Below are 57,357 nucleotides of genomic sequence, written 5' to 3' on the forward strand. Positions count from 1 at the left end.
GCACTAGAATAGAGCTTACTACAATGATAACGATCGTCAGGATAGAATCCATGCAAAAAAGCCTCCTAGTTATATCTCTTTTTTTGTCCGTTCCGTTTATGAAATGGAAGGCATTATGTATAAAAAGGGAATTCCCCTATATTTAACAACTAACAATGTTCTAATCATACCATGTAATGACGTGTTTTTGACCTAGTTTTTTTTAAAATTTCATGTTTCTTTACATGTGATTGTAATATTTCTTAATATTCCACTTATTCCATTATCCGTCCTCAAATGAATGCAATAAAGGTAAGACTTTTACGGGCAGTTAATGCAGGATAACGAGCTCTCTTTCATATGAGAGACTAAATAAATCTTTCGCATTAGTGGTGGTTCTACAGAAATCGCACGTACGTTACCTTGCATTACGGCTTACTGTAAAGCGGTTTCCGGAAGCAATGTTATACCAAGTCCAGCTCCTACCATCGCAATCATCGGTTCTGCATAAGATGTTTCAACCGCAATTATTGGTTTCGCGCCCATACATTGAAACACATTCATAATCATTTTCCTTACATCACATATTTCTGGGTATACAATTAGCTGTTCATTTTGCAACTCTTCCATTCGGATTACCTTTTTCACTCTATACGGATGATCATTTGAAACAGCACAAACGATTTTTTCTTCCCGCATTTCTTTTATATATGTAGCGCCTTCTACTACTGAATCGATGAACATCGCTTCAACTTTTCACTCTTTAAATAACTCTATTAATACTTTCATATGCTCAATTTTCCATTCTATTTCATATGTATCCTCTAATAAGTCATTACACTTTGATATGTAATGAACCGCTAAAATCGGTAATATACCTACACAAATATAATTTCTGTACCGTCACTACATACAATTATGAGCGTTCCTTTTGAACTCCTTTATATGTCGATTGTTGCGGGAGGTATCGCTGTATTTTGCTGGAACACGGGAAATCGATATATTTCATCTATTAACGGCATATTATTTATGAATTTAGTTCCTGTACTTGCACTTATCGGTTCTATGTTTCAAAGTTATACCGTCGATAACATAGAAATTGCCAGCACCTCATTAACAATTATTGCGCTAGTATGCAACAATTTATGGCAAAGAAAACAACATATAAGAATCCCCACCTCAGTTCGTTAGGTGGGGATTTTTCACATATGAACAGCTCTTGGTAGTTCATAATACATACTCGCTTTATATAATGTTCGTTCCATCCATTGCTCAATTTCCTTCGTATACATTTCTAAGAAAAACGTCTCAGACGGAAATGAGTGTAGCACCTCTGATATATATTGCGGATATAAAAACGGCATATTCATCATGCCTTTTAATTGTGTCATAAACATTGTAAAAGATACCTTTTTAAATTCTTGATTCATTTGTCCTTGTTTAATGATTTGCTCTATATAATATCTTTCTCTAGAAAAATAAACGGTCATCACTTCACGAATTAATGTCGTATCAAGCGAAAGCTCTCTATAAAAAAAACGTGTCAGTTCTCTATTATCAAATTGATATCGTAAAATCCCGCGCACCATTTGCACCATCACATCTTTAGCCGATAAATATTCTCTCTGTTCAAATGACGTTTCAATTACGTGAATATATCCTTCTAAAAAATCAGTAATAAGCTGTTCTAATAACCCTTGCTTTCCAGCAAAATAATATGAAATATTCGCTACATTCACATCCGCTCGCTTTGCAATTTCTCGCACCGACGTTCCATCATAACCTTTCGTGTTAAACAACGATATTGCCGCATCAATTACTTTTTGTTTCGTCTGTTTCATGCGCTCACTTCCTCTCACTGAACAGCTATAGTTTAAATTTCTTGACTTTTAAGACAAATTCCTTTAATTTTCTATCGACAAAGTCATGTGAAATACATCGTATTTTGCTATCGTTTTACATATCTCGCTAAAAAGGGAGTTGTTTCCATGTTTACAAAAGAAAGTTATGCAGGATCTCGTGAAGAGCAATATGAGACAGTAATTAAACAACTGGATGCATTATTAACTGGCGAACCGAACGTAGTCGCAAACTTATCAAATGCGTCCGCACTATTAAATCAATTTTTAGATCGCGTTAATTGGGTTGGCTTTTATGTAACAGAAGGAAATCAGCTTGTTCTTGGACCATTCCAAGGGATGCCAGCTTGCGTGCGTATTCCGTTCGGACGTGGTGTTTGCGGCGTTGCAGCTGAAACAAAAACAACGCAACTTGTAGCAGATGTTCACCAATTCCCAGGACATATCGCTTGCGATAGTGCCTCTAATTCTGAAATCGTTGTACCGATTATGAAAGAAGGAAATATCATTGGTGTGCTTGATATTGATAGTCCTGAAAAAAATCGTTTCGATGAAGTAGATCAGCACTATTTAGAAAAGTTTGTGGAAACACTCCTAAAACATATTTAATAAAGAAAAGAGTGAGCTATCGATTACGTACGTAACGTACGAAACCGATAGCTCACTCTTTTTTTATTGATTCACAGTAGATATTTTCTTTAATGCTTGCTCTAAATCAGAAACGATATCTTCCCATGATTCTAAACCGACAGATAGGCGTATTAAATTATCAAAAATACCCATTTCTTTTCTTAGTTCAGCCGGAATAGCTGCATGTGTCATCGTCGCTGGATGCTGAATTAACGTTTCTGTATCACCTAAACTTACGGCAATTGTAATAAAATGGAGGTCATTGATAAACGACTGTGTTTCCTCTTTCACGCCTTTAATTGAAAAAGAAATAACGCCCCCACCTCGTTTCATTTGCCGAGATGCTAATTCTCCCTCCGGATACCAAACACCTTCTACTGCTTCATGATTTTTCAAAAACGATACAATTTTTTCCGCATTATCACAATGACGATCCATTCTTACTGCTAATGTTTTTAATCCGCGTAACAATAACCACGCGTCAAACGGCGCCATAATACCGCCGATATCTTTTCGCATCGGACGGATTTTGTCAGCTAACGTTTTCGTTCTACAAATTGTTACACCCGCTACAACATCCCCGTGACCACCAATATATTTTGTCGCACTGTGAACGACGGCGTCACAACCAAGTTCAAGAGGTCTTTGTAAATAAGGTGAACAAAACGTATTATCAACAATAACAAGCAAGTCATTTCGCTTCGCTACCCCGATCACCTTTTCTAAATCAATTAATTTCATCGTTGGATTAATCGGTGTTTCAACGAAAATGAGCTTTGTATTTGGACGAATTTTATTTTCAATATCAGTCTCTGTCTCCATATCACAAAACGAATGAGTAATCATAAATTTCTCTTCTAACACTTCTAAAAAACCGTACGTACATCCATATAATCCATTTGAACAAATAATATGATCTCCAGCCTTTAGAAAACCGATTAACGTTGCTGAAATGGCTGCCATACCTGAACCGAACGCCAGCGCTTCCTCTCCACCTTCTAAAACAGCCATACGTTCTTCAAATAATTTCACAGTTGGATTCCCAAGCCTTGAATAAATATAAGATGGATCTTCTCCCGCAAAACTCGCTTCTCCTTGCTGTGCTGTCTCAAACGTAAATGTAGAAGTTTGAAATAAAGGTGGTGTTAAACTCCCTTTATTTTCATTTGATTCATATCCGTGATGAATTAATGCTGTCTCTATATGTTTCTTTTTCATAAAAACATCCCCCTTATGTCTTTATTTCCACATATCCACCAGGAAAAATCTGATGAACGTCTTTACTACATTTTATGTAAGCGTTTTATTTGTGTTTCTATCTTTTCTTTTATATTGTTTTAAATTCCTTCTTGTTAATTTCCAAAATTTATCTGCATAAAACAAAAAGGGAGTCTCTTGACGAAACTGTAAGTAAAAGATATAATAGCGTTTGTGTAAAATAAAAAGGCAGCCTTGTAATGTGAGTTTATCGTTTGTATTTTGTTCCTCTGCGGAGGTGTATCTCGTAACTCCCTGCTGCTGGAGCGAAGGTACATGAAAACAAAATACCCGTAAATATCGATTACGTCTGTTTTTATTTTACGAAAATAAAAACATTTTTAAAGGAGGAGTCAACTATGGCTCGTTATACAGGTCCAGCATGGAAACTGTCTCGTCGTCTTGGAATCTCTCTAAGCGGCACAGGAAAAGAATTAGAAAAACGCCCTTACGCACCAGGTCCTCACGGTCCTAACCAACGTAAGAAACTTTCAGAATACGGTTTACAATTACAAGAGAAACAAAAACTTCGTCACATGTACGGCATGACTGAGCGTCAATTCCGTCGCACATTTGACCAAGCAGGTAAAATGCCTGGTAAGCACGGCGAAAACTTCATGATCCTTCTTGAAGCTCGTCTTGACAACCTAGTTTACCGCATGGGCTTAGCTCGCACTCGTCGTGCAGCTCGCCAATTAGTAAACCACGGTCACATCACGGTTGATGGCGCTCGCGTAGATATCCCATCTTACCGCGTTAAACCTAACCAAACTATCAGCGTTCGCGAAAAATCTAACAGCCTTGTTGTTGTTAAAGAAGCGATCGAAGTTAACAACTTCGTACCAGAATACTTAACTTTCGATGCTGATAAGTTAGAAGCTACTTACACTCGTCACGCTGAGCGTTCTGAGTTAGCAGCTGAAATCAACGAAGCATTAATCGTAGAGTTCTACTCTCGTTAATCTCGGTACTCTGCAAAGAGTATTATTAAAAGCCTTAGGAACCTTGTTTATCAAGGGGCCTGGGCTTTTTTTATTTATATAAATGTCGTATGTATAGTAAGATACTTCAAGGAAGTTTTTTCATGAGTTATGGATAATCGTCCTTACTTCTCTTTTATTCATTCCAACGATTGGATTCTCTTTAATACTGGCTCCGTTTATTGTGCAAAATTTTATAATCCATCTTCATTACATGCTGTTATACTTATTCCCTTAAACATATAATCATTTCGTTTTCAGACTACTCCTTATTTCATTACTTCCAAATTATATCTCAATAGAAAAAGCTACCAAAGAAACTAAAACGTTCTCTCTGGTAGCCCTTATTTATATATTAAAGTTATTTATTTTCCTCTTTTTGAACATATACATAAGCATCTTTCTGCTCTTTATGTACATCAACCTTCGTGCTCTCTGCAAGCTGACCAGCGTTTAGCAAAGAAAAAATAATGAGCGCTTCTAGTGACATTTTGTTTTACCACTCCTTTCTATTTGTTATACATTTATCATACCGCTTACATGTGATTTCCGTATGAACTCGAAAAGGAGATTACAACAAAAAGGTTACAGGAATACGAATGCACGCTATAATAACCAAAAAATAGGAGGAGTTTCATTTTGACAATAAACCAAATGGTTCAACTAGGCAGTTCGTGTATGCTGTTTATTACTTCAGCTTTGATTAGTTGGTATCAAGGGAGTAATTTAATAGACTATCCCGATGAATGGAAATATAGCGCTAAGTTTACGAATTATTTTAAAGGGTACGTTTCACATTATGACGACATTTATCAAATCGATTTCTTTATATATGCGGCAAAATTTTATCCCGTAGCATTTGTCGTTATGCTAATTAGCTTACTTTATATGCTCGTATTAATTCTTCATATTCTATTTAAAAGAAATCATGAGGCAATTTAAATGCATACATAAAAACCCCGAACGATAGACTTTTCAGCCTACCATTCGGGGTACTATTTGTTTTAAATTCTTTTCTGATTAGTAACGAATTAAGAAATATTTCTTCTTACCGCGGCGAATGATTGTGAATTTACCTTCGATGCGGTCGTTTTCTGTTACAACGTAGTCTAACGCTTGTGTACGCTCACCGTTTACGTAGATTGCACCGTTCGTTACATCCTCACGTGCTTGACGTTTAGATGGTGAAATTTTGCTTTCTACAAGTAAGTCGATTAATACTGTATCTTCTGCAGTACGTTCTACAGATGGTACGTCTTTGAATCCTTGCTCGATTTCGCTTGCAGTAAGTTCTGCTACAGAGCCACTGAATAATGCAGCTGAAATTTTAATTGCTTGCTCTAACGCTTCTTCGCCATGAACAAGTTTTGTCATTTCAGATCCTAATGATTTTTGTGCTGCACGTTTTTCTGGTGCTTCAGTTACTTGCTTCTCAAGCTCAAGAATTTCTTCATGAGATAAGAATGTGAAGTATTTTAAGTATTTAACTACATCGCGGTCATCTGTATTGATCCAGAATTGGTAGAACTCGTAAGGAGTTGTTTTCTCTGGGTCTAACCAAATTGCGCCGCCTTCTGTTTTACCAAACTTCGTACCATCAGATTTTGTAACTAGCGGAATTGTTAAACCGAATGCTTTCGCATCTTCTTCTGATTTACGGATTAATTCAAGACCAGCTGTAATGTTACCCCATTGGTCACTACCACCGATTTGTAGACGGCAATTATGGTTTTGGTATAAGTTTAAGAAGTCGTATGATTGTAAAATCATATAACTAAACTCAGTGAATGAAATACCAGTATCTAAACGAGATGCTACTGTATCTTTTGCTAACATATAGTTTAAACCGAAGTTTTTACCGATATCGCGTAAGAATGAAATTACATCTAAGTTACCAAGCCAATCATAGTTGTTAGCCATTGTTGCTGGGTTGTCCACGTTTTCAAACTCTAAGAAGTTTGAAAGTTGGTTTTTAATGCTTTCTGTGTAGTAAGCAACTGTATCTTTCGTATTTAATGTACGCTCTGCTTTTTTACCACTTGGGTCACCGATCATGCCAGTACCACCGCCAACAAGTGCAATTGGTTGGTGACCAGCTAATTGGAAACGACGTAACATTAATACTGGTAACATATGACCGATGTGTAAGCTATCCGCTGTCGGGTCGAAACCACAGTATAATTTAACGCTTTCTTTTTCTAATAATTGCTCAAGTCCCTCAGCATCTGTTTGCTGATTAATTAAACCGCGAAATTCAAGATCTTGTAAAATACCCATATCCTACATACTCTCCTTTAAGTTCATTACTGGCGTGAAGGTTGAAAACATAAAAAAATCGCCCCTTAAATAAGGGACGATTTTGATTATCGCGTTACCACCCTAGTTGCAGGCAAAAAAAGCCTACCACCTTATTTACATAACGGCTTAGCACCGTCTTTTCCCTTTTGAATACACTTCAATCGAAAAAAGATGCTCTAGGGGCGTAATTCGCGATCATCTATGTGCTGATTTCCACCGACCATCAGCTCTCTAAAACAGGGAAATGATCACTACTTCTCCCTTTCCACGCTCAATTATTCATATACTTTTCTTTATACCATCATTTATATAGGCGTGTCAAATAGAGGTATGAGTTCTTTCCCTACCAATCCTTTATAAAGTCGCAAGGAATATCGTAATAAGAGAAATAACTGGAACACCAACTAATAACGACACATGAAACACAACCGATAAATCATTCCCAATCGTCGCTTCCACAGGATCTTTCGCTGGAGAAGCAAGAAATCCAAGTAATCGCTCGAAGCGGCTTACCGTTTTTGGAAAATCCGGTATTTCTACATGATCGCTATCTAAATGCTGCTTTAATTTATATTCATTCTTAAAGGGATTTTCGTTCAATTTCATCCACCTCCAGCAATTGTTTTAATTTCTTTATCCCGTTATGAAGTCTCGACTTCACTGTTCCAACAGGAATATCCAGTACCTCTGCAATTTCTTTTTGCTGCATATCATGATAATAAGAAAGAATCAGGACCGCTCGCTGTTCTTCAGGAACTTTCAAAATTGCTTCTCTTACCGTAAGCCGGTCTTCGTGGGAAAACTCTACCTCTTGCATTGGTACTAAAAACGGTAAGAGCGAACGCCACTTTTTTCTTCTATTTAATTTATTAATCATAAGACGGTAACCGATTTGAAATAAATACGTTTTAATTTTTCCTTTTCGGGTTTCATACATATGTTTCTTACGCTCTAGAGTCAAAAACGTATCTTGAACGAGATCTATACTCAGTTGTTCATCACGATTAAATCGATACAAAAATGTATATAGCGCTGGTTTGATTAAAACATATAGTTTTTCTCCAGCTTGCTTATCTCCATTTTGGTACGCAAGCATGAGCTCCTCCTCAATCCCAATCTGCGCCATTTTTTTTGATCTCCTTTATTCCTTTTAACGTTAATGAAATACGGGAAATTAGATATGCACTTGCGACAATAATCCATACTTGTGATTGATTCGCAAAAAATTGAACATATGGGTTTTGAATCGTGAATCCAATTGAAACTAAAATATTTAATGCTTGCACACATATGCATGCATATACTGCAAGACAGACAGAAATAGTATCAAATACATTCCAGCGAAAATATACTTTTGTTTTTGTAAAATCAATTTTATTTCCATTTTTTCGTACAATATACTTCTTATCAAACGGAATAAGGATTGAAAAAATAACAATCATAATAATCCCAACTGTAATCATTGAAATTTTAAATCCAATTGGTATAGGTAATAATATACCACAAGAAAACACAACTATAATTCCAATTAAAGCAAAAGTCAGCATCAATTTATTAGACATAAAAAAGCCTCCCTCATCTATTCTTTCATAAATGTATACAGACGAGGAAGGCGCTTCGTTCAAATATTATTTTATTTTTTTTATGATTCTCGCAGGATTCCCGCCAACTACTACATTACCCGGCACATCTTTCGTTACAACAGCGCCAGATGCGATGACAGCATTATCTCCAATTGTTACGCCCGGATTAATAATCGCTCTTCCGCCAATCCATACGTTATCGCCAATTGTAACTGGTTTTCCGTACTCTGATCCGCTTATGCGCTCTACCGGATCAAGCGGATGCGTTGCTGTATAAATGTGAACACCTGGAGCTAACATACAGTTCACTCCGATTGTAACTGGGCATACGTCTAAAATCGTACAGTCAAAGTTTGCGTAAAAGTTTTCACCAACGTGAATGTTATAACCGTAATCACATCTAAAAGAAGATTCAAGATGAATGTTATCTCCAGTCGTTCCGAATAGTTCTTTTACGATTGCACTACGTTCTTCTAGCTTTACTTCTGGTGTTTCATTTAATTTTCTCGTTAATATACGAGCTTGCTCCCTCCCTTGAACTAAAACGGGATCAGCCGGTATGTACATTTCCCCTTGTATCATCTTTTCTTTTTCTGTTTTCATTTCCTTCTCCCCTTCCAACACGTATATATAAGTTTATAATAACATAAAAAAGAAGGGTCTGAACGTATTCATTCAGACCCTTCCTCTTTTAATCTTCCATCGTCGATAAATCGCCTGTTGGTAAGTTTAATTCCCACGCTTTTAATACGCGGCGCATAATTTTACCACTTCTCGTTTTCGGTAATTTATCTCTAAATTCAATTTGTCTTGGCGCTGCATGAGCTGCTAGGCCTTTTTTCACAAATTGACGAATCTCTTCTTTTAATTCATCAGATGGTTCGTATCCCACGCGAAGCGCGATAAATGCTTTAATGATTTCCCCGCGTACTGGATCAGGAATACCAATTACACCAGCTTCTGCTACAGCAGCGTGCTCGATTAATTTACTTTCTACTTCAAATGGACCAACGCGCTCACCTGACGTCATAATTACATCATCAATGCGCCCTTGGAACCAGAAGTATCCGTCTTCATCCATATAAGCTGAATCACCTGATACGTACCAATCTCCCGGCATGAAGTAAGAATCATATTTTTGTGGGTTATTCCAGATTCCACGCATCATAGCTGGCCAACCTTTACCAATCGCTAAGTTCCCCATTGTGTATGGAGGCACTTCATTTCCTTCATTATCAACAATCGCTGCTTTCACACCTGGAATTGGTTTCCCCATTGAACCTGGACGGATTTCCATACAAGGATAGTTACAAATAACTTGTCCACCTGTTTCTGTCATCCACCACGTATCATGAATACGAAGTCCAAATGCGCTCATACCCCAGCGAATTACTTCTGGATTTAATGGCTCACCAACACTTAATACGTGACGTACTTGTGATAAATCATATTTTTTAATTGCGTCTTGTCCAGCTCCCATTAACATACGGAACGCTGTCGGTGCACTATACCAAACTGTTACACCGTAATCTTGCAGTGCTTCATACCATGCCTCTGGACTAAATCTCCCGCCTAAAATAACATTTGATGCTCCCACTAACCACGGTGCAAAAATACCGTAAGCTGTTCCAGTTACCCAGCCAGGGTCAGCTGTACACCAATATACATCATCTTCTTTTAAATCTAATACCCATTTCGCTGTTTGATAGTGCTGAACCATTGCGTTTTGAGCATGAAGGACGCCTTTTGGCTTACCAGTAGAACCAGATGTGTAATGTAGAATTAAACCGTCTTCACGGCCTAACCACTCGATATGTAATTCTTTTGAAGCTTGTTCAAATAAAGGATTGAACGCTACAGTTTTCCCGCCTTCTTCTGCATTGTCTCCAACAAGGAAGACTGTTTTTAAAGCAGGTAAATCATTTAACGGTATGCGCTCTAACAATTCAGGAGTTGTAATTAACACCTTAGCTTCGCTATCTTCTAAACGATCGCGAACTGCGCCTTCCATAAATGCTTCAAATAATGGTCCAACAATTGCCCCTAATTTCACTGCACCTAAAAGTGCGAAATATAATTCTGGGGAACGCGGCATAAAAATAAAAACGCGATCGCCTTTCTCAACATCGCCATAGTTTTTCAGGACATTTCCTGCTTTATTAGAAAAATCCTTCATTTCCTTAAACGTATATTTCTCTTTTCGCGATCCATCTTGATAATAAAGTGCTACTTTATTCTTTCGATCGGATTTCGCATGCTTATCAATTGCCTCATACGCCATATTTACTCGGCCAGTTTCATTCCAAGTAAAATTTTTATTAACCTCTTCCCAGTTAAAATTCGCGTATGCCTCTTCATAATTCGGCAAATTATTTTCTCCTTTAATGACAGGAAGCGTTTCCACTTTCATACTTTACATCCCCCTCCTATGTATTCTATTATCTATTATAATAACATTATTTAAAATTTTCAGTATTTTTGTTGATTTTTAGACAAATTTTTAATGACAAAATTCGATTCACATCGCATATATTATAAAGTACGATATTAATAGATTCACAAACCCTCAAGGTGGTGAGCAATAAATTGATTCATATAAAAATATATAATGCCAGAAACTTAAAAACAGCGAAAGGCACTTTAATTATTGAAGGTCCTGTCTCTACACATAATCTTGAAATGTATGAATTTCATCCAGACTTAATTGCGTTTCGTCCTGCCGAGCAGCAATATAAAGCAATTGTCGAAATTTCTAAATTACCAGAAGCTCGTCTCATTATTGCTAGACATGACCAAACGATCGTTGGATATGTTACATACTTATATCCTGATCCGCTCGAGCGATGGTCAGAAGGAAAGATTGAAAACTTAATTGAACTCGGGGCGATTGAAGTTGTCCCAGCCTTTCGCGGTTGCTCTGTCGGAAAAAATTTATTAGAAGTTTCAATGATGGACAATCATATGGAAGATTACATTATATTAACGACTGAATATTATTGGCACTGGGATTTAAAACAAACAGGCTTAAATGTTTGGGAATACCGAAAAGTAATGGAAAAAATGATGAATGCTGGTGGTTTACAATGGATGGCTACAGATGATCCTGAAATTTGTTCACATCCTGCCAACTGTTTAATGGTCCGCATCGGTAAACGTGTTGATACGGATTCCATTCAAGCATTCGATCGTCTACGTTTTCACAATCGTTTTATGTATTAATAAAGGGGGCAACTGGAATGATTGTAGAAGAAATTATGAATCAAAATGTAGTAACATTGCATCCAGATGACACAATCGAAACAGCAATCCGAACGATACGTACGAAAGGTATTCGGCACATTCCAATTGTCGATCAAAATAATCACGTAGTAGGCATTATTTCTGATCGAGATGTAAGAGATGCAAGTCCATCAATTCTTGATGAACAAGTTTCACTCGATATGCTACAGCAACCGCTCGAACTTATTATGAAACACCCTGTCATGACTTGCCATCCTCTTGATTTCGTTGAGGAAATTGCTACTTTATTTTTTGAAAATAAAATTGGCTGCCTCCCTGTCACAAAGGCTGGAAAGTTAGTAGGAATTATTTCCGAATCTACAGTGCTACACACATTAGTGAAATTAACAGGAGCACATCAGCCTAGTTCACAAATTGAAATTCAAGTGAAAAATGAACCTGGTATTCTCGGAAAAGTAGTTGCTATTTTTAGCAATTTACAAATTAATATTGTGAGCGTTCTCGTCTATCCAGCAAAAGATGAGAATGATAAAGTACTCGTTTTCCGCATTCAAACGATGAATCCTCTAAAAGTGATTGATGCACTCGAAGCAGAGGGCTACCGCGTATTATGGCCAAACATAATGGGGATGCAAGCATGAGCAGCGCCTTCATTTATTCGGATGACTTTCGGGGCTATTCTTTTAGCCCTGATCATCCTTTTAACCAACTGCGCGTCACACTCACGTATGATTTATTACAAAAGAGCGGTTTTATCTCTCCCTCTCAAGTCATCGCGCCACGGATGGCTACAGATGAAGAGATTGCCTACGTTCATACAGAGGAGTACATAAATGCGGTAAAACGTGCTGGAGAAGGTAAGTTAGAAAAATCAATTGCGATGACATACGGACTCGGAACAGAAGATACACCGATGTTTCCCAATATGCACGAAGCAAGTGCATTACTCGTTGGCGGAACATTAACAGCTGTCGATGCTGTTATTTCCGGAAAAGTAAAGCACGCCCTCAATTTAGGCGGCGGCTTACATCATGGCTTCCGTGGTAAAGCATCTGGCTTTTGTATTTATAACGATAGCTCTATCGCAATGAAATATATTCAGAAGAAATACGGTTTACGCGTTTTATATATTGATACAGATGCTCATCACGGTGACGGGGTACAATGGTCTTTTTACGACGATCCTAACGTATGCACCATTTCATTACACGAAACTGGGCGTTATTTATTTCCTGGAACTGGCGCAGTAAATGAACGTGGACAAGGAAATGGATATAATTATTCTTTTAACGTTCCACTCGACGCTTTTACAGAAGACGAATCGTTTTTAGATTCATATCGAACAGTTGTAAAAGAAGTGGCAGCATACTTTAAACCGGATATTATTTTAACGCAAAATGGTGCTGATGCACATTATTACGATCCACTTACACACCTTTGCGCAACGATGAACATTTACCGTGAAATACCGAAGCTCGCTCGTGAAATCGCTAATGAATATTGCGACGGTCGCTGGATTGCTGTCGGCGGTGGTGGCTATGATCACTGGCGCGTCGTACCAAGAGCTTGGGCACTCATTTGGCTCGAAATGAACAACATCCAAAACATCTCAGGTTATCTCCCTCCAGAATGGATTGACGCTTGGAAAGGACAAGCAGAAACCGACCTTCCCCTTACATGGGAAGATCCAGACAACATGTATCAACCTATCCCTAGAAAACCAGAAATCGAAGAAAAAAATGCATTAACTGTAGCGAAATCTCTTGAAATTATTCGGAATAATATGACAAAATCTTTGTACTAAACGAAAAGGAGGCTCGTTTTTAAATAGCCTCCTTTTATTTATTGTCGGTTTCTGTCGGTAAGTCGATATATTTTAAAAAGCGCTGATATATTTTTATGTACTAATGGACTGGCCCAACTCTTATAAAAAAAGGTAGTGACACTATGTGGAAACAACAAATAATCAATACAAAGCGCGGCACATTCGAAATTTTCACTAAAGGCAATGGCGAACCGCTTTGTATTACACATCACTATTCACAATTTAATGAAACTGGCGATTACTTTGCGGATGTTTTCACTTCTACGCATCGTGTATTCCTCATTAATTTACGTGATGCTGGTAATTCTGAAAAAGCCAATTCTGAAAAAGAATTAACCATGATTGAAACAATCCACGACTTAGAAGCGATACGAGAAGCTTTACAACTTCCAACATGGCATTTCGCTGGCCATTCAACAGGTGGTATGCTTGGTCTTTTATATGCCATTGCATATCCAAATGCCTTACAATCATTAGTCGTGGCTGGAGCTGCAGCAAGCGACTATACGAAAACACCATTTTGTATTTATCATCCAAAACATCCACAGTTTCATTATATGCAAGAACTCATCGAAAACTTGAAAAGCCCTCATCTTACAAATGCAGAACGAAAAGAATTATCTACTAAGAGAACCCAATTATCATTGTTTAAACCTGAAAACTACAACTCTTATTTTTGTAAACCAATCCAAAAAACAATGTCCGCTAGCCGGATGAATGCTTTCTCTTGTGAATATCCGTTATTTGATTTAAGAAAGTACTTACCTTCTATCCACACAAAGACGCTTATTATTTACGGAAGACATGATGTGCAGTGCCCGATTCAATATTCTATCGAGATGCATAAGGGTATACGTAATTCTATCTTCATTCCATTTGAGGAGAGTAACCATTACCCTTTTTTAGAAGAAGCTGCTCAGTTTACTTCTACTACTCAAATATTTTATAAATCGTTACACTAGTACCGCTATTATTAAGGAAAGCTCACAGTCTCTATAAGACTATGAGCTTTTTTCAAAAGAAATATTTCACACTAAAAACAAATAAAAGAACGCAAGAAATAACAACTAAACCCACATCAAGTAATACTGCCTTTTTATCTCCTTCTTTTATACTCATCATAAAATTAGAAATTATTTTAATTCCAAAAAAGACCATCATAAATAACCCACCGAAATGATCATTTGTAGAATCTTCATCATAAAACATTTGTATTGCACCGATAATTAATAAAATAAGTACGATATTAGTTCCAATCTTTACAGCCTTGTTTAATTTATTATCCTTTAATTCAGCCCCCAAAATCTAGCACTCCCTCTCAAACTATCGTGCGTGTTGGCACAGATCTTTTATTCCCTTTTAAATTTTAACATAAATTACCTTATATATCCTTTTCCTTACAGTCATAGGCATTCCGACAATAATGATACTCCCTTCATTACAACATGCTCGCGCTCATAACTTTGCAGAAATAGAAAAGATTTTGTTAGAAGGACGTAAGTAAAAAGCTAATTTTTGCCTTCCCCCCCCACCCTATGCTACATTTAACCCGTTACATCAATATTAATAGGGTGGGAATAAACATGAACAAACCTAAAATTGGGATGATTGGACTTGGAAGTATCGCACAAAAAGCCTATCTTCCAACACTTACAAAAGAAACAGATTGGAATTTTGTAGGGGCCTTTACACCTAACCCCGAGAAAAGAAAACAAATTTGCCAACAATATCGTATTCAAGACTTTCATTCTATGGAAACACTAGCTTCTGAATGTGATGCCATCTTCGTTCATAGTTCAACTGCTACACATTATGAAATCGTTTCTGAACTTCTGAAAAAAGGAATCGACGTTTATGTTGATAAGCCGCTAGCAGCTACAGTAGAGCAAGCTGAGAAACTAGTCGAGTTGAGCGAGAAGTATAACCGAAAGTTAATGGTAGGATTTAATCGCCGATTCGTTCCTATGTACGTTGCTGCCAAAGAGCAAGCTAATGATATTTCATGGATTCGAATTGAAAAGCACCGCACAAATAAAGTGGGGCCATATACGTATGACTTTACTATGTTAGATGATTACTTACATATTGTAGATACTGCTCGCTGGTTAGCTAACGATGACCTTAACATCGTTCATAATATGATGCAAATCAATGAAAAGAACGAACTTCTTTACGGACATCATACATATACAACTGCAAATGGACTTTTACTTTCTACGGCGATGCACCGCCATGCAGGTACAAATTTAGAACAAATTGAACTTGTAACGGCAGGTAAAATCATTCGCGTAAAAAATATGAACACATTTGAAATTGAGCAAGAAAACTCCGTTTCACAAAGTGGTTCACCATCATGGGAGACAACGTTAAAGCAGCGCGGATTTGAAGATGCTGTTCATCATTTTATCCAATGTGTACAAGGTGATACACAGCCTATTGTAGATGGATTAGAAGGATTAAAATCTCAACAAATGCTCCAATCTCTACTGCAAGCTGTAAGCAAAAATTAAAACGGATACATTTTTCAGAATTTACTTTCATTCCCATTTCCTCTTTATTTCTATCACAAATTTCTATAGAATATGTTGATAGGAATTATAAATTTCATATTGAATCGTGGAAAGGATGGGATTAACACATGTGGAACGAGTTTAAAAAATTCGCATTCAAAGGGAATGTAATCGATTTAGCTGTCGGGGTTGTAATCGGTGCTGCATTCGGTAAAATCGTTAGTTCTTTAGTAAAAGATATCATCACACCATTACTTGGTATGGTACTGGGCGGCGTTAACTTTACAGATTTAAAACTTACATTCGGTAAATCATCTATTATGTATGGTAACTTCATCCAAACTATTTTTGATTTCTTAATTATTGCAGCTGCTATCTTTATGTTTGTTAAAGTTTTCAACAAACTAACATCTAAAAGAGAAGAAGAAGAAAAGAAAGAAGAACTTCCAGAACCAACAAAAGAAGAAGAAATTCTTGGCGAAATTCGCGACTTACTAAAACAACAAAACTCTTCTAAAGATAGAGCATAATTGAACGGATAAAAAGGCATGCACCCTCGGGACATGCCTTTTCTATATGCTATAACGTTTCTGAATTCATATGAATAAATAAAATAATACCAGCAACCATAAGTACCATAATACTACCTGCAAATAGTGTAATACCCATAAACATTAAACTTGTGCTCATGTCCACTGATACACTTTCAATAAAAATAGAAATTACATACGTGATAAGGGCGATTCCTGCAAGAATACTTCCTGGAACAAATCGCTTTAAGCCATTTTGTTTTAACGTCATATATGCAAAAATAGCGGTCATGCAAAGCGTAATTATCCAAAGAACGATCATCTCTTCTCCCCCCTCACAAGCCTTTTCTTTCTATTATACATGACATTGCCCTATAATAGTTAAATTTGCACTTGTGTGACATATAACAAGGAATAATCCAAACTGTAGCGAATGTCTTATGAAGAATCCAAAATACATTATCATTATCAAAGTAACGTATTTACAATACCCGCTTCACTTATCGCGAGTATTGTTTATAAAATAAAACATTCAGCATAAGGAGACTGATCTCATGTGTATGCTGTAAAATTATTATTTGAATCTGTCCATTCAGGTAAACCTAATCCTAGTAAAATTGATGAACATTATGAAGAGAATCACGATACACTTTTTGAAGAAAGTATCATTCTCGTTAAGGCGAACAGTTTAGAGGAAGCTCATGAGCTAGGTGAAAAGATAGCTCTACAGTCTGAAGATACGTACGATAATATGTACGGTGAGCAAGTAACATGGACGTTTAGAAAAGTGTTGCATGTTTTCGAATTAGATGACACACCATTTGAGACAGGAAAAGAATTATATGCACGCTTTTTACATGTTAAGAAAACTGAAAGTGTAGATACAGTAGTTAAACACCATTATCCTGAATATGAATAAAAGCTCACAGCTATCGCTGTGAGCTCTCTTATTCTTACTTCGTTGAATCTCTAAATTGGATACGGTGAGGTAAGATAACTGAGTGATCTTCTACTTTTTCTTTGTTCATATATTTCGTTAGTAAACGCATTGCTACTGCACCAATATCATACATTGGTTGTACAACTGTCGAAAGTTGCGGACGAACCATTAATGCAAGACGTGTGTTGTCAAAACCAAGCACTTCGATATCCGTTGGTACGTTTAATCCAGCGTCTTGTGCTGCGTGGATTACACCTAGTGCCATTTCATCAGAAGATACGAAGATTGCTGTTGGTTTTTCATCCATGCCCCAAAGTCTTTCAAACGCTTCTATACCTGAATCATATGTGTAATCTCCATCAATTATAAGATTTTCATCATATGAAATACCTGCTTCTTCTAAAGCTTTTTTATAACCTTGTAACTTCTTCGCGCTTCCTGCTTTATTAATGAAAGGACCAGAGACGAAACCGATACGTTTATGTCCTTGCTCAATAAAATGCTTCATTGCATCGTAAGCTGCTTGTGTATAATCAATATTTACTGATGACGTTTCATTTTGTTCATCAAATGACGCTGCTAATACAATTGGTACTGGAGATTTTTTGAACTCTTCAACGTGAATATCTGTAATGTCTTCACCCATGAAAACAATCCCGTCCACTTGTTTCCCAAGCATCGTATTTAATAAGTGGAACTCTTTCTCTTTGTTCTGGTCAGAGTTACTTAAAATGATGTTATATTTGTACATTGTTGCGATATCTTCAATTCCACGAGCAAGTTCTGCATAAAACGTATTTGAGATATCAGGAATAATAACACCCACTGTAGTTGTCTTCTTACTTGCTAGTCCACGTGCTACCGCATTCGGGCGGTATCCTAAACGATCAATTGCTTCTAATACTTTCTTTCTTGTTGTAGGCTTTACATTTGGGTTACCATTCACAACGCGTGATACGGTAGCCATTGAAACATTTGCTTCACGCGCTACATCATAGATTGTTACGTTCATCTCTTCGCACACTCCTTCTATTTATGTTATCTATTTTTATGTATCGGTTCACTTGAATGAAAAAAAGACATCAACTCTATTTGCAGATGCCAACAATCGTCCCGAGTTCTTCCTTTTACTAATGATACGCTAAAAACACAGGGTCATACAATATTTTCCCGCAAAAGTTTCGAAAAAATTCGCTTCTTTTCTCGTATTTTCGTATTTTTTATGCAAAAAAGGTCAATTTTTGTAAAAAAGCTATGTAACAAGGGCTACATAGACTAAGAAATCTTTTTATAATTTACTTCCGAATGCTTTTAATTCTTTCATAAACTCATTGAATTCTGGAATGTCCATTTGCTGCGCTGCATTTGATAATGCAACTGCTGGGTCTGGATGTACTTCAGCCATAATAGCAAAAGCACCAATTGCCATAGCCGCTTTTGCAAACGGTAAGAGAAGGTCACGTCGCCCTGTAGAATGCGTTACATCGACAACAACAGGTAAATGTGTTTCTTTCTTTTAAATTGGCACAGCGGAAATATCAAGCGTATTACGCGTTGCTGTTTCATATGTGCGAATACCACGCTTTAATAATATTGGTTTATTTACAGCACCAGCTGCCTTTAACAGTTCAAATTTTTGCATATTGCGAGCGCCAATTTGAATAACATCAACATAATCTGACACTTTAAAGAAGGCACTGAAAGAGTCTATTTCATAAGAAAAAAGAGGTCATTCCCTACTATGTACAGGTAATGACCTCCTTTCTTCTTTCAACATCTTTAGGAAATTCGAAATGTTTTTCTCGAAGTATTCACTTTTTCAGTAGCCTCAGCTTAAAAACTGTCTTTTTTTATTATAGGAAAGAAACAAACGGTTTATCGCTGTTCTTCTCTTTTATAATAACAGCCTCGATTTTATTCTCGGACTTTATTTGTAATTGAACTTTAGCATCTTTAGGAAATTGTTCTAACATACTTTGAGCAGCCGTTTGAGAGAGTGCCATTAATTCTGACTTACCGTTATATTTAACGACAATATCCATCTTTAATTTATCCATCTTATTTTGCTTATAAGAAATCTTAGCATTAACAGGGATATAATCTCCTGGAGAAAATGCCTTCATTGCTTCAGAAAATTTCTTTAGCTTATCATTATCTTCTCCATGTGCCCCCCCAAATTCTTGAGAAGGATACGAATACGACTTTTCATCAATAGTATCCCAATTTCCAAGATTAGTCTCGTTCTTTTGAACAGTAGCGCTTGAAATATAAGTACCATTCTTTAAAGAACTTGTACTTTCTTGCTTGAATATAGCAAATGTAATTGGAGATTTGTTATATTTATCATTTTTATTAATAGCTTCTATAAGCCCCTTAGCGACTTCAGTACCTTTAGAAATAGCTTCCTCATTAGATACACTTGAAGACATAGATAAACCAATAACAACACCAGATAAGCTTAGTTCATTTGAATTTTGTTTGCCGAAGTAGTCCTGTTCTATAATATTAGTCAAAACTGGTACTTCTTGTTTCGTAACTAATTCATCAATTGTTTTCTCAGGAATATATTGATTTAATTGTAATACGTAATTTTCTGTATCGAATTGTTTTGAAGCAATATCCATTAAACCATTTTCATATTCTGCTAAATCTAGTTTAGAATTAGTTTTAACATTAACTGTATTAATTACCTTTTGTTCTTTTAAAGGAATAACAGTTCTATAGTAATCCTTAGAAACAGCAGTTCTTGGAATCATACTTTTTTCTTTCGTATCTTTCTGTACAACTTCATCCTTCTTCTCAATAGTATTATTGCTGCAAGCCCCCAGTAATAAACTTAAGCTTGCGATGCATAATGCCATTTTCTTCATTGCTTAAAACCCACTTTCAAAAGTCAATTTACTTAGTTTTAAAGTATCTCTAGTGTACCACTAAATATATTGCAACAAAATAAAAAAGAAGCAAGCCCTTCGCTTGCCTCTCCCTATTTTACATTCTCTTCTAAAGCTTCTTTTTTAATATTCCAGTGCGATGTATGCCATACTACCATTCCATCTTTTATGTATAACACTTGCGGAGATTCATGCTTAATGCTGTACTGCTCTGCAACATGGTTCGAAACATCTCTCGCCTCTTGTACGTATAAGTAATATGCTGGCACTTCTCTTTCTTCACCGCAATACGCTTGAAACTCAGTATATGCACCGTGACTAATTGGGCATGTCGTACTATGCTTAAAAAGAACGTAAGGCTCGTTCTTTTCTACTAACGCTTCAAGTTCTTCAGTCGTTTCAATCTTCATCATACTCATCGTTACTCACCTCTCATGCGAAGTCTAGAGCGCTTCTCTCTCTTTTCAGCCTTCTGCTCAGCTCTCTCAAGTTTACGCTCTTCTTTTTCAACCCTTTTCTCTTGTCTCGTAGTACGGTAATGGTTGTATACTTCAATTGCTGCGCTGCTCCACTGTACAACTTGTGCTACTTTATCTGCATTATTTTCAATTTCGTCCGTAACAGACTCTGAAACGTTGCGAAGCTTCGTATTTAAAGAGTGGATCGTCGTTCCGATTCCATCCACACCTTCTACTACTTTATTTAGCGACTGTGACTTCTGTTGAATATCATCAGCTAACGCATTTGTCTTATGTAATAATTGCTCCGTCTCTACGCTTATTCCTTGCATTTGCTTTTCTAAACCTTCTAACGTGCTCGCAACGTTTTCTAACGTCTTCTGAACCGATAACAACGTTCTGCATACATACACTACTAATACAGCGAAAGCAACCGCGATAATAGCCGCACTTACATATAGAAGAACTTGCATTTCATCACTTCCTTTATCTTTTTCATACTTTCTCCCATTATACAATCATTTTCCGTTTCATTCTAATCCCTATCTTTCCATTAGAATTTTCATACTTATTCGTTAACTTTAACATAAATGATTCAACAAATTCCACTAAGTAGGTTACAATAGGAGAGGATACATAATTAGTAGGGAGGCTTTACATATGAAAGATCCACGCATTGAAAAGTTAGCATACAATTTAATTAACTACTCTATTCGTTTACAAAAAGGCGAAAAAGTATTAATTGAAAACTTTGGCTTACAAAAAGAACTTGTAACTGCACTTGTAAAAGAAGCATATGCAGCTGGTGGTTTCCCATTCGTTTCTTTAAAAGATCATCAAGTAGATCGCTCTTTATTAATGGGTGCTACTGAAGAACATTTCGAACAAATCGCTGCATATGAAGCGAGCGTAATGAAAGATATGGATGCTTACATTGGCCTTCGCTCTGGTGATAACATTAACGAACAAGCTGACGTTCCAAGTGAACGTATGAAAGTTCACGGCCAAACAATTGGCAAAAAAGTTCATAGAGACATCCGTGTTCCGAAAACACGCTGGGTTGTTCTTCGCTACCCAAATGCTTCTATGGCGCAGCTTGCTAAAATGAGCACAGAAGCTTTCGAAGACTTCTACTTCGAAGTTTGTAACTTAGACTACGGTAAAATGGATAAGGCGATGGATAGCCTTGTTACATTAATGAATAAAACAGATAAGGTTCGCTTAACTGGCCCTGGAACTGACTTAACATTCTCTATTAAAGACATTCCAGCTATTAAATGCTCGGGTCATTTAAACATTCCAGATGGTGAAGTATACTCTGCACCAGTTCGCGATTCTGTTAACGGTACAGTTTCATACAATACACCATCTCCTTACAACGGTTATACATTTGAAAATGTACAACTTAAATTTGAGAACGGTCAAATCGTTGAAGCAACTGCAAATGATACAGAGCGCATTAACAAAATCTTCGATACAGACGAAGGCGCGCGTTTCGTTGGTGAGTTCGCAATCGGCGTAAACCCATACATCTTACATCCAATGGGAGACATCCTATTCGATGAAAAAATCGATGGCAGCTTCCACTTCACACCTGGACAAGCTTATGATGATGCATGGAACGGCAACAACTCTAACATTCACTGGGATTTAGTATGCATTCAGCGCCCTGAATACGGCGGCGGTGAAATTTACTTCGACGACGTATTAATCCGTAAAGACGGACGCTTCGTTGTAACTGAACTAGAAGCTTTAAACCCAGAGAACTTAAAATAATGAAAAACGCTCGGAATTTTCTCCGAGCGTCTTTTTATTAATATTGTAATAAATCTTTCGCCACATCTTCTGGCACTTTAAAACTCATTTTCTTATTTTTCATTTCAACTTCGACATAAGGGACATGTTTATATACTGTCATAGTACCAATTTCATGTAACTCTTTTTTATCTTTACCCGAATCCAATAATTTCGGTGTATCCTCTTGATACATTTTAAACGTTTTCCCTTGCGGAGTATCTAAAGGAGCCGATTCCATTTCCCACTCATCCATTTTGATTGATTCAAACAACTTTGTGATTTCTTTCTTATCGGTAATTGTTTTTTTATCACTCGAATCAATAAGCGATTCAATTTCAATTTTTTGTGCCTTTTCTAAACTAACATCAGACTTCTCTTTCTTCGCACTACATCCTATTAAAAGAATGGATGCAGTTAGCAGAAACAAAAACAACATATAGATCTTTTTCATTTCTAATCCCCCTACTTTATATGGAGCTATTTTTCTCGCTTTTTGTTTGCTGAAAATGAAAATAAAATAAAAGTGTCACTGCGATAGTACCTATTAATATTGGGACATATAAGGGCAGATCCCATTTCATATATACTCTAGTGCAACCAACAAGCACAAACAAAATTTCCAAACAAAATAAAGTGAAACTTTAATCAGTGGGGGTTTTGTTCATCCCCCACTGATTATTAGCCCTCACCAATCGGGCTTTTACGGGCAGCCCGACTCCCACCTAACTTCTTTGCTCCTGCCGAATTTTGAGGTGGGAGTCTTACTGCCCGTTAATGCGGGGTAAAAGTTTTACATACTTCATCTCTTACCTACCATTTCTATTTTTACATGTGGATTCTCTTTCTCAACAAGTGACAAAAAACTTGTCATATCTTGCGGCATCGCAATCATATGTACTTTATATGCATTCGTCGTAATTTCAAGTGATTTCCCAACTTGACGAACAACTCTTATATCTTTTAATACAACATCGTCATTTAAAATACCATATTTTAACACGCCATTTTCCACTTTATGTTTTTTAATAAATATTTCCCAAACGATTGGTACATTTACAATGAAGCATAAACCCATTCCAATCAACGCTGACATCCACTGCTCTTTATTTGTGAAAAGCATGACAATTGGATACACAAACATAAAAGCTAATGTGAGACTAACGAAAATTACCGCTGACTTACTTCTTTGAATTGGAAAATCCATACACGCACCCCCTAACTAAATTATACCATTTTTTCCATTTTAGTTCATAAAAAAAGGCCATTTATGAATGACCTTTTTAAACAGTATACCTATAAAATTTCTTATCTACCTCTAGCACTGGAAAACTTTTTGGCAACTCTTCTATACTCACGCTTTGAAAACCATTCTTTTCGTAGAAACGGTGTGCTGCTAGAAATTTAACTGTTGTTCCTAAATAAATGTCTTCCAAGTTCGTTTCTTTCGCCCAAGAAATTGCCGTTTGAAGTAGCGTATGTGATGCGCCCCATTCTTTTCCGCGGAACTCTTTCTTCACGAACATTTTTCTTAGCGCTACTTGATGCTTCCCAATATCTAATAAAGCTATCGTTCCAACTACTTTCCCATCATAAGTTGCTACCCAAAAATTTCCGTTGTCCCTTTGATAGAACGTTTCTATTTCAAGTAAGTCCGGCTGCTCTTCTTTCGTAATAGGGACCTTGTACTCTTTCCGCTGAATATGAACGATAAGATCTACTACTTCCTCTTGAAACATACTTTCATACGGAATAATACAAATCTTCTCGTTCATCGAATTTTTTTCCATTCTGAAGCTAGTAAACTGTACACAGCGATATCCTGAAAATGATCGTATAACCATTCGTCATCTCTTAAAATACCATCTAATTTAAAACCTAAACGTTCTGGAATCGCACGGCTTTTCGCATTTTCAACACCGCAACGAATTTCAATTTTATTCAGCTTTAAATTATCAAATGCATAATGAAGCACAGCCTTCACACTTCGCGTCATAATACCTTTCGCGCCAGCATCTTCTGCAAGATAATATCCAAGACTCGTAGCTTTCTTACCCCAGCTCACCGGATGAATACCTACCATCCCAACGAGCTTTCCTTTATAGCGTATACCAGCCTCAAACCCATCTCCCTCTGCAAATTTCTTTAACCAAATCGGAAAAATCTCATTATACGCATCAGCTGATTTCGTTCCATCTACCCAAGGGAGCCATCTTCTTAAATGGTTACGGTTTTGATCTAATAATTGATATAATTCCTCTTTATGATGTTTTTCTAATAGTTGTAGTTCGATTTCGTCATCTACTCGGAGTGTGAACATGTTTTTTAGCCCCTTTTTATTTTTCTTATTATTCTAACACTTACAGATACAAAATGTTAAATATTCACACTTTTTTCGGTTTTAGTTGTATAAAACCAGAAGAATATAATACTCCCGTAACAACTAATATCATTCCTACAGATTGTGCGGGCGTTATATTTACTCCTTCAATAAAAGAAATAATCATTGTAACAACAGGCACTAAATTAAAAAATAAAGATGTCCTTGCTGCCCCAATTTGAGCAATTCCATTATTCCACCATAAGTAACCGAGCACACTCATTCCAATTGCCATAAAGAGAATCGCTCCCCAAGCTAACAAAGGAACTTCCAAAACTGGTACTATACTTTTTTGAGTGACAGATATCACAATAAAGGCAAGAGCACCAATCGTCATCGTATATGTCGTAGTTTGTATTGGGCTACCAGTTTTAATAAACCTTCTGCCTAGTACACCGTATAACGCCCAGCAAATATTCCCTAATAAAATATAAAAATCCCCTTTTGAAAATGATAAGCTTTGTAGTATTGTAGATGAACCTTGTGTAAGTACAAAAACAACACCAAGTAATGCAAGTAACATTCCAATACCTTGGCGCTTTATAATTTTTTCTCGTAAAATAACACTTGCTAATAGCATCGTAACGAGCGGATTCGTCGCCATAATAAGTGCACCATTAATAGCTTCTGTATGTTTCATACCTAAAAAGAAAAAGAAGTTAAAACCAAATACACCAACAATACCTAGCAAAAGGTAATAAGCCCTATTCTGCCTCCATACCTCCACCTCAAAATCTTTTCGTATTTTTAACAGACATAACATCACAAATGCAGCAATCCCAAAACGCCATGCCGCTATATGAATCGCTTCGAAATATTGCACCGCATATTTCGAAGCATTAAATGTTCCACCAGTGAAAATCGCAAAACCTAGTAACTGAGCGTATACTTTATTCTTCATTGTTGGCCTCCGAGTTTTTCTCTTCTAGAGAACCATAATAAATTTCTAACTTCTCCTCTGTTAACAAAACTACTTTTTGCAATTGCTCCTGCTGTTCCCTTAAACGATCTAAGTGTGTTGTTAAAATTGAAATCCTCTTTTTTATTTTCGCAGGTACTTCCTCTTCCCGCTGTCTAATCTCCTCTATAATACATCCGTCACTTGTAAACTCAGCCATCTCTTCTAAAGACATTCCTGTTTGCTTTAATGAATATAAAAATTTTAATAGGCGCACATCACCTTCTGTATACTGACGAATGCCACTATTCCGCGTTGGTGGTGGCAATAAACCTAGTTTCTCATAATAGCGCAAAGTATGAATACCCATCCCTGTTAATTCTGCGACTTCACCGATTTTATACATGTTTTCTCCCCCTTGTTTTTACATATTCATCTTACAACCTAGAGCTAACTCTAGGTCAATACATAAATAAAAATCGGACACAACAAAAAAAGACGCACAGCCAAGCTATGCGTCTTTTCTATTACTTCTCTGCAACTTGAACTTCTTTTACGTAAGCTGCTTCGAATTTTTGGATGTCACCTGCGCCCATGAAAATAAGAACGCCGTTTTTATGTTTCTTTAACACATCCGTTGTTGTATCTGTAATTAGTTCTGCGCCATCGATACGTTTTTGCAGATCTTCAATTGTTAATTCACCTTTGTTTTCACGTGCTGATCCGAAAATATCACATAAGTATACTTGGTCAGCTTTACTTAAGCTTTCCGCGAACTCATCTAAAAATTTCTCTGTACGTGAGAATGTATGTGGTTGGAATACAGCGACAACTTCACGCTCTGGATGTTTTTGACGAGCTGCTTCAATCGTTGCATTAATTTCTGTCGGATGGTGTGCATAGTCATCAATGATAACTTGTTCTCCCATTGGCTTTTCATTAAAGCGACGTTTTACGCCTTCAAAAGTTGTTAGCTGATGCTTAACTGCTTCTACATCAACGTTTTCATAATGGCAAAGCGCGATTACTGCTAATGCATTTAATACGCTGTGATCGCCGTATCCTGTAATTTTGAACGTGTCATAATACGTATTACGAACGAATACATCGAATATAGTACTATCAGTTCTCTTTTGAATGTTACGTGCTTGGAAATCATTATCTTCTCCAAATCCATAGAAAATAACAGGTACTTTCGCTTGAACTTTTTGAAGTTCTTCATCATCACCACATGCAATAATACCTTTTTTCACTTGCAATGCCATCTCTTGGAATGCATTAAATACATCATTGATGTCTGCAAAGTAATCTGGGTGATCGAAATCGATATTTGTCATGATTGCATAGTCTGGATAGTAAGACAAGAAATGACGACGATACTCACAAGCTTCAAATACAAAATACTTACTATTTTCTACCCCATGCCCCGTTCCATCTCCAATAAGGTATGATGTTGGGTGTGCACCTTGCATTACATGGGCTAACAAACCAGTTGTTGATGTTTTTCCATGTGCACCAGTTACAGCAACACTTGTGTACTGATTCATAAGATCACCTAAGAAGTGATGGTAACGATGTACTGGGATATTTAATTCTTTTGCTGCTACGATTTCTTCATGCGTATCAGGAAATGCATTTCCTGCGATAATCACTTGTCCTTCTTTAATATTATTCTTATCAAAAGGAAGGATGGAAATACCACGCTTTTCCAATGCTGTTTGTGTAAAGAAACGCTTTTCATAATCAGACCCTTGAACAGTATGCTTCATGTCATGAAGAATTTGTGCTAATGAACTCATTCCTGTTCCTTTAATTCCTACAAAATGGTAAACTGTCATCTTAAAGAACCTCCAACATTTCGAACTAATACAACGGCCTATCTATAAGACAGTATATGAATCTTTTCTTATTTTGGTAATCATCATACATTTCTGATGCAGTGAATTTCTTTTTATATTCACTTATCAGTGATAAACTCGTACGTACTTCTTTTATGTCCATAACACATTTATTATAGCAAAAAACAAGCCGCTATACTATGATAACAGAAAAACTGATAGGGTCAATCACCTATCAGTTTTTCTCGCTTTTACATATCTTCTTTTGTTTCTAATTGAACACGCTCTAGACGTGAATTTGGACGGTATTTACGACCAGCTTTTGCTTCTGGTTTTCCATTTAATTCTACGTTATCACCAGTAAAACCAATATTCATTTTTAATAAGCTACTTCCTACTCCGTATATATCGACAGGAACATTTTGAGCTTCAAATTCACGAATACGCTTCTCATCAAACCCACCAGTTACAACGATATCTACATGTTGGAACCCTTCCTCATCAAGAGCCTTACGAAGTGCAAATACAAGTGATGGATTTACACCACGTGGATCGAATGTTCCAAGTACTTCTGGGTGACGAATGAAGTATTGATCAATCATTGTGCGAGACGTATCGACACGTACCCCTTTTAATGTTGATCCAAATTCACGCGCTACGCGAAGTGCATCTGTAATGACATCATTGTTATAATCAATTAGTACGACTAATTCATCTTCTGGGAATTTTTTATGATATGCCTTTGCAGCTTCAACAACATCACCATTAAACATTTGAATTAAAGCGTGAGGCATCGTCCCCATACCACTTCTGCCCCACCATTCATTCATTGCATGCGTCGCTTGCGCGCTCATACCTCCGATGTATGCCGCATAGCCGTCACCAGCTTGTTGCGTATAATGATCGTCACGATCTCCCATGAAAATAACCGGTTTTTCTTTATCTACACTACGTGCAGCTTGGACAACGTTATATACGTTTGTCGCAACTGATGTACGACGAGCTAAAATCCCATCAATTACACCTTCTAAAAAGCCGAAGTATTCATAAGGACCATGAATTGTTAAAACTGTTTCAAACGGACTAATATTATCGCCATCCTTTAAAGAATGAATTTCTAATTCCTCAGGATTTTTGGCAAATGTTTGTAGCAATGCGATTACCTCATCTGCTCCGCAAAGAACTGCATGTTCTTTTTGAAAAAACTGCATTGTTACAACACTTTTCGGGCGAAATTCTTCAATGATTTCTCTAGTTTTTAAAAAGTAAACGGCAGAGAACCAGCCTTCTCCAACACGTTCATCAAATTTAAATGTTTTATTTGTTAGTCGATTTATTTCACCTTTTAATTTTAATTCAATTTCTTTCATGTCGCTTTACTCCCTACTTTACTATCCAACATTTTCTATTAGTATACAGCAAAACCGTTTCCTATACATTTGTTTCCTGCATAGCAGCGAATTCATCCTCAGAAATAAGGACATCTCTCGGTTTCGTTCCTCTTCCTTCAGAAATAATCCCTTGTGACTCCATCTCTTCAATTAGACGTGCCGCGCGATTATAACCTATGCGGAATTTTCTCTGTACAGAAGATGTGGACGCTCCCCCTTGCTCTACAACAAATTGACATGCATCAAAAAATAGTTCATCTTCAGACTCACTCTGCTCTGATTTTGCTAATAAATCCTCTTGCTTAAATAAGTAGTTTGGCTTCATTTGCTTTTTCACATGATCAACTGTTCTTTCAATCTCATCATCTGATACGTATACACCTTGTACACGAACTGGTTTAGATGTGCCGTTTCCTAAAAATAGCATATCACCACGACCAAGTAACTTCTCCGCGCCCCCAATATCGATAATCGTACGCGAATCAACTTGAGATGATACTGTAAACGCAATACGCGTTGGAATGTTTGATTTAATTAAACCTGTAATAACGTCTACAGATGGACGCTGCGTCGCAACTAATAAGTGAATACCACAAGCACGAGCTTTTTGTGCAATACGACAAATCGCTTCCTCCACATCACCAGGTGCAACCATCATTAAGTCCGCTAACTCGTCAATGACAATTACAATATAAGGTAATGTCTCACCTGGGATTTCTCTACCACTTACAATCGTATTGTAACGAGTTAAATCACGAGCACCAGCATGAGCAAACAATTCATAACGACGTTCCATCTCTTCAACCGCCCACTTTAACGCAGCTGTAGCTGCTTTTACGTCAGTAATAACAGGTGCTACAAGATGTGGAACAGAATTGTATGGTGCAAGCTCAACCATCTTCGGATCAATTAGTATCAACTTCACTTCATGCGGCTTCGCTTTATATAAAATGCTCGTTAAAATCGCGTTAATGCACACACTTTTCCCTGAACCAGTTGCACCCGCAATAAGTCCATGTGGCATTTTTCGAATATCCGTTACAATTGGATCACCTGAAATATCAAGCCCCAGCGCAACTGTAAGCGGTGATTCACTCTTTGTAAATACAGGACTTCTTAAAATTTCACGCAGGAATACTGGCTTACTTTCCTTGTTTGGAACTTCAATTCCAATTGCACTCTTCCCTGGAATTGGCGCTTCAATTCGAATGTCTTTCGCAGCTAAACTTAACTTAATATCATCACTTAAATTTGTAATTTTATTTACTTTCACACCTGGGTCTGGTTGTACTTCAAAACGAGTTACCGCCGGCCCTTGTGACACATTAATAACATGTGCTCCAACATGGAAATTATTAAATGTCGTATTTAATAATTCTTCCTGTTCTTCTAGCCACTCCGTATTATCTAATGCTGCCTGCTGTGGAATTGACAACAACGTTAATGGCGGAAGTTCATACTTCGGTGGCGCTTGTAGTACGTTGCGCATATCATTCTCTTTTTGATTTACAACATATGCTTTCTCTTGTACTTCCGTACTTGAAATTGACTCTTGTACTTGTCCAGCCACCGCTACTTGTTGCATCGGTTTTTCTTCCACTTGAGCTTCTACCGCCACTTGCTGCATCGGTTTTTCTTCCACTTGAGCTTCTACTACCACTTGCTGCATTGGTTTTTCTTCCACTTGGGCTTCTACTACCACTTGCTGCACTGGACTTTCTTCTACTTGCGGGTCTACTACCACTTGCTGCACTGGTTTTTCTTCCACTTGCGGGTCTACTACCACTTGCTGCACTGGTTTTTCTTCCACTTGCAGGCCTACTACCACTTGCTGCATTGGCTTTTCTTCTGCTTGTGGTTCTACTACCACTTGCTGCACTGGCTTTTCTTCCACTCGTTCACTGACAGTTGATTGCATTACGTTCGTTCTTGCCGCATGTCTTTCCATTAATTTCTTTCTATCCTGCTTTAACATGACAACATTAAATGGGACATGACGTTTTTTCTCACGTTTCGGTTCTTCTATTTGTAAAGCAGGCTGTTCTTCAGCAACTTGCTTCTTTTCTTCCGCTTCTTCAATTAAAACGTTCGCAAAGTTTTGAACATCTTTCTTTGTTTGCTCATCCGTTTCTGAAACTGGTACGAATACTTCACTTTCTTCCTTGAACGTAATTGTTTCTTGTTGAGAAATCACTGGTTGCTCTTCAACTGCTATATTTTCTAACGACTCTATATTCATCGTTTCTTCAATTACTTCTTCTTGCGGTGTTTTCTCTAATGCGAATTCCGTAACTGATTCTATTTCCTTAGATTCCTCTAATTCCACAACTTCTTCTGCTTCCTCAGGTTCTTCTAACTCCGCAGCTTCTGCTACTTCCTTAGGTTCTTCTAACTCCACAACTTCTTCTGCTTCCTCAGATCCCTCTAATTCCACAACTTCTTCTTCCTTAGATTCTTCTAACTCCACAACTTCTGCTTCCTCAGATTCCTCTAATTCCACAACTTCTTCTGCTTCCTTAGGTTCTTCTAACTCCACAACTTCTGCCGCTTCTTTAGATTCCTCTAATTCCACAATTTCTTCTGCTTCCTCAGATTCCTCTAATTCCACAATTTCTTCTGCTTCCTCAGATCCCCCTAATTCCACAACTTCTGCTTCCTTAGATTCTTCTAATTCCACAACTTCTTCTGCTTCCTCAGATCCCTCTAATTCCACAACTTCTGCTTCCTTAGATTCTTCTAATTCCACAACTTCTTCTGCTTCCTCAGATCCCTCTAACTCCACAACTTCTTCTGCTTCCTCAGATTCCTCTAACTCCACAACTTCTTCTACTTCCTCAGATCCCTCTAATTCCACAACTTCTTCTACTTCCTCAGATCCCTCTAATTCCACAACTGCTGCTTCCTTAGATTCTTCTAACTCCACAACTTCTTCTGCTTCCTCAGATCCCTCTAATTCCACAGCTCCTGCTGCTTCCTTAGCTTCTTCTTCAAAAGCATCTGGTATTTCTATAGTAATTGTTTCTTCAAGCTTTTCATCTGCTTTTACAATCACTACATCTTCTAAGGTTTCTTCTTCGACTTGATTTGCTGCAACTTCAGCAACAGTTTCTTCTATTTCTGTATTACATTCATTTTCTTCTGTTAATATCGAATACACATGCTCTACTTTAGAATCTATTGACTCTTCTTGTAAAGTTTCTTCGTTATCTTCTGTAGATGATAACGCCACTACATCTTGCTCCTGCTTCAAGGCTTGTACAATTGTAGCCTCTTTTTCCACATGCTGTCCTACTGTTTTATGAAGCAAATCATCACTTAGGCTTTCTTCTAATGAAGGGGCTTGACGTTCAACTTCGTAACCGTTTTTCTCTAACCATGTATCCACAACCGATTTTTCTTCTACTTTATTACTTCGTTCGTTCACTCCGTTCTTAACAGATGAACTTCCTTGTAGAACTCCCGAAAAGTCAGATAATGTATATCCCTTTTTCTCTAACCATGCGTCAACAACAGCTTTTCCTTCAACAGATATTTCAAGATCTTCTCTTACCTTTTCTTCCTCCTGCACAACCTTCGTTTCTACTGAAGGACGGTTATATCCATAAATCGGAGAAATCATTTCTGTTGGACGAAATGGTCTACGGTTACTTTCTTGCGACGGTACAAATGCTTTTTTTACGACAGGCTCTGGTTCCGGTTCATATTGCAATTCCGGTTCCTCATATGTAGGTGCTTCTGTTTCCACATACGGTCGTCTGCTTCTTTCCACTTTTATTCCTCTTTGAGTAGGCTGTTCTTCATATGCTCCTCTTTGAATAGGTTGTTCTTCAAAGTTAGGCAGTTCTCTTACATCCTCCTCATCGAAGCCATTATCTGGTATTAATGGAAAACGACATTTCCCTGCATTCCGACTTGCCATTTGTGCTTCTCTTGCTTCAGTGTAGTGGTTTACACGAGGAATTTTCGGCTGACTTTCAATTTGTGCCGGTACTTCTTTATTCATCACTGTTTTTTCTTCCTCTTTGTTAAACAGCTTTTTCATCCAATCTAACATGTTTACCACTCTTTCTACTAAATAGTAACATCCTTTATTGTATCAGCATTCGGCAAAAAGTGCAGGTAAAATTAAGCATATTAGTTTTATCCATAATATTCTAATTCACGATTGTTTTTCATATAGAAAAACGAGGTCTTACATGTAAGACCTCGTTTAATCTTTACCCTTCCGATATTCATCCACACTATCCGTTACACTTTGCAATAAAGAATTTACATACTGTGGGTCAGATAATTTTTTGTCTTCTTCAGGGTTTGACATAAATCCAAGTTCTAATAGTACTCCTGGAACTTTTGACCAATTAAATCCAGAAAGATCATCCCGAAATTTAATTCCATTTACTTTCACTTGATGATTCTCTCTCATTTTATTTACTATCGTTTGAGAGATTTGAAGACTTTCAGCATAAATCTCTTTCGTATACGGACTTCCTTCTGCCGGTGTCAATACAGCAAATCCACTTTGATTTGGATTTTCAGAACCATCTGCGTGAAGGCGCAAAAATAAATTCGCTTTATGATCATTCGCGAATGTTGCTCGTTCCTTATTACTTATATCAACCTCATGTGACGTTCTCGTCATCAATACTTGTATACCTTTTGCTTCCAGTTTTTCTTTCAATATAAAAGCCATCTCTAATACAAGAACTGATTCCCTCTTTTTCGTTACAACTCCCGCTGTTCCGTCTGTTACTTTATATTTTTGCGTAGTTGCTCCTGGACCAATTGCCTCTAAATTTAAATTCGCTTTTTGTTGATGCCCTGGATCAATAACGACGAGAAACTTTTCTTGTTTTTCATTACTCTCTACTTTTTGTTCATTATTTTGTACTGGTTGCTCAGTTGGCTGCAGCGGCGTAGTTTCCTCTTTCTTTTCCTCGGCCGGCACTTCCTCCTGCTTATGTTCCACTTGCTCATTCGTTTGAATTGCTTGCGGTTGTTCTTTCTTTTCTTGTTCTTCTTGCTGCTTTTCTACCGGTGCGTCTTCCTTATTATCTTTGTTTTTTTCTTGTATAGAAGATGTTGTTTCTTTTTTCGGCTCTTCTTGCGAACAACCTCCCATATATATTCCAATGACTGCAATAGCGCTCATTATTTTTATATACTTCATTTTTCTCTCCTATCACTTTGCACCGGTCTCAAAGTTTTTCTTATAATTGTTTTATAATTTCATCCATATTTCCAATATGAACGGGTTGCCACGTTTCTGTACCACGCTCTGCGGTATAGACTAGATAAGCATCATCAGCTACATTTACGAAAACAGGATCCCCCATATCCGTTTCATATCCGATAACAATCCATTCCTCTTTCCATTTTCCACTTTCTTCACTTATTAATGAATTTTTATGTTTATCATATCGATAACCGATTTGTCCTTTTTCTAATTCATTTTCGCTAAACACATATATTTCATAGGAACCTAGTTCGATATCTTGCTGTTTTGAAGTTTCAATTCGTTTCAGAAGTTCTGCAATTTTTGGTTGTTGTTTCATACGTCTACCCCCTTCTTTTTTCTAAATTTTACCTAATCCATTTTTGAAATACAATATAGATTTTGAGAGGAAACGTTACAATCCTAGGAATTTCGTACAAAAAAAATAGCCTCACATATGCGAGACTACTTTTTCTAACATCAATTAAAATTTAAATTCTTGTCCAACTTCAAAGCTATCTTCTAATACAAGAATACCTTTTTCTTCTGGAGCATCTGGAAGCTCTAACTCACGTGCAGAGCAAATCATTCCAGAAGAAGGAACACCGCGAAGTTCAGCTGGTTTAATTAACATACCACTTGGCATTACAGCACCAATTTTTGCAACAACAACTTTTTGTCCTGCATCAACGTTTGGTGCACCACATACGATTTGTAATGTTTCTGTACCGATTTCTACTGTACAAATGTTTAATTTATCAGCATTTGGATGCTTCTCTTTTTCAGCTACATAGCCTACAACAAATTTCGGCGTGAAATCAGCTTCTACTTTTTCTTCAAAGCCATTCTTCGCTAAAATTCCGTTAATTTTTTCAACAAACTCTTTCGTTAATGTAACGTTTCCGTTGTCTGTTACTTCTACATAAGAAGACGCATTAAAGATGTTGAATCCTGCTGTTACGTTGCTTTCACGATCGTATACGCGAGCAACATCTCCTTTGCGGTCAAATGTACGGTTTTCTAAAGTAATATCTTGTAAGGTAACAATTAAAGTGTCACCAATTCCTTCAAGGTTGTAAAAAACGTTCACTTCGTTCATCCTTTCTCTTTTCCATCTGTCTTCTTCCGATTCTTCGCTAAAATAAAGATTGGTTCAAAGTCCCCATCTTCATATACGAATGAAAGTGATGTAATCGGAACATGCCCTTCGGCAAAAAATTTCATTGTCATTTGTGCAATAATATCATAACCGATTTCGTTGACGATATCAGCAATAATTAATACATCTTGGTGAGGAACTGCAACAACCATATCACCAGAGATCTTTTCACGCATCGAGTGTAGTAACGATTCGTTTAAAATACGACTCGCATCGTATCCATCATTTGTGTTTAAAAAGTAGAATGTATTACCTGCTACTGTCTCCTGCTTAAATTCATAGCCTAATGAGCGAGCATTAAATAATGCCATTTCACGTACTTGTTCCTCTGTAAGCTCTAATTTTTGCAATAAGCCCTCATCAATTAATCGATATGTTTTATTAGAATCTAGCGCATAGTAAATACGTGTTTCTGCCGTATGGTCCGTCATAATAAACGGATTTCCTTCTTCTGATTGTTTCGGGAAAGAAGTAGAGCGAATAACAGGTAAAATTTTCGCCGTGCTATTTTCTTCTTTATGCATTGCAATTAGCGCTTCTTGTACGTAATAAGCGACCTCTTCAATTGCTTTTTCTTTGTTCACTTCCCATTTTGCAACTACTCCTGGAAGTGATACGTTAATACCTTTTTTCGAGTCTGTTTGTTCAATACGAAGAACTTCTTTCTCGCTATCATAATGAAAGTCCCATTCTGGTCGAGATAATTTCTTCATTAACTCGTCTTTCATCTTTTTACTTGTCATTTTCATCTCTTTTTCCTCCCTTCCAAAAAAATAACCTCCCCCGCGAAGGTAGAGGTTGTTTTTACAATTCAATTGGCTAATTGTCTTATTTTAAACCTTCAATAAACTCTTCGATTTGCTCTTGTGTTTTACGATCTTTATTTACATAGCGTCCAGTTTCTTCACCTTTATTGTACGCTACAAAGCTTGGAATGCCAAATACGTCTACTTTCACGCATAAATCAATAAATTCATCACGATCTACATAGTAAAATGAGAAATCACTATACTTCTCTTCTACTTCTGGCATAAATGGATCAACGAAACGGCAATCTGGGCACCATTCTGCTGAGAACATGAAGACTACATTCTCTTCATTTTTTAATTCTTGGAATTGTTCCATGCTTTCTAATGATTTCATCTATATTCCCTCCTCTAACGAGTGCACTTTTTCACACTATAATCTTTTCTTTATACTACCATACATCGCGCATGGTGCAAGGTTTATGCTTGCTTTTCATCATACTTATATTGCCCAACAAGTAACTTAACAACGTGTACAAATAATTCCGTTCGGTCGACATAATCATCTGTAAAAATACCGATAGCACCTTCGTGACTACGAATATCTTTTCGCTCTACAAACTCTTCCATCACTTCACTTAGCTCTTTTCCTTCTTCAAGCGGTGCTAAAAAATCGTCTGGTAACTTAATACGCGCCCCGCCCGCAACAAATGTTTTACCTTCAATCGTCGCTAAAGCACCCCAGTTACACATAAATAACCCATGCTCCGTTTTCATAACGCCGCCTTCTAGCCCAATGCCGATATGAGCTGCACCTTCCTGCAATGCTCTCTTCGCCCTATTTACTGCTCCTTGCATCGTCTCTTCATCTGAAAAAGGCTGATTTGCTACTCCTGATGGAACAGAAAGAGATGTAATTTCAACATCTTCCCAAACCTTCTCCACAGCCCCAACCTTCGTCTTATTCTTCGATCCAACTACTACCTTCATTTCATTCACCTCTATATAAATTCATACTCATATTCCTTCTACATTCAAACTTTTCACTTTCACAACTTCGGGACTCAAACGTTAAAATAGATCATACTCTCACTATCTATTCGGAGTGAGCACCGATTAAGCACTAACCGCTACCACTCATCGCTGGGCCATCTATTCAATCAAAAAAAGAAAGAGCTTTTCTAAAATCATTACCGGCCTCGAACACAAAAACAGCCTTCCTCTCGCTTCCTATCCGGGGTTTAAACACATCATTCGAGCACCAATTAAGCACTAACCGCCACCACTCATCGCTGGGCCATCTCTCCTACCTAAAAAAAGAAAGGCTCTTCAGCCCTTCTTCCTCTTTACGCGTTATTCTTAATTGTCTCTAACGTCGTTTTGTCCGTCGCTCTCACAAGCTTCGTAATTAATTCCTTCGCTGCCGCATAATCATCAACATGTAAAATAGAAGCATGTGTATGAATGTAGCGTGCACAAACACCAATTACTGCTGATGGGATACCAGAGTTACTTGTATGCACACGGCCCGCATCTGTACCACCTTGTGAAATAAAGTATTGGTACGGAATGTTATGTGTTTCTGCTGTATCTAAAATGAATTCGCGCATTCCTCTATGTGTTACCATTGTGCGGTCATAAATACGAAGAAGAGCGCCTTTTCCTAATTGACCGAACTGCGTCTTATCACCAGATGCATCATTTGCTGGACTTGCATCAAGCGCATAGAAAATATCTGGTTGAATCATATTTGCAGCAGTTTGTGCTCCGCGAAGACCTACTTCTTCTTGTACAGTCGCACCAGAGTATAATGTGTTTGGTAATGTTTCATCTTTTAATTCCTTTAGCAATTCGATAGCAAGGCCACATCCATAGCGGTTGTCCCAAGCTTTCGCCATAATTTTCTTTTCATTTGCCATTGGCGTGAATGGGCAGATTGGAACGATTTGTTGCCCTGGCTTTATGCCAATTTCAATCGCATCTTCATAACTATCTGCACCTATATCAATTAACATATTTTTTATATCCATCGGTTTTGCACGTTGCGCATCACTTAATAAATGAGGAGGAATGGAACCAACAACCCCAATAACAGGACCATTCTTCGTCATAACTTGTACACGCTGAGCTAATAGTACTTGGCTCCACCAGCCACCTAACGTTTGAAAACGAAGCATCCCATTTTTCGTAATTTGCGTAACCATGAAACCTACTTCATCCATATGACCTGCTACAAGAACGCGCGGGCCAGTTTCGTCCCCTTTTTTCAGGCCAAATACGCTACCTAAACCGTCTTGCACAATCTCATCAGCATATTTGCTTAATTCTTGCTTCATAAAACTGCGCACATCATGTTCAAAACCTGATGTACCTTGTAATTCTGTTAACGTACGAAATAATTGTAATGTCTCTTTATTCACGAAGTCCCCTTCTTTCAAACCTTAGTAGAATACCTCTTTTATTGTAACGAAATTTTCGAAATGTTTCTAGTTTCTTCTTTTTTAGTTGCATTTGCATTATAATTATTATTGGTACACTATTTTTATTTTACAGAATTGAGGTGAATATATGAGCTGGAAAGGTTTAGTCACAGGTCTTGGCGTTGGGTTCGCAGCTGGTTATTTCGTTGCAAACAAAGTACAAGAACAATCCCATATTTCTTCAGAAAAAGCATTGAAAATGGTGAAACAAGCATTAAGTCATAAAGGTGAAATTACTGGCTCTTGGGTACATATGGTTCCAGAGGCATTTGAAAAATATGATGTCGCGTACGAAGTTTATCGCGGCGGTCTTACAACGATGTTAGATGAAATACAAGAACGATTTGAATTTTTAGTTGATGCTAAAACAGGTACTGTTTTAGAGGTTATAGCAGCATAAAAAGAGGTTTCCCATTAGGTGAACCTCTTTTTTTTTAGAATTACCAACAAAAGCTGATAATAACAGCAATACATAATAAGTGGAGATTGTTCCAATAAATATTTTTGGACACCTTCCTCTTATTAATATTAAGCTTCTATATTTGTTTTTCTCTCTATCTTCTCCACTATATGCCCTTCCTCATTCCACTTTACTGCACGGTAATATGCATCATGATAAAAAGTAAACCACGCCTCTTTTTCAGCACCATACTTCATCCACTTTTGTTTATGTTCAATCGATGTCATTGGATAGTCATCATATGCCATTACCCATAATACATTTTGATGTGCATACGTCGGTAAAATGTCCGCTAAATGAAGCATCGTTTCACCCTGACTTTCAAGGACGACAACGGCATGTCCATCGCTATGACCACCCGTATGCACCATCTTTATTTCATCCGTAATTTCTATTTCTTGCTTGAACGTAACAATCTTATCAACGATTGGCTCCCAATTTTCCTTCCAATATGTATTACGCGATCTAACATTCGGATTTTTCATTTCATTCCATTCAGTCTCACTTACATAAATCGTTGCGTTCGGAAACGCCGGAACAAGGTGATTTCCCTCCCATTTTGTTAAACCAGATGCATGGTCAAAATGAAGATGCGTCATTAAGACGTAATGAATATCTTCAGTATGCAGTCCCAATTTTTCTAAAGATTCCTTAACTGATGATTCTTCTGTTACACCTTGATTCCGCTTCATTTTCTCATTCAATTTACCATTCCCTATCCCTGAATCAATAAGCATGTTTCCTTCTTTCGTTTGTAAGAGTAACGGATCTGTTCGTAAATAAATATGATTTGTATCATTATGTTTATATTTTCGTGACCAAAGTACTTTTGGCACAACTCCAAACATCGCGCCTCCATCTAAATGTGTATTCCCACCTTTTAGCCACGTCACTTTTATATTTCCAATTTGTAACTGTTCCATATCCCATCCCCCTTTTTCATTTAATTTTAACATAATATTCCGATTATTTTTCATATAAAAAACCTATGCATTACTGCATAGGCTCCGTACGATATTTTGCTTCAACTCGGTAAATACGATGACCTTTACTAGAGAATTTCTCTTCGTATTCTGTCATAATGTTTCCTTCATAATCACTATTATGAAGATCTAGGCTAAGGTAAGTTAATAACATACCATACTCAGCCATACTCATAAGAGAATATTCAAATAATCCCTGGTTATCAGTTTTGAAATGAATTTCTCCGCCATCTACTAACACTTCTTCATAATTGCGTAAAAATGTTTTATACGTTAAACGACGCTTCGTATGACGATTCTTCGGCCATGGATCTGAGAAGTTTAAATAAACGCGGTCAATTTCACCTTTCGCAAAGAAAACTGTTAAATCTTCAGCATCTTTATTAATTAACTTTAAGTTCGGTACTTCTTCTTCAATTAATTTATCAAGTGCATCTACAACAACACTTGTGAATTTTTCAATTCCAATATAGTTAATATGCGGATTTGCTTTTGCCATATCATACATAAAGCGGCCACGTCCTGTACCTACTTCAATATGAATTGGCTGTTCATTTCCAAATATTTCTTTCCAGTTACCAGCGCTCTCCTCTGGGTTTCCAATTACGATATGTGAATACTCATTAATTCGATCCATTGCATAAGGCTTATGTCTTAAACGCATAGATGTCTCCCTCTCTTTACAAAACTATTTTAAAGGAAAAATTCCTTCTTTCTGTTTTAATCAATCTATCAAACAAAAAACCAAGTACGTACGAGCACTCGGTCCGTTTCTTTCAAGTATAAGATGTACCATTTTGATAAAAACTACATAAAGCATTAAACATTCCATGACGAAATAGCTTTTTCTCTTACATTTCTAGAGAGAGAAAAACACTCGAAAGGATGATCCGTTCATGCCAATTAATCAACAGCATCAATTAGAAGTGTTAAAAGATATTTTAATCAACCATCAAAGTGATTGCTGCGGGACAGTTTCTGAATGCGAGCAATTAGAGCGACTCATTCAATCGTTACTCGCAAACGATAGTATAAGTAGTGACACTAAAGTAATGCTAAACGATGTATATTCTTATAGTCAATCGGGTAAATCTTCCTCTAATTTGGACAACCATATTTCCAATAATCAAGAACAACTTACTCAGTGGATTGCTGGAATGGACAATTTTTCTTAAGTATTATTCTGAAGCAAGTAGTTGCTGTAAATATTGATGCCAATATTTAGCTTCTGCTTGCTGCTTTTTTGTTGTGTGCCATTGCATAGATAAAATCGTTTGTGCTATCACATACCATCTCATACGCCTAAGCAATGATTCATCTAGTTCAATCTCATAATATCCGAGCCACTCACTCCATTCATGGCGCGGAACATACCAATATAATAACATACCAAGATCTAAAGCTGGGTCAGCAATAACAGCCCCATCCCAATCAATTAAAAACAATTCATCTTCGTCCGACAATATCCAATTGTTATGGTTTACATCACAATGGCATACAACGAATTCATTGTACTCAATATCTTTTAATGACTCCGTTAAATATTGCAGACCTTGCTGAATTGTTTCATCAACTCTTATATCTCCTCTTAAAACGAGCTGTAATTGTTGTAATAACTCTTGCGCATGAAGCGGCTGCTTTCCTAGCCTTTGAATCATCTGCACAAGCGCTTTAGAGGAGTGTATTTTCTTCAAAAGTTTCGCAACACGTTCTAGTTTCATATCCTCTGGCTCTAACTTCTGTCCCGGAAGCCATTTTTGAGCAGAAATTACATCACCGTTCGTTACCCTTCTTGTCCAAAGTAATTTTGGAACAATTCCTTCTGCTGACAATACCGCTAAAAAGGGCGATGTATTCCGCTTTAAAAATAACTTTTGTTGTCCGTTTTGCGCAATATATGCATCGCCCGTTACTCCACCAGCCGGTATAAGACTCCACTCTTTTCCTAATAATTGTTCCAACCATTCCATATTCATTACCCGTTAACAAATCCTTATCTTTTATAGTTATGAAAAGAAAAACCGCAACATTTCTACACATGTTGTGGATTCATATATTTTACTGTATTTGAATGAAAAAACTTGGCATAAGCCGAAAACAGGATAAATCACCTGTTCTTCTAGTTTATTTTACAAAATCAATCATAGAATGACAACTTATGAAAATCGTCACCTTTGTCAATTCTACATTTATTACATTCTCATCGTCAAGTAGCGATTTGTCACATTATCGTCAATATATACGTGCTAATTGGAGCCAATTGAAGTTCCTTTCCTCTAAATGAAGAAATTGGCTCTATTTTCGCTTGCTTTTCGTTTACTAACACATGCCACGTTTCTTCTTTTGGAAGCTGCACCGTTTTAGCTTCCAAACCGCTATTAAATAAAACTACAATCTCTTTCCACGGTCCAAATAATTCTACATGCTCTAGGTGGTATGCCAGTACTTCTGTAGATGTTTGCAAAAAAGTCATATGCGTTTTTATAAGGTCTGCATTTTGTAATCGGAATGCCCCGTGCCCTTTGCGAATCGCAATTAACCCTTTTATATAGTTAACGGTCTCCATCTCTTTCTCTTTTTGATCCCAATCTAATTGATTAATTTCATCATTTGCATTATAGCTATTTTCATTCCCTTGCTTCGTACGATAAAACTCCTGCCCCGCATGTAAGAAAGGAATCCCTTGTGAAAGAATAACCATTGCAGTTGCTAAACGATGACGCCTTTTCAAAATTTCTTCTGATTCTGGATTACTTTGCACTAGTTTATCCCACATCGTCATATTGTCATGACATTCTACATAGTTGATGCTTTGCATTGGCTCTAGAAACAATCCTGTTTCTTTCATACTTAAAAGGCTACCAGCTACTATATACTGCAAATGATTACAATCTACATGCCCACCAAATGCAAAGCCACGTTTATTAATATTAAAAGTACTTCCTTTTATTCCATCACGAAATTGATCATTAAACTGTGCGATACATGGCATTTTATTCGCATTATTTAACGTCGCTTTCTCTTCAAGAGGAAGCGGTGTTTGCAAATCCCATCCTTCACCTAATAACAGCGCATCCTGCTTTATTTTTCGTACTTCTTTTTCTAATTCATTCATCGTTTCAACATCTAAAATTCCCATTAAATCAAATCGGAATCCATCAACATTGTATTCAGTAAGCCAATATAAAACAGATTCTATAATAAATTTCCTCATCATTTTCCGTTCAGATGCTATATCATTTCCAACTCCCGTCCCATTAGAAGGCATACCGTCTTCCCCATGACGAAAATAATATCCCGGGACAAGCTTCTCAAATGATGATAATTCTCTTTCATAAACATGATTATATACAACATCTATAATCACCCTGATGCCGTGATCATGAAATGTTTCAATTAGTTGTTTACACTCTACTATCCTGTTATATGGATCAGAAAGGTTTGTAACATAAAATCCTGTTGGTACATTGTAATATAACGGATTATAGCCCCAATTATATGCGGAAGCAGGATTCACTTCATCTATACCACCAAAACAATGTAAAGGTAATAGTTCAACATGTGTAACGCCTAAATCTTTTATATGAGACAATCCTGTTAATGTCCCATTTCGCCCTACTGTCTCCTCTTCCATTAGCCCTTTATATGTTCCTTTCTTATTCACCCCACTGTTTGGGTGAATAGTAGCGTCACGAATATGCAGTTCATACAATATGGCATCTGTCATTGACTGTAATGGTGATAATTCTACTCGTTTTGTCACATTCGTTTTTTCCAAATCGATAACGACGCCGTATTTTCCATTTATCATCGCAGACTTTGCATAAGGGTCAACCGCTTCGTTCCATATTAAATTAATACAAACAAGGAATGTATATCGTGCTCCATCATGATCACCTTGTAATGTATGAATCCACACTCCGTTTTCTTCTCTGTACATTTCATAATCAATATATTCTTTATCACTTTTATAAATCCGTACTTTCGCAAGCCTTGCAGTCGGAGCCCATACTTTAAATATTGTTTCTTCTTTTTTATACACAGCACCTAAGTCGGTACCTTCGTAATAATATTTTTCATCGAAAACTACTGTTCGAATCACAGCGCCTATTTGTAAATCTGTTTCTTCATTCCGTTCATCACGTACTGTATAATACTTCCCCACATCTATCGGCTCTTCTATAAAACATTCATACTTCGTTGCATCTGGAAGAGCAATAGTATGAACAATCGGTAACTCTTTCACATTGCTTCCTTCTTGTAAACGAAATGTCCGGCTTGTTCCATACGCATGCGGGAGCAAAATTGTAATTTTATTCATTTCATCTAAATAGGCATCAAATGGACGTTTTACTTTCAACATAAAAAATCACCATCATTCTCAAAATTAAAATGAAACGAGCTGCAAATGATAAAGGTTTTCTTATCAGCGAAGCTCTATACAGTAACACATTATTCCCTATAGTATATTCACCTGTATAAAAAACGTTTTCATACATTCTATTTTTGTAGTTTTATTTCAGTAATCGATTTATACTTCGGCGTTTCCTTAACGTGAGATTCATACAAAGTAATCGTATCTGCTTGAAATGATGTTACAGGTAACTCTTTTACATTTGTCAGATCAAACACTTTTTCTCCTACCCATTTACGCGCAACAGTAATATGTGGATGATAAGGACGTGTCTCTAGAGAGAAGCCATTTTCTTCACAAATTGTATGCACTTGCTTTTGTAAAGTAAACAAATCTTGATTATCACTTATCCCCGCCCAAAATATACGAGGCTGGTCCACCTGTCCGAATGTAGAAAGTCCTTGTAACGTGAACGATAATTCCGTTTTTTCTGTAAGTGTTTGTAATCCATTCTTTATTCCTTCTAACTGTTCCTGCGCCGCACTTCCTAAAAATGAAAGGGTAATATGATAGTCTTCTTCATGTACCCACGAGCGAAATGGTAATTCATCCTTCATTTCCTCTTTATAATTAGAAAGAATTTCTTTTATATGACGTGGTAAAGTTACTGCGACAAAATAATGCGGCACCATCTACATCGTCTCCTTTATGTTATTGTTGCTTTTCTTGCTTATCTCATTCAGCTAAAAAGAATCCGCCCTCTAAAGTAGAGAGCGGTCATTATTTACATATCTTTTATTTCGCTAATTCATGAATTGCTTGAGCGTAAATCGCTGTCGCTTTTAATAAATCTTCAATTTCAATGTACTCGTCTTTTTGATGCGCAAGTTCTTCTTTTCCTGGGAATAACGGGCCAAATGCAACGCCAGCTTTCAATGAACGAGCATAAGTACCACCGCCAATTGCTAACAATTCAGCTTTTTCACCAGTTTGTTCTTCATATACACGTTGCAAAGTACGAATTAACGTATGATCTTTGTCAACGTGATGCGGGCGAGAGTTAGAATAATCCGCTACTTCAAATCCATGAGTACCAACATATTCTTTTAACTTTGCAATCGTTTCTTCAAAGTTAGTTGTAACTGGATAGCGTACATTTAATCCTAAATTACCACCGTTTTCTTGCGAGTAAGACAAGCGACCAACATTCACTGTTAACGGCCCGCTAATATCATCTTTATAAGAAATACCAGCTTTTTCTCCAATAATATCACCTGTAAATGTTTCTGTTACAAACGAGGCAAATGAAGCCCCTTTTCCATCAAGTGAAACTTTCGTTAAGAAGTTTACCAATAATAAACCTGCATTTTCTCCCTTTTCCGGAGTAGATCCGTGAGCTGAAATCCCTTTGATTTGCAACGTCACCGTCTTTCCTTCTACAATTGCTTTACCTATTTTTTTAGCAGTTTGTAAATACTCCTCATATGCTACTGTAAGTGTATTTACATCTTCTCCTGTAATAACTGCTTCTGCAAAATCAGGAACCATATTTAAACGACGACCTGACTCAAATGAAATAAGCTTAAATGTGCCTTCTTTCTCTTCGCCACCACTTTGCACAACTTGTATGTCAGAAATTCCTTTTTCCGCATTAATAATCGGAAAATCTGCATCCGGTGCAAAACCGATTGTTGGCATTTCCTCATTTTTAAAATAATGCTCTACACACTTCCAATTACTTTCCTCATCTGTTCCTAAAATCATACGAACACGTTTTGAAAGAGGTAAGCCTAATTCTTTAACGATTTTCATCGCATAATAAGCTGCCATCGTCGGCCCTTTATCATCAATTGCACCGCGTGCAAAAATCTTCCCGTCGCGAATATCCGCACTATACGCAGGAGCTGTCCAGCCATCTCCTTCTGGTACAACATCAACGTGACAAAGAATACCTACTAGTTCTTCTCCTTGTCCCATTTCAAGATGACCTGCATATCCTTCTAAATTTTTAGAAGCGAAACCTTCTGCTTCTCCTTTATGTAACATGAAAGATAAGGCTTTTTCTACACCTTCACCAAATGGTGCGCCCTCTTTCGCAGATTCTTCTTCCCATACACTTTTAATTTGTAAAAATTTTTGTGTATCACGAATTAAATCATCTTTTCTTTTTGTAACTTCTTCTGTCCAATTAATCGTCGACATCACGCATCCATCCTTCACTATATTGTCTCTTTCATCATAGCAAACGAAAATCTCTTATGCCATACATGAAAACCTAATAACGGACAATTTTAATATTTCAGATATTTCTTATTAGTTTTTCTTTTATTTTTCAAAAAAAATTTGCAGGAATTTGGCGTTTTACGTAGAAATTTATGAGTTAGTTGACTGACCAGACATAAAATGTCAACTACCAATATTTTTCTATATGAATATTTGTTAAACTTTTGTAAAATTTAAGTAAGTTAAAGCATGAATTTTATCATGTAGAGTACAATGGTAGTAACGACCTTCTTTCCTGAATGGGGTCAAAAAAACTAGTAGAGGAGCGGTTTTCTCTTGAAACCTACAACTACTCGTATGCTAACACGCATTAAATCAATTTATATGTACATCAATGAAAACGGTACGGTAACAACGAAAGACCTTGTAGATGAGTTCGGGATCACACCGCGAACAATACAACGTGATCTAAATGTGTTGCAGTTTAATGAACTCGTGTATAGCCCTTGCCGCGGCAAGTGGACAACGACAGGAAAGAAAGTGAGAATGACCTCATAATAAAAAATAATTGTATGTAAATAAATACATACCCCTTTCTAACTCATTAGAAAGGGGTCTTTTCTATACTTTGAAATTGGCGTTACTTTTCGTTATCTACTTGATACGTCTTTAACATTTCTACTTCTTCATCTGTTAATTCACGATATTGCCCAAGTTCTAACTCTTCATCTAACATTAAAGGTCCCATCTCTGTTCTCTTTAAATAAACTACTTTTTTCCCTACCGCTTCAAACATACGCTTCACTTGATGGAACTTTCCTTCTGTAATAACGAGTTCAATCTCAGAAATATCATCACTTTTTAAAATTGTAAGTTCGCCTGGCTTCGTTTCATAGCCATCTTCTAAAATTACACCTTTAGCGAATTCTATTACATCCTCTTCCGTTACAACGCCTGAAATGTGTGCATAATATTTTTTCGGCACATGCTTTTTCGGAGATAATAGTTGATGCGTTAACTTCCCATCATTTGTGATTAATAAGAAACCTTCTGTATCAATATCGAGCCTTCCAACAGGGAATGGATCGAAAATCGCATCTTCTAATTCTAATAAATCTATTACTGTTTCGTGGTTATCATCTTCTGTCGCTGAAATAACACCTTGTGGTTTATGCATCATTAAATAAACAAACTCTTTATATTCCACAACTTCACCGTGAATCATAACCTCTTGCTCTTCTACATTCACATGAAACTTCGCATCTTTCACTGGCGTTCCATCAATCTTCACAACGCCGTCTTTCAGTAATTTCTTTACTTCTTTTCTACTTCCGTGTCCCATATTCGCTAATAATTTATCTAATCTCATGTTCTTCACCTTCTTTATTTATCATAGAAAAGGGGACGTATTTACGCCCCTTTTGATTTCAACTTTATTTTGAATCTACTACCAAGTTTACGCTGGATTTTCTCTAAAGCTTCTCCGCCAAATACTCTTTCTAGTACTCCTGTGCGAATCGCTAACAATCCGTAAACAAGACCACCAATACCTGCACAAATCGCAACTGTAATAAGAGCACCAATACGGCCATCAGGCGAAATCATGAAGGATAGAAGCCATTGTGATAGTTTTACAGCAATAACCATTACAAGTGTTAAGACTGCAATTTGGAATGTTCTCTTATATACAACACCAAATGAATAGTGTGCGTGTTTTTTGATTTGTCTATTCGTATACCATACGGAAGCTAAGAAGCCGACTGCAGTAGCCAAAATCGCCCCAACTGTACCGAAATAACGAATAAAGATTACGTTACATGCAAATTTCAAAATAACACCCATCACAAGCGCAATAACCGCATGTTTCTGCTGGTTAATCCCTTGCAGAATTGCTGCTGTTACTGTGAATAAAGCGAATAACAATGCAACTGGCGCATACCACATTAATACTTGTCCACCTAGTGGGTCTGAATCGTAGAAAGCAGTGTAAATCGGATATGCAAGTGTAGAAATACCGACAACTGCTGGCAATGTTAAAAACATATTCGCCTGGAATGTTTGTGTAATTTGTAATTTCAAATAACGGTATTGCTTTTCAGTAAACGACTTTGTAATCGCTGGCACGAGCGTTAAACTAAACGCTGTTGCAAGTGATACTGGAATCATAATTAATTTATGCGTCCACATCGTGAAAATACCGAGTGCTCGCTCTGCGATATCTCCTTGACCAATCGCCTGCATAATAGAGTTAAATGTCAATGTATCAATTTGTTGATATAAAGGAATTGTTAATCCAATTACAACGTAAGGGATTGCATATGCAAACAACTCTTTAAACAATTGAGCGGTACTTACCGTCGATTCTGGTACAGTTTGCTCAATTAAATATTGATCCAAATATTTTTTACGTTTTAACCAGTACCAAATTAATACGCCAAGTGCTCCAACTGCTGAAACGAACGCAGCGAATGTCGCAACCCCAACTGCCGTTGCTACTGTACCGCCAAGTACTTTAATAACGATGAAACTACCCGCTAATAAAAAGACGATACGAATAATTTGCTCGATAATTTGTGAAACCGTAGTCGGTCCCATCGATTGGTGGCCTTGGAAATAACCACGAATCAAACTTGCTGCCGGCACAACAATAAGCGCAAAACTTACGAGGCGAATAATCGTCGTAACTTCTTCTATCTTATTTTGTAAACTTTGTTTACCAAGCATTGCTTCTGCAAATAATGGTGCGGTCATGTACAGTACTAAGAAGGAAAGAACTCCTGTTACTATCATCATAACCATTCCCGAGCGGAACATTCTCCGGCTCGTTTTATAATCTCCAAGTGCATTATATTTGGAAACAAACTTAGAAACAGCAAGCGGCACTCCTGCCGTTGCGATACTTAAAAATATCGTATATGGAATGTATCCATATGTATAGAGCGTTCCGCCTTCTGTGCCTACTAATGCATGAAACGGAAAAACGTAAATCATGCCTAAGAACTTTACTAAAAATGTCCCTAACGTCACAATAAGCGTTCCGCGCAGAAATTTTGAATCGGACATACGAAAATCCTCCTACATCTACAATAAAGTGAAACTATAATTAGTGGGAGACTCCCTTCCTACTAATCATTCGAGCATTTACGGACCTTTTTAACTCCCTCTTTACTTCTCATAAATCTTAAGATAGTAGTCTTATTGCCCATAAATAGCAGGATAATGCTGAACTCTAACTTTTGTATTGTACCACAATTCTCCTCTTAAGCAGTACTTCACTCTATTTTTCTTTTAAGGGAAAACATGCTATTCTTTTAGGCAGGAAATGTAGAAAATGAGGTCGATATATTATGCATTATGATGTTATTGTCATCGGCGGCGGTCCTTCAGGGCTAATGGCTGCAATCGGTGCTGCTGAAGAAGGCGCAAGCGTCTTACTTCTTGATAAAGGAAATAAACTAGGACGTAAACTTGCGATTTCTGGTGGTGGTCGTTGTAACGTAACGAACCGTCTACCACTTGATGAAATCGTTAAACATATACCTGGAAATGGTCGCTTCTTATACAGTGCTTTTTCTATTTTCAGTAATGAAGATATTATTACATTCTTCGAAAATCTCGGTGTACAACTGAAAGAAGAGGATCATGGCCGCATGTTCCCCGTATCAAATAAAGCGCAATCTGTTGTAGATGCACTGTTAACACGATTAAAAGACTTAGGTGTGAAAATACGTACGAATACGCCTGTCGAAACGATTGAGTATGAAAACGGTCAAACGAAAGCAGTTATTCTACAAACAGGCGAAGTGTTAGAAACGAATCACGTCGTTATCGCTGTTGGCGGAAAATCTGTTCCTCAAACTGGTTCTACTGGAGACGGATACGCTTGGGCTGAAAAAGCTGGGCATACAATTACAGAACTTTTCCCAACAGAAGTACCAATTCTTTCAAACGAACCGTTTATTCGTGACCGCACATTACAAGGTCTTGCTTTACGAGATGTAAACTTAAGTGTATTAAACCCGAAAGGAAAAGTTATCATTTCTCATAAAATGGACATGCTTTTCACTCACTTCGGCCTATCTGGTCCTGCTGCTCTTCGCTGTAGCCAATTCGTTGTGAAAGCGATGAAAAAGTTTAAAACGAACACAGTGCACATGAGTATCGATGCATTGCCAGAAGAAAATAGTGAGCAACTGTTCCAGCGCATGCTGAAACAAATGAAAGAAGATCCGAAAAAAGGAATTAAAAACGTTTTAAAAGGCTATGTTCCTGAACGTTACTTCCTATTCTTATTAGAAAAAAATGAAATTGACGGTAGCGAACAAGCTGGACAAGTTTCTCATGAGAAGATTCGCGCACTTGTGAAAGACTTTAAAGAATTTACCGTCCATGTAAATGGTACGCAGTCAATTGAAAAAGCATTCGTTACTGGCGGAGGTGTATCCGTTAAAGAAATTAACCCGAAAGAAATGGCTTCGAAATTCACGAATGGTTTATACTTCTGTGGAGAAGTTCTTGATATTCACGGTTATACTGGCGGCTATAACATTACATCTGCCCTTGTTACTGGCCGAATTGCCGGAACAACCGCTGGACAAAATTCAAAAATGCAATATTAAAGAAGAAACAGGGACTCCTGTTTCTTTTTTTAGTATGTTGGAATAGCAAAGTAATACACGAAATTATATCGGCGATACTTTAAATATGTCGACCGTTTCTTCAAAAATATCCCTTCCTCCTAACTTCCCATTGCTTTTTTGTTGCTTTATATACCTTAGTACCTTTATATTTTATATTGTTGAATATTCGAAAAAGGGTAAGGGGAAAACAAATGAGAAAAAAAGTCATGATGTCTTTAATGCTAATGACGTTTCTTTCTGCGGTAGAAGGAACGATTGTTAGTACAGCGATCCCTCGTATAACGAGTGATTTGTCAGGCGTCGAACTTGTTAGTTGGGTATATGCAATCTATATGCTTGCAACAGCTGTTTCGACTCCAATATACGGAAAGCTAGCTGATTTATTCGGCCGTAAAAAAGTTCTGCTCATCGGAGCAACAATCTTCTTAATCGGTTCTGCACTTTGCGGAGTCGTTACATCAATGGAACAATTAATCTTCTTCCGTGCTCTTCAAGGTATAGGGGCTGGTGCTGTTATGCCGATCACAATGACGATTATTGGAGACCTATATAGCGAAGCGAAAGACCGCGCGAAAGCACAAGGCTGGATGAGTGCAGTTTGGGGTGTATCTGGTGTTATTGGGCCGTTAGTAGGTGGATTTTTAGTTGATTCTCTTTCTTGGCGCTATATTTTCTTCTTAAACGTTCCTTTTGGAATTATCGCTTGCTTAATGTTTGCCACTTCTTATCAGGAATCTGTTAAGTCCGCCGCTAAGCAACATATCGACTATCTTGGTGCGACAGTTTTCTCATTAAGTACAATTGCTTTACTATACGCATTATTAACAGGTAGTAGTAAGCAAAACTGGGGAGACATTTCAATTATCGGCCTATTAATCTTTGCCGCTGTTTCATTCATTATTTTCTTATACATCGAGAAAAAGTCTCCGGAACCATTAATTCCGCTAGCACTTTTCTCTAACCGTACATTATCTACAATAAACATACTAACACTTATTGCTGGCGCAATGATTATTAGTATTACAGTGTATCTTCCAATTTGGAGCCAAGGTGTTTTAGGAAAAAATGCGACAGAGGCTGGACTCATTTTAATGCCGATTCCTGTTATGTGGACATTCGGTGCTATGTTCTCCGGCAACTTAGTTGGCAAGTTACAAACGAAACAAATTATTTTACTTGGAGCTAGCATTTTATCAGTTGCTACTTTCTTATTATTTACATTATCAACAGATTCACCATCATTCCTTATTTATGTTGCAGTCGGATTATTCGGCTTAGGAATGGGGCTTGTTACACCAATTTACATGGTAACAATTCAAGCAGCTGTACCGGCGAATACGCGCGGAACGGCAGTTGGTTTAAATACATTTATTAATACATTTAGTCAAACACTAGGAGCTGCAATCTTCGGAACGATCTTCAATACGATGATTCATGCACGCGGCATTAAAAACCTTGATCTTGTTTCTTCTGGCGGACATGGAGGGGCTACAGCAAACGTAGCAACCGAATCACAATCCGCATTAGCATCAAGTGTACACGTCATTTATATGAGCACTTTCGTATTAGCGGTATTCACATTAATTATCGCTTGGATCCTATTAAAGCCAACTAAACAAACAAGTGAACAATAAAAAGAGGATGACCATTTTGGTCATCCTTTTTGCATAAAATCTACTCTTCATTCTCCACAATATGTTTAAGCATGGACAATTTATTATCCCAAAATCGTTCATAGTACGAGAGCCACTGCTGTAATTCCTCTAATGGTTCTGGATGCAAACGATATATCTTCTCTCTTCCGCTCTTTCTTCCACTCACTAAATTCGCTTCCGAAAGAATATGAAGGTGCTTTACAACAGCAGTACGACTCATCGGAAAATGATCCGTTATTTTTGAAATCGGTAACTCTTTGTCACTTAATAACCGTATTACTTCTCGGCGGGTTGGATCAGCAATTGCTTGAAATACATCATATTTCGCTACTGATGAGGACACTTAGCCTTCGACAACCTTTTTCAGTTTTTCATTTACAATCGCTACCCAGCCGCCGCTCATTCTTTCGTGAATAATAGAGCTCTTCGCATTTGGTTTTGGGAGGATTTCATCAGGATGTTTCCAGCCGCCGTGAATTAACGTAAATTCTGTTTTATTATCTCCTAGGTCTTTCAGATTAAATGAAACGACCCAGCCATCTGTATCCCATGAGAAAGATAGATGGTTTGGCTCATCAATTTCTAACACTTTACATGGTGATGGCCCAAATGGCGATTGCACATGAAACTCATGTCCTACCTCTAATTCAAAATCATTTGGCATAAACCATGACGCAATTCCTTCTGCAGTTGATACTACATTCCATACTTTTTGAATAGACGCGTTAAAAACGATTGTTTGTTTAATATCATTTAATGTATTTTGTTGTTCCATTTTATATCTCCTTTATTCGGCATTAAAATATAACACCTTTTAGTTTCACATCAACAATATAACACCTTTTGGTTTCATGTCAAGAAAGACTCTTTTTCACTGTTGAGAAATTCTCAACATTTTTTCAACAGGACAAACACCCTCTCACCATTCCTTCATAATATACTCACAAAGGCAATGAAAAATAGAAAATTCCCTCAATATGAAACTCTATCACTCCTATTGAGAGAAGCGCCTAACTTATCTCATCTGTACTTCGTCTCTCCTCCTTCCCTCGGGGACAATACGCGAGATATGTAAAAATCAGAAGGAGTATGCCCGCCATTTGGGTAGGTAGTTATTTCTCTTCTCCTCAACATTTCCTTAGGAGCGAAATGACTACCGACCCACTTTTTCAAACAAAAATAAAAAGGAGATGAAAGCTATGTTCTATTGCATTAACTGTTCTGAAATTCACCATGAAAAACACCCGAATGATAAAGTTTTTAAAAACGGTTTTTATATTGATCCATTTTTAGGTGATCGTTATCACCTTGGTATGTGTACAGATGCCCAAAACCATGAAACAGGGGCGCCTCTTTTAGCGACAAAGAAATTAGGCACAACTCAATCTATTATGAACGTATTACCGACACATGTTGTCCCAACATAAAACATAAAAAAGAGCTGGCTCACCCAGCTCTTTTTTATGCTTTATAAACGATCATTGCTGAAAAACAATAAATTTGGTTTTCGTCATCATTAATAGAAACACCGACTTGGTACTTAATATCTACAAAGTTACTATCATCAATTTTTTTCAAAAATACATTTACAGCGTCTTCTAAGTCCTTTTCATGACTTTCATCAAACACTTTCACACGAATCATGTTAACACCATCCTAGATCGCAGCCCTCCGCCGCTTGTTTATTGCCACGGTGCGTATCTATGATGCGATAAAACTTTCCATCTTCATATATATATCCGTCTTCTAACACATATTGTTTATCTTCAGTATAGACATAAAACTTACCTATCATAAACTTACTCGTATATAATTCCAAATAATCTTGCCTAAATTTAGCTACAACTTTATTTGTAATATCAATTCTAATTGTGCGCCCCACCTTCTATCCCTCCCTTGCAAAGAACGGATTTAGGTATATTGTATTAGCGATTTTATATTTTATGCTTAAAAATAAGTGGATATGCTCTCTTTCTGCGCCTGTACTATTTTTCTAAAAAAATTCCCCCTATTTATTCAACTTATAAGAGCAAAAAAACAAACAAAAAAACGACTTTTATATATTGACTACAGCATATCAGATGTGATATTATATAAAATTTGACATTTTTATCCTAGTATGTTATCATTAAAAGTAGTTACCACATACGGAGGTGGATGATTTGTTTCAAATTGGTGATAAAATCGTTTATCCAATGCACGGTGCAGGAATCATCGAAGCAATTGAAGAGAAAGAAATATTAGGCACTACGCGTCAATATTGTGTTATACGCATCATTAGTAAAGATATGCAAGTAATGCTTCCGATGAATCAATTACAAAAATCAGGTATACGTTATATCGTCGATAAAGGTACGTTAGATGGTATACTTCTTGAATTTCATCATGGGGAATCAGACCCCTCACTCTCTTGGAAACAAAGGTATACAATGAATATGGAAAAAATGAAGAACGGCAATCTTCAAGATAGTGCAGAAGTTGTTCGTGATTTACTTCGTCGCAATAAAGAAAGAGCATTAAATGCGAGCGAAAAACAAATGCTAGATAATGCGCGTAAAATGGTTATTAGTGAAGTTGCGCTCGTACAGAATGTTTCAGAACATCAAGCAACAGAATTTCTTCAAGATACAATCAATCATTAATTTTAAAAATAGCCGACCGCTATTTTTTTTTGCGTAAAAAAGGCCAAAGAGTTAAATCTCTTTGGCCTTTCATATTACCCACGCCCCGCTTGAAATGATGGGTATAAAGTCATTCCACCATCTGCAAATAACGTAATTCCAGTTACGTAACTTGCCTCTGCTGAAGCGAGCCACGTTGCTACTGCTGCGATTTCTTCAGGTTTTCCAATGTAACCCATTGGAATCATACTTTCTACGTCGTCACGTTTTTTCGGGTCAGCAAATTTTTCAGCATTAATTGGCGTATTAATTGCACCAGGCCCAATATTATTTACCCGAATACCTTTTGGTGCATATTCTAACGCTAACGTTTCTGTCATAAGCTTAATCCCCCCCTTACTAGCCGCATAATGCACAAATAATGGCCACGGGATTTTCTCATGAACACTAGACATATTAATAACCGAACCTTTAATATCGTGTTCCACAAAATATTTAATCGCTTCACGACTTCCTAAAAAAGCACCTGTTAAATTTGTATGAATTACTTTATTCCAATCCTCTAACGGCATTTCATGCGACGGTACCGCGTTTTCTATCCCTGCATTATTAATCATGACGTCGAGCGTACCAAACTCTTTCACAGCAGATTGAATGAGATTTACAACATCTGCCTCGACCGTCACATCACCTTTTACAGCAATCGCTTCTCCACCTACCTTTTTTATTTCTTCTAATACATCGTTCGCTTCTGACTCTCTTGAGCGGTAGTTAATAACAACTTTCGCCTTCTCTTTAGCAAATCTTACTCCCATGGCTCTTCCAAGACCAGTTGCTGATCCTGTAATAACGACGACTTTCCCTTCTAAATCGCTATACATTTTAATACCTCCTTAACCTTTCGCAATCCCCAGCATAATTCCAGCTGCAATAATAAAAACGATACCAATAACAATCCCAATTAATTGACGCTTCGTTTTCCTTTCACCTAATATAAAAATCCCCCCAAGCGTCGAAATAATAATTCCCATTTGTGAAAGGGAAAAGCTTGTTGCGACCCCAACTCTTGGCTGCGAAATGAATAAAAACATATTTCCAGCTGCCCAAATCAATCCTGGAAGAATATTTCGAATCGCATATTTATTGAATGGATGATGTTTAAATGTGAGTAAAATCCCGCCTAATACCATACCGACCGCTTGTGGTAATAAAGCCGACCAACCGTTCACGTTAAATAACCGGATAACTACTACGTAAACTAAATAACCGACTGTTGAAATTAATAAAATAATAATTCCTTTTTTAAAATTTCCTGCTTGCTCTGCATTCTTCTCTTCTTTACTTTGAAGCGATGTTAAAATAACCCCGATAATAATACAAACGAGCGCCAAAACTCCAAGAACGACCGATATCGTCGTTGACCATTCATGAAACACGATAACCCCGAATAATGTTGTCGCGACTAATTGAAGCCCTGTTGAAATCGGCATCGTTCTAGAAACACCCATTAAATCAATACTTTTTAATTGATTCGCTTGACCAA

64 protein-coding genes, 4 pseudogenes and 1 other annotated feature (2 of these 69 only partly in view) are annotated in these 57,357 nt (G+C 37.1%); of the genes and pseudogenes, 20 read left to right on the forward strand and 48 right to left on the reverse strand.

What is annotated here, in order from left to right; all coding sequences use genetic code 11:
• A protein-coding gene (ezrA, locus tag ABH955_RS23390; RefSeq protein WP_002129414.1) for a septation ring formation regulator EzrA crosses the window boundary here: on the reverse strand, positions 1-52 show its beginning. Its footprint begins 1,658 nt before the window's first position; the window shows 52 of its 1,710 coding nt (coding positions 1-52); the start codon lies at positions 50-52; its stop codon lies off the left edge, out of view.
• A 248-nt stretch (positions 53-300) separates the two neighbouring features.
• Positions 301-867 (reverse strand): annotated as a pseudogene (locus ABH955_RS23395) (LysR family transcriptional regulator substrate-binding protein); the annotation flags it as partial.
• Here ABH955_RS23395 and ABH955_RS23400 point away from each other — a divergent pair.
• A pseudogene (locus tag ABH955_RS23400) lies at positions 856-1,170 on the forward strand (EamA family transporter); the annotation flags it as partial. The pseudogenes ABH955_RS23395 and ABH955_RS23400 sit on opposite strands and share 12 nt — an antisense overlap.
• 11 nt (positions 1,171-1,181) lie before the next feature.
• Here the strand turns inward: ABH955_RS23400 and refZ are convergent.
• A complete protein-coding gene (gene refZ, locus ABH955_RS23405) occupies positions 1,182-1,820 on the reverse strand; it encodes a forespore capture DNA-binding protein RefZ (RefSeq protein ID WP_002164973.1) in 639 nt (212 codons plus the stop codon).
• 147 nt (positions 1,821-1,967) lie between these two features.
• Here refZ and ABH955_RS23410 point away from each other — a divergent pair, with 147 nt between their 5' ends.
• The gene (locus ABH955_RS23410) at positions 1,968-2,447 is read left to right on the forward strand and encodes a GAF domain-containing protein (protein WP_002138633.1); all 480 of its coding nucleotides are present in this window, start codon (positions 1,968-1,970) and stop codon (positions 2,445-2,447) included.
• Between the two features lie 63 nt (positions 2,448-2,510).
• On the opposite strand, the gene megL is transcribed toward ABH955_RS23410, so the two are convergent.
• Complete coding sequence (gene megL, locus ABH955_RS23415; protein WP_404491730.1) at positions 2,511-3,686, reverse strand: methionine gamma-lyase; 1,176 nt, start codon at positions 3,684-3,686, stop codon at positions 2,511-2,513.
• Between the two features lie 398 nt (positions 3,687-4,084).
• On the opposite strand from megL, the gene rpsD reads away from it, so the two are divergent.
• Positions 4,085-4,687 (forward strand): 30S ribosomal protein S4, encoded by a 603-nt coding sequence (gene rpsD, locus ABH955_RS23420; protein WP_002015568.1) that lies wholly within the window; start codon positions 4,085-4,087, stop codon positions 4,685-4,687.
• Positions 4,688-5,066: 379 nt separating this feature from the next.
• On the opposite strand, the gene ABH955_RS23425 is transcribed toward rpsD, so the two are convergent.
• Positions 5,067-5,195, reverse strand: a complete 129-nt coding sequence (locus tag ABH955_RS23425; protein ID WP_002015573.1) for a hypothetical protein — start codon at positions 5,193-5,195, stop codon at positions 5,067-5,069.
• Positions 5,196-5,344: 149 nt separating this feature from the next.
• On the opposite strand from ABH955_RS23425, the gene ABH955_RS23430 reads away from it, so the two are divergent.
• Positions 5,345-5,647: a YjdJ family protein gene (locus tag ABH955_RS23430; RefSeq protein WP_377953525.1), complete on the forward strand. Its 303-nt coding sequence runs from the start codon at positions 5,345-5,347 to the stop codon at positions 5,645-5,647.
• 78 nt (positions 5,648-5,725) lie between these two features.
• On the opposite strand, the gene tyrS is transcribed toward ABH955_RS23430, so the two are convergent.
• The 6 genes from tyrS to acsA form a co-directional block, all read right to left on the reverse strand.
• Positions 5,726-6,982 (reverse strand): tyrosine--tRNA ligase, encoded by a 1,257-nt coding sequence (gene tyrS / locus ABH955_RS23435; RefSeq protein ID WP_002015575.1) that lies wholly within the window; start codon positions 6,980-6,982, stop codon positions 5,726-5,728.
• 69 nt (positions 6,983-7,051) lie between these two features.
• Positions 7,052-7,280, reverse strand: a binding site (T-box leader).
• Between the two features lie 77 nt (positions 7,281-7,357).
• Complete coding sequence (locus ABH955_RS23440) at positions 7,358-7,603, reverse strand: hypothetical protein (protein ID WP_016092439.1); 246 nt, start codon at positions 7,601-7,603, stop codon at positions 7,358-7,360.
• Positions 7,584-8,129: an RNA polymerase sigma factor gene (locus ABH955_RS23445; RefSeq protein WP_002129421.1), complete on the reverse strand. Its 546-nt coding sequence runs from the start codon at positions 8,127-8,129 to the stop codon at positions 7,584-7,586. Before ABH955_RS23445 ends, ABH955_RS23440 begins: the two co-directional genes overlap by 20 nt.
• Positions 8,110-8,565 (reverse strand): hypothetical protein, encoded by a 456-nt coding sequence (locus tag ABH955_RS23450; RefSeq protein ID WP_404443657.1) that lies wholly within the window; start codon positions 8,563-8,565, stop codon positions 8,110-8,112. The genes ABH955_RS23445 and ABH955_RS23450 overlap by 20 nt, the downstream gene beginning before the upstream one ends.
• A gap of 66 nt (positions 8,566-8,631) precedes the next feature.
• Positions 8,632-9,189, reverse strand: coding sequence for a maltose acetyltransferase domain-containing protein (locus ABH955_RS23455; protein WP_404443660.1), 558 nt, complete (start codon positions 9,187-9,189; stop codon positions 8,632-8,634).
• An 88-nt stretch (positions 9,190-9,277) separates the two neighbouring features.
• A complete protein-coding gene (gene acsA / locus ABH955_RS23460; RefSeq protein ID WP_002067621.1) occupies positions 9,278-10,996 on the reverse strand; it encodes an acetate--CoA ligase in 1,719 nt (572 codons plus the stop codon).
• 176 nt (positions 10,997-11,172) lie between these two features.
• Here acsA and acuA point away from each other — a divergent pair, with 176 nt between their 5' ends.
• From acuA to ABH955_RS23480, 4 genes are all read left to right on the forward strand, one after another.
• Positions 11,173-11,805 (forward strand): acetoin utilization protein acetyltransferase AcuA, encoded by a 633-nt coding sequence (gene acuA, locus ABH955_RS23465; RefSeq protein ID WP_404454278.1) that lies wholly within the window; start codon positions 11,173-11,175, stop codon positions 11,803-11,805.
• 17 nt (positions 11,806-11,822) lie between these two features.
• On the forward strand, positions 11,823-12,467 hold the full coding sequence (locus ABH955_RS23470) for an acetoin utilization AcuB family protein (RefSeq protein ID WP_002160217.1): 645 nt from the start codon (positions 11,823-11,825) through the stop codon (positions 12,465-12,467).
• A complete protein-coding gene (gene acuC, locus ABH955_RS23475) occupies positions 12,464-13,630 on the forward strand; it encodes an acetoin utilization protein AcuC (RefSeq protein ID WP_404443831.1) in 1,167 nt (388 codons plus the stop codon). Before ABH955_RS23470 ends, acuC begins: the two co-directional genes overlap by 4 nt.
• A 143-nt stretch (positions 13,631-13,773) precedes the next feature.
• Entirely contained in the window at positions 13,774-14,613 is an 840-nt protein-coding gene (locus ABH955_RS23480; RefSeq protein WP_404491732.1) for an alpha/beta fold hydrolase, read from the forward strand.
• Positions 14,614-14,665: 52 nt separating this feature from the next.
• Here the strand turns inward: ABH955_RS23480 and ABH955_RS23485 are convergent, their stop codons facing one another.
• The gene (locus tag ABH955_RS23485) at positions 14,666-14,953 is read right to left on the reverse strand and encodes a hypothetical protein (protein WP_404443672.1); all 288 of its coding nucleotides are present in this window, start codon (positions 14,951-14,953) and stop codon (positions 14,666-14,668) included.
• 281 nt (positions 14,954-15,234) lie between these two features.
• Between ABH955_RS23485 and ABH955_RS23490 the strand changes: the two genes are divergently transcribed.
• A complete protein-coding gene (locus ABH955_RS23490; protein WP_404443675.1) occupies positions 15,235-16,161 on the forward strand; it encodes a Gfo/Idh/MocA family protein in 927 nt (308 codons plus the stop codon).
• Between the two features lie 128 nt (positions 16,162-16,289).
• Positions 16,290-16,691 (forward strand): large-conductance mechanosensitive channel protein MscL, encoded by a 402-nt coding sequence (gene mscL, locus ABH955_RS23495; RefSeq protein ID WP_002015591.1) that lies wholly within the window; start codon positions 16,290-16,292, stop codon positions 16,689-16,691.
• Between the two features lie 49 nt (positions 16,692-16,740).
• On the opposite strand, the gene ABH955_RS23500 is transcribed toward mscL, so the two are convergent.
• Positions 16,741-17,013, reverse strand: a complete 273-nt coding sequence (locus ABH955_RS23500; RefSeq protein WP_000636592.1) for a DUF3917 domain-containing protein — start codon at positions 17,011-17,013, stop codon at positions 16,741-16,743.
• Between the two features lie 111 nt (positions 17,014-17,124).
• Here ABH955_RS23500 and ABH955_RS23505 point away from each other — a divergent pair.
• Positions 17,125-17,232, forward strand: a pseudogene (locus tag ABH955_RS23505) (DUF3949 domain-containing protein); the annotation flags it as partial.
• Positions 17,233-17,247: 15 nt separating this feature from the next.
• A complete protein-coding gene (locus ABH955_RS23510) occupies positions 17,248-17,610 on the forward strand; it encodes a DUF4288 domain-containing protein (RefSeq protein WP_002184820.1) in 363 nt (120 codons plus the stop codon).
• Positions 17,611-17,644: 34 nt separating this feature from the next.
• Here the strand turns inward: ABH955_RS23510 and ccpA are convergent, their stop codons facing one another.
• The 5 genes and pseudogenes from ccpA to ABH955_RS23535 form a co-directional block, all read right to left on the reverse strand.
• Positions 17,645-18,643: a catabolite control protein A gene (gene ccpA, locus ABH955_RS23515; RefSeq protein WP_002034370.1), complete on the reverse strand. Its 999-nt coding sequence runs from the start codon at positions 18,641-18,643 to the stop codon at positions 17,645-17,647.
• 276 nt (positions 18,644-18,919) lie between these two features.
• Positions 18,920-19,318: pseudogene (locus ABH955_RS23520) on the reverse strand (bifunctional 3-deoxy-7-phosphoheptulonate synthase/chorismate mutase); the annotation flags it as partial.
• A 166-nt stretch (positions 19,319-19,484) separates the two neighbouring features.
• Positions 19,485-20,501 (reverse strand): CamS family sex pheromone protein, encoded by a 1,017-nt coding sequence (locus tag ABH955_RS23525; protein WP_002015611.1) that lies wholly within the window; start codon positions 20,499-20,501, stop codon positions 19,485-19,487.
• Positions 20,502-20,614: 113 nt separating this feature from the next.
• Positions 20,615-20,941 carry a bacillithiol system redox-active protein YtxJ gene (gene ytxJ, locus ABH955_RS23530; RefSeq protein ID WP_404443681.1) on the reverse strand — a complete coding sequence of 109 codons (327 nt, stop codon included), beginning with the start codon at positions 20,939-20,941 and terminating at the stop codon, positions 20,615-20,617.
• 2 nt (positions 20,942-20,943) lie between these two features.
• Positions 20,944-21,453, reverse strand: a complete 510-nt coding sequence (locus ABH955_RS23535; RefSeq protein WP_016095984.1) for a DUF948 domain-containing protein — start codon at positions 21,451-21,453, stop codon at positions 20,944-20,946.
• Positions 21,454-21,640: 187 nt separating this feature from the next.
• On the opposite strand from ABH955_RS23535, the gene ABH955_RS23540 reads away from it, so the two are divergent.
• Positions 21,641-22,756 carry an aminopeptidase gene (locus tag ABH955_RS23540; RefSeq protein WP_002184819.1) on the forward strand — a complete coding sequence of 372 codons (1,116 nt, stop codon included), beginning with the start codon at positions 21,641-21,643 and terminating at the stop codon, positions 22,754-22,756.
• Between the two features lie 37 nt (positions 22,757-22,793).
• Here ABH955_RS23540 and ABH955_RS23545 read toward each other — a convergent pair whose 3' ends face one another.
• From ABH955_RS23545 to ABH955_RS23620, 16 genes are all read right to left on the reverse strand, one after another.
• Entirely contained in the window at positions 22,794-23,228 is a 435-nt protein-coding gene (locus tag ABH955_RS23545) for a hypothetical protein (RefSeq protein WP_404491734.1), read from the reverse strand.
• A 348-nt stretch (positions 23,229-23,576) separates the two neighbouring features.
• Positions 23,577-23,981 carry a PH domain-containing protein gene (locus ABH955_RS23550; protein WP_078177727.1) on the reverse strand — a complete coding sequence of 135 codons (405 nt, stop codon included), beginning with the start codon at positions 23,979-23,981 and terminating at the stop codon, positions 23,577-23,579.
• Positions 23,982-24,057: 76 nt separating this feature from the next.
• Positions 24,058-24,549 (reverse strand): GNAT family N-acetyltransferase, encoded by a 492-nt coding sequence (locus ABH955_RS23555; protein ID WP_404491736.1) that lies wholly within the window; start codon positions 24,547-24,549, stop codon positions 24,058-24,060.
• On the reverse strand, positions 24,546-25,094 hold the full coding sequence (locus tag ABH955_RS23560; RefSeq protein WP_088004788.1) for a GNAT family N-acetyltransferase: 549 nt from the start codon (positions 25,092-25,094) through the stop codon (positions 24,546-24,548). The genes ABH955_RS23555 and ABH955_RS23560 overlap by 4 nt, the downstream gene beginning before the upstream one ends.
• Before the next feature lie 64 nt (positions 25,095-25,158).
• Entirely contained in the window at positions 25,159-26,055 is an 897-nt protein-coding gene (locus ABH955_RS23565) for a DMT family transporter (protein WP_404443688.1), read from the reverse strand.
• A complete protein-coding gene (locus tag ABH955_RS23570) occupies positions 26,045-26,458 on the reverse strand; it encodes a MerR family transcriptional regulator (protein ID WP_404491738.1) in 414 nt (137 codons plus the stop codon). The genes ABH955_RS23565 and ABH955_RS23570 overlap by 11 nt, the downstream gene beginning before the upstream one ends.
• Positions 26,459-26,579: 121 nt before the next feature.
• Entirely contained in the window at positions 26,580-27,890 is a 1,311-nt protein-coding gene (murC, locus tag ABH955_RS23575) for a UDP-N-acetylmuramate--L-alanine ligase (RefSeq protein ID WP_016120911.1), read from the reverse strand.
• Positions 27,891-28,141: 251 nt separating this feature from the next.
• Positions 28,142-29,260, reverse strand: coding sequence for a nicotinate phosphoribosyltransferase (locus ABH955_RS23580; protein ID WP_002015597.1), 1,119 nt, complete (start codon positions 29,258-29,260; stop codon positions 28,142-28,144).
• Between the two features lie 61 nt (positions 29,261-29,321).
• A complete protein-coding gene (locus ABH955_RS23585; protein WP_404491739.1) occupies positions 29,322-33,335 on the reverse strand; it encodes a DNA translocase FtsK in 4,014 nt (1,337 codons plus the stop codon).
• A gap of 156 nt (positions 33,336-33,491) precedes the next feature.
• Positions 33,492-34,448 carry an N-acetylmuramoyl-L-alanine amidase gene (locus ABH955_RS23590; RefSeq protein ID WP_002015615.1) on the reverse strand — a complete coding sequence of 319 codons (957 nt, stop codon included), beginning with the start codon at positions 34,446-34,448 and terminating at the stop codon, positions 33,492-33,494.
• Between the two features lie 40 nt (positions 34,449-34,488).
• Positions 34,489-34,833, reverse strand: coding sequence for a hypothetical protein (locus ABH955_RS23595; protein WP_002015616.1), 345 nt, complete (start codon positions 34,831-34,833; stop codon positions 34,489-34,491).
• A 144-nt stretch (positions 34,834-34,977) separates the two neighbouring features.
• Entirely contained in the window at positions 34,978-35,592 is a 615-nt protein-coding gene (ytpR, locus tag ABH955_RS23600; RefSeq protein WP_002089041.1) for a YtpR family tRNA-binding protein, read from the reverse strand.
• A complete protein-coding gene (locus ABH955_RS23605) occupies positions 35,589-36,401 on the reverse strand; it encodes a DUF1444 domain-containing protein (RefSeq protein ID WP_003191882.1) in 813 nt (270 codons plus the stop codon). Before ABH955_RS23605 ends, ytpR begins: the two co-directional genes overlap by 4 nt.
• 79 nt (positions 36,402-36,480) lie before the next feature.
• Complete coding sequence (locus ABH955_RS23610) at positions 36,481-36,795, reverse strand: thioredoxin family protein (RefSeq protein ID WP_002015619.1); 315 nt, start codon at positions 36,793-36,795, stop codon at positions 36,481-36,483.
• Between the two features lie 83 nt (positions 36,796-36,878).
• Positions 36,879-37,388: a DUF84 family protein gene (locus ABH955_RS23615; RefSeq protein ID WP_404491741.1), complete on the reverse strand. Its 510-nt coding sequence runs from the start codon at positions 37,386-37,388 to the stop codon at positions 36,879-36,881.
• 356 nt (positions 37,389-37,744) lie between these two features.
• Positions 37,745-38,818 carry a M42 family metallopeptidase gene (locus ABH955_RS23620; protein WP_078184718.1) on the reverse strand — a complete coding sequence of 358 codons (1,074 nt, stop codon included), beginning with the start codon at positions 38,816-38,818 and terminating at the stop codon, positions 37,745-37,747.
• A gap of 148 nt (positions 38,819-38,966) precedes the next feature.
• Between ABH955_RS23620 and ABH955_RS23625 the strand changes: the two genes are divergently transcribed.
• Entirely contained in the window at positions 38,967-39,278 is a 312-nt protein-coding gene (locus ABH955_RS23625) for a PepSY domain-containing protein (protein ID WP_002015622.1), read from the forward strand.
• Between the two features lie 128 nt (positions 39,279-39,406).
• Here the strand turns inward: ABH955_RS23625 and ABH955_RS23630 are convergent, their stop codons facing one another.
• Positions 39,407-40,261, reverse strand: coding sequence for a YtnP family quorum-quenching lactonase (locus ABH955_RS23630; protein WP_431183423.1), 855 nt, complete (start codon positions 40,259-40,261; stop codon positions 39,407-39,409).
• 70 nt (positions 40,262-40,331) lie between these two features.
• Positions 40,332-40,985, reverse strand: coding sequence for a tRNA (guanosine(46)-N7)-methyltransferase TrmB (gene trmB, locus ABH955_RS23635; RefSeq protein WP_002138679.1), 654 nt, complete (start codon positions 40,983-40,985; stop codon positions 40,332-40,334).
• 232 nt (positions 40,986-41,217) lie between these two features.
• Between trmB and ABH955_RS23640 the strand changes: the two genes are divergently transcribed.
• Entirely contained in the window at positions 41,218-41,496 is a 279-nt protein-coding gene (locus ABH955_RS23640) for a YtzH-like family protein (protein WP_002015625.1), read from the forward strand.
• Positions 41,497-41,499: 3 nt separating this feature from the next.
• Here the strand turns inward: ABH955_RS23640 and ABH955_RS23645 are convergent, their stop codons facing one another.
• The 4 genes from ABH955_RS23645 to pepV all read right to left on the reverse strand — a co-directional run bounded on the left by ABH955_RS23645 (position 41,500) and on the right by pepV (position 46,877).
• Positions 41,500-42,297: a phosphotransferase family protein gene (locus ABH955_RS23645; protein WP_002034382.1), complete on the reverse strand. Its 798-nt coding sequence runs from the start codon at positions 42,295-42,297 to the stop codon at positions 41,500-41,502.
• 245 nt (positions 42,298-42,542) lie between these two features.
• Positions 42,543-44,684 (reverse strand): type I pullulanase, encoded by a 2,142-nt coding sequence (gene pulA / locus ABH955_RS23650; protein WP_404491743.1) that lies wholly within the window; start codon positions 44,682-44,684, stop codon positions 42,543-42,545.
• Positions 44,685-44,821: 137 nt separating this feature from the next.
• The gene (gene thpR / locus ABH955_RS23655; RefSeq protein WP_404491744.1) at positions 44,822-45,367 is read right to left on the reverse strand and encodes an RNA 2',3'-cyclic phosphodiesterase; all 546 of its coding nucleotides are present in this window, start codon (positions 45,365-45,367) and stop codon (positions 44,822-44,824) included.
• A gap of 103 nt (positions 45,368-45,470) precedes the next feature.
• A complete protein-coding gene (gene pepV / locus ABH955_RS23660; RefSeq protein ID WP_404491745.1) occupies positions 45,471-46,877 on the reverse strand; it encodes a dipeptidase PepV in 1,407 nt (468 codons plus the stop codon).
• A 357-nt stretch (positions 46,878-47,234) separates the two neighbouring features.
• Between pepV and ABH955_RS23665 the strand changes: the two genes are divergently transcribed.
• Positions 47,235-47,456, forward strand: coding sequence for a DeoR family transcriptional regulator (locus ABH955_RS23665; protein ID WP_000805512.1), 222 nt, complete (start codon positions 47,235-47,237; stop codon positions 47,454-47,456).
• 82 nt (positions 47,457-47,538) lie between these two features.
• On the opposite strand, the gene ABH955_RS23670 is transcribed toward ABH955_RS23665, so the two are convergent.
• Together ABH955_RS23670 and ABH955_RS23675 are read right to left on the reverse strand one after the other, a co-directional pair.
• Positions 47,539-48,267 (reverse strand): pseudouridine synthase, encoded by a 729-nt coding sequence (locus ABH955_RS23670; protein ID WP_002034388.1) that lies wholly within the window; start codon positions 48,265-48,267, stop codon positions 47,539-47,541.
• Positions 48,268-48,308: 41 nt separating this feature from the next.
• Positions 48,309-49,961: a putative polysaccharide biosynthesis protein gene (locus tag ABH955_RS23675; protein WP_002089053.1), complete on the reverse strand. Its 1,653-nt coding sequence runs from the start codon at positions 49,959-49,961 to the stop codon at positions 48,309-48,311.
• Positions 49,962-50,245: 284 nt separating this feature from the next.
• Between ABH955_RS23675 and ABH955_RS23680 the strand changes: the two genes are divergently transcribed.
• Both ABH955_RS23680 and ABH955_RS23685 read left to right on the forward strand, forming a co-directional pair.
• Positions 50,246-51,517, forward strand: coding sequence for a BaiN/RdsA family NAD(P)/FAD-dependent oxidoreductase (locus ABH955_RS23680; RefSeq protein WP_002129466.1), 1,272 nt, complete (start codon positions 50,246-50,248; stop codon positions 51,515-51,517).
• A 212-nt stretch (positions 51,518-51,729) separates the two neighbouring features.
• Entirely contained in the window at positions 51,730-53,172 is a 1,443-nt protein-coding gene (locus ABH955_RS23685) for an MDR family MFS transporter (RefSeq protein ID WP_404454300.1), read from the forward strand.
• A gap of 40 nt (positions 53,173-53,212) precedes the next feature.
• Here ABH955_RS23685 and ABH955_RS23690 read toward each other — a convergent pair whose 3' ends face one another.
• A complete protein-coding gene (locus tag ABH955_RS23690) occupies positions 53,213-53,536 on the reverse strand; it encodes an ArsR/SmtB family transcription factor (RefSeq protein ID WP_113935762.1) in 324 nt (107 codons plus the stop codon).
• Entirely contained in the window at positions 53,537-53,968 is a 432-nt protein-coding gene (locus ABH955_RS23695) for an SRPBCC family protein (RefSeq protein ID WP_404454303.1), read from the reverse strand.
• 424 nt (positions 53,969-54,392) lie between these two features.
• Between ABH955_RS23695 and ABH955_RS23700 the strand changes: the two genes are divergently transcribed.
• Positions 54,393-54,620 (forward strand): DUF3973 domain-containing protein, encoded by a 228-nt coding sequence (locus ABH955_RS23700; protein ID WP_002129470.1) that lies wholly within the window; start codon positions 54,393-54,395, stop codon positions 54,618-54,620.
• A 34-nt stretch (positions 54,621-54,654) separates the two neighbouring features.
• Here the strand turns inward: ABH955_RS23700 and ABH955_RS23705 are convergent, their stop codons facing one another.
• Both ABH955_RS23705 and ABH955_RS23710 read right to left on the reverse strand, forming a co-directional pair.
• A complete protein-coding gene (locus tag ABH955_RS23705; RefSeq protein WP_000621751.1) occupies positions 54,655-54,837 on the reverse strand; it encodes a sporulation protein Cse60 in 183 nt (60 codons plus the stop codon).
• A 1-nt stretch (position 54,838) separates the two neighbouring features.
• Complete coding sequence (locus tag ABH955_RS23710) at positions 54,839-55,075, reverse strand: DUF2553 family protein (RefSeq protein WP_002089059.1); 237 nt, start codon at positions 55,073-55,075, stop codon at positions 54,839-54,841.
• A 280-nt stretch (positions 55,076-55,355) separates the two neighbouring features.
• Here ABH955_RS23710 and ABH955_RS23715 point away from each other — a divergent pair, with 280 nt between their 5' ends.
• Positions 55,356-55,835 carry a CarD family transcriptional regulator gene (locus ABH955_RS23715; protein WP_002089061.1) on the forward strand — a complete coding sequence of 160 codons (480 nt, stop codon included), beginning with the start codon at positions 55,356-55,358 and terminating at the stop codon, positions 55,833-55,835.
• A 74-nt stretch (positions 55,836-55,909) separates the two neighbouring features.
• Here ABH955_RS23715 and ABH955_RS23720 read toward each other — a convergent pair whose 3' ends face one another.
• Positions 55,910-56,695: a glucose 1-dehydrogenase gene (locus tag ABH955_RS23720; RefSeq protein WP_002015659.1), complete on the reverse strand. Its 786-nt coding sequence runs from the start codon at positions 56,693-56,695 to the stop codon at positions 55,910-55,912.
• A gap of 12 nt (positions 56,696-56,707) precedes the next feature.
• Positions 56,708-57,357, reverse strand: the 3' portion of a protein-coding gene (glcU, locus tag ABH955_RS23725; protein WP_002129475.1) for a glucose uptake protein GlcU. The gene runs 208 nt beyond the window's last position; only the last 650 of its 858 coding nucleotides appear in the window; its start codon lies beyond the right edge, outside the window; it ends in the stop codon at positions 56,708-56,710.

Origin of the sequence: Bacillus sp. RC240 (assembly GCF_044907945.1) — a bacterium.
GTDB classification, from domain to species: domain Bacteria; phylum Bacillota; class Bacilli; order Bacillales; family Bacillaceae_G; genus Bacillus_A; species Bacillus_A mycoides.

Excerpts from the sequence above, each read along its gene's own strand:
- ABH955_RS23550 (WP_078177727.1), bottom strand. The coding sequence starts at position 23,981 with ATGGATTTTCCAATTCAAAGAAGTAAGTCAGCGGTAATTTTCGTTAGT.
- ABH955_RS23570 (WP_404491738.1), bottom strand. The coding sequence starts at position 26,458 with ATGTATAAAATCGGTGAAGTCGCAGAATTAACAGGGATGGGTATTCAT.
- acsA (WP_002067621.1), bottom strand. The coding sequence starts at position 10,996 with ATGAAAGTGGAAACGCTTCCTGTCATTAAAGGAGAAAATAATTTGCCG.
- ABH955_RS23675 (WP_002089053.1), bottom strand. The coding sequence starts at position 49,961 with ATGTCCGATTCAAAATTTCTGCGCGGAACGCTTATTGTGACGTTAGGG.
- refZ (WP_002164973.1), bottom strand. The coding sequence starts at position 1,820 with ATGAAACAGACGAAACAAAAAGTAATTGATGCGGCAATATCGTTGTTT.
- ABH955_RS23470 (WP_002160217.1), top strand. The coding sequence starts at position 11,823 with ATGATTGTAGAAGAAATTATGAATCAAAATGTAGTAACATTGCATCCA.
- ABH955_RS23630 (WP_431183423.1), bottom strand. The coding sequence starts at position 40,261 with ATGGAACAGTTACAAATTGGAAATATAAAAGTGACGTGGCTAAAAGGT.
- ABH955_RS23590 (WP_002015615.1), bottom strand. The coding sequence starts at position 34,448 with ATGAAGTATATAAAAATAATGAGCGCTATTGCAGTCATTGGAATATAT.
- ABH955_RS23535 (WP_016095984.1), bottom strand. The coding sequence starts at position 21,453 with ATGCAAGTTCTTCTATATGTAAGTGCGGCTATTATCGCGGTTGCTTTC.
- ABH955_RS23610 (WP_002015619.1), bottom strand. The coding sequence starts at position 36,795 with ATGAAATCATTAGAAAGCATGGAACAATTCCAAGAATTAAAAAATGAA.
- ytpR (WP_002089041.1), bottom strand. The coding sequence starts at position 35,592 with ATGAACGAAGTGAACGTTTTTTACAACCTTGAAGGAATTGGTGACACT.
- megL (WP_404491730.1), bottom strand. The coding sequence starts at position 3,686 with ATGAAAAAGAAACATATAGAGACAGCATTAATTCATCACGGATATGAA.
- rpsD (WP_002015568.1), top strand. The coding sequence starts at position 4,085 with ATGGCTCGTTATACAGGTCCAGCATGGAAACTGTCTCGTCGTCTTGGA.
- ABH955_RS23500 (WP_000636592.1), bottom strand. The coding sequence starts at position 17,013 with ATGATCGTTCTTTGGATAATTACGCTTTGCATGACCGCTATTTTTGCA.
- ABH955_RS23565 (WP_404443688.1), bottom strand. The coding sequence starts at position 26,055 with ATGAAGAATAAAGTATACGCTCAGTTACTAGGTTTTGCGATTTTCACT.
- ABH955_RS23540 (WP_002184819.1), top strand. The coding sequence starts at position 21,641 with ATGAAAGATCCACGCATTGAAAAGTTAGCATACAATTTAATTAACTAC.
- ABH955_RS23670 (WP_002034388.1), bottom strand. The coding sequence starts at position 48,267 with ATGAGATTAGATAAATTATTAGCGAATATGGGACACGGAAGTAGAAAA.
- ABH955_RS23555 (WP_404491736.1), bottom strand. The coding sequence starts at position 24,549 with ATGAACGAGAAGATTTGTATTATTCCGTATGAAAGTATGTTTCAAGAG.
- tyrS (WP_002015575.1), bottom strand. The coding sequence starts at position 6,982 with ATGGGTATTTTACAAGATCTTGAATTTCGCGGTTTAATTAATCAGCAA.
- pepV (WP_404491745.1), bottom strand. The coding sequence starts at position 46,877 with ATGTCGACGATTAATTGGACAGAAGAAGTTACAAAAAGAAAAGATGAT.
- ABH955_RS23695 (WP_404454303.1), bottom strand. The coding sequence starts at position 53,968 with ATGGAACAACAAAATACATTAAATGATATTAAACAAACAATCGTTTTT.
- ABH955_RS23455 (WP_404443660.1), bottom strand. The coding sequence starts at position 9,189 with ATGAAAACAGAAAAAGAAAAGATGATACAAGGGGAAATGTACATACCG.
- ABH955_RS23705 (WP_000621751.1), bottom strand. The coding sequence starts at position 54,837 with ATGATTCGTGTGAAAGTGTTTGATGAAAGTCATGAAAAGGACTTAGAA.
- ABH955_RS23625 (WP_002015622.1), top strand. The coding sequence starts at position 38,967 with ATGAGCTGGAAAGGTTTAGTCACAGGTCTTGGCGTTGGGTTCGCAGCT.
- ABH955_RS23445 (WP_002129421.1), bottom strand. The coding sequence starts at position 8,129 with ATGGCGCAGATTGGGATTGAGGAGGAGCTCATGCTTGCGTACCAAAAT.
- ABH955_RS23480 (WP_404491732.1), top strand. The coding sequence starts at position 13,774 with ATGTGGAAACAACAAATAATCAATACAAAGCGCGGCACATTCGAAATT.
- ABH955_RS23605 (WP_003191882.1), bottom strand. The coding sequence starts at position 36,401 with ATGAAAATGACAAGTAAAAAGATGAAAGACGAGTTAATGAAGAAATTA.
- ABH955_RS23490 (WP_404443675.1), top strand. The coding sequence starts at position 15,235 with ATGAACAAACCTAAAATTGGGATGATTGGACTTGGAAGTATCGCACAA.
- ABH955_RS23545 (WP_404491734.1), bottom strand. The coding sequence starts at position 23,228 with ATGAAAAAGATCTATATGTTGTTTTTGTTTCTGCTAACTGCATCCATT.
- ABH955_RS23450 (WP_404443657.1), bottom strand. The coding sequence starts at position 8,565 with ATGTCTAATAAATTGATGCTGACTTTTGCTTTAATTGGAATTATAGTT.
- ABH955_RS23580 (WP_002015597.1), bottom strand. The coding sequence starts at position 29,260 with ATGAAAGAAATTGAATTAAAATTAAAAGGTGAAATAAATCGACTAACA.
- ABH955_RS23645 (WP_002034382.1), bottom strand. The coding sequence starts at position 42,297 with ATGAATATGGAATGGTTGGAACAATTATTAGGAAAAGAGTGGAGTCTT.
- acuC (WP_404443831.1), top strand. The coding sequence starts at position 12,464 with ATGAGCAGCGCCTTCATTTATTCGGATGACTTTCGGGGCTATTCTTTT.
- ABH955_RS23720 (WP_002015659.1), bottom strand. The coding sequence starts at position 56,695 with ATGTATAGCGATTTAGAAGGGAAAGTCGTCGTTATTACAGGATCAGCA.
- ABH955_RS23585 (WP_404491739.1), bottom strand. The coding sequence starts at position 33,335 with ATGTTAGATTGGATGAAAAAGCTGTTTAACAAAGAGGAAGAAAAAACA.
- ccpA (WP_002034370.1), bottom strand. The coding sequence starts at position 18,643 with ATGAACGTAACAATCTATGATGTAGCGCGTGAAGCAAATGTTTCAATG.
- ABH955_RS23560 (WP_088004788.1), bottom strand. The coding sequence starts at position 25,094 with ATGTTCACACTCCGAGTAGATGACGAAATCGAACTACAACTATTAGAA.
- ABH955_RS23595 (WP_002015616.1), bottom strand. The coding sequence starts at position 34,833 with ATGAAACAACAACCAAAAATTGCAGAACTTCTGAAACGAATTGAAACT.
- thpR (WP_404491744.1), bottom strand. The coding sequence starts at position 45,367 with ATGGTGCCGCATTATTTTGTCGCAGTAACTTTACCACGTCATATAAAA.
- ABH955_RS23525 (WP_002015611.1), bottom strand. The coding sequence starts at position 20,501 with ATGAAGAAAATGGCATTATGCATCGCAAGCTTAAGTTTATTACTGGGG.
- trmB (WP_002138679.1), bottom strand. The coding sequence starts at position 40,985 with ATGCGTTTAAGACATAAGCCTTATGCAATGGATCGAATTAATGAGTAT.
- ABH955_RS23640 (WP_002015625.1), top strand. The coding sequence starts at position 41,218 with ATGCCAATTAATCAACAGCATCAATTAGAAGTGTTAAAAGATATTTTA.
- pulA (WP_404491743.1), bottom strand. The coding sequence starts at position 44,684 with ATGTTGAAAGTAAAACGTCCATTTGATGCCTATTTAGATGAAATGAAT.
- ABH955_RS23685 (WP_404454300.1), top strand. The coding sequence starts at position 51,730 with ATGAGAAAAAAAGTCATGATGTCTTTAATGCTAATGACGTTTCTTTCT.
- ABH955_RS23700 (WP_002129470.1), top strand. The coding sequence starts at position 54,393 with ATGTTCTATTGCATTAACTGTTCTGAAATTCACCATGAAAAACACCCG.
- mscL (WP_002015591.1), top strand. The coding sequence starts at position 16,290 with ATGTGGAACGAGTTTAAAAAATTCGCATTCAAAGGGAATGTAATCGAT.
- ABH955_RS23410 (WP_002138633.1), top strand. The coding sequence starts at position 1,968 with ATGTTTACAAAAGAAAGTTATGCAGGATCTCGTGAAGAGCAATATGAG.
- murC (WP_016120911.1), bottom strand. The coding sequence starts at position 27,890 with ATGACAGTTTACCATTTTGTAGGAATTAAAGGAACAGGAATGAGTTCA.
- ABH955_RS23425 (WP_002015573.1), bottom strand. The coding sequence starts at position 5,195 with ATGTCACTAGAAGCGCTCATTATTTTTTCTTTGCTAAACGCTGGTCAG.
- ABH955_RS23680 (WP_002129466.1), top strand. The coding sequence starts at position 50,246 with ATGCATTATGATGTTATTGTCATCGGCGGCGGTCCTTCAGGGCTAATG.
- ytxJ (WP_404443681.1), bottom strand. The coding sequence starts at position 20,941 with ATGAGTATGATGAAGATTGAAACGACTGAAGAACTTGAAGCGTTAGTA.
- ABH955_RS23615 (WP_404491741.1), bottom strand. The coding sequence starts at position 37,388 with ATGAAGGTAGTAGTTGGATCGAAGAATAAGACGAAGGTTGGGGCTGTG.